Source organism: Notoacmeibacter marinus, from assembly GCF_002238045.1.
Taxonomy (GTDB): Bacteria; Pseudomonadota; Alphaproteobacteria; order Rhizobiales; family Rhizobiaceae; genus Notoacmeibacter; species Notoacmeibacter marinus.
Genome location: NZ_NBYO01000001.1, coordinates 402,283 through 459,953 on the forward strand (window position 1 = coordinate 402,283; position 57,671 = coordinate 459,953).

The following is a 57,671-nucleotide window of genomic DNA, read 5'->3' on the forward strand; positions in this document are numbered from 1 at the left end:
GGCCCCGCCCCGCGCCCCGTAGATCAGGGCCAGATCGCCGGCGACCCGACCGAGATAGGTGACGAAATGACGAATGGTCTGGACGGCCAGCGGATCGTCGCCGGCACCGGCGGCGTCCGTCACGGCTTCGGGCGTGGCGTGAAGCGGGGTTTCACCACGGCGGGCGGCCATGGCACGGTACAGTGTCAGAAGGCCGCGCCCGCACAAAACGGATTCGCCCGATACACGCGATCCGACCTGTTGGTGCAGATACGGCCAGAGCGCCAGATCGTCTTCGGTGCGCGGACCGAGATCGACATGACCGCCCTCACCCGGTACGGGAACCCATAGGTTCGGAAGATCGAGCAGCCCCCCGACGCCAAGGCCGGTGCCGGGACCGAGAACGATACGCGGTGCGCCGACAACAGGCGATCCTTGGCGTAGGGTCGTCCAGGCATCGTCCGGCAGGGCCGCAGCGGCCAGCGCCTGACCCTCGAAATCGTTGACCGCCATGATGACGGACAGATCGAGCCGCGCCATCACGGTCTGAACGTCGATCACCCAGGGACAGTTGGTCAGCGGAATGCGGTGGCCCAGCACCGGCCCGGCCACGGCGAACAGGGCCGAAGCTGGTGGCGCACCTTCCCAGCCCTCGAGAGCTGCAATCAGCGCCTCTTCGATACTGTCGAAGGCCGCAGTCCGCTGGGCCGGCAGGCGGATAAAGGGTTCCGTTGCCGAGGGCACGATAGCGAACCGCGCATTGGTGCCACCGACATCGCCGACAATGACTGGAAATGGCAACGCCTCGCCAGCCATCGCTCCGACCGGGCCACTCTGGGAAAGCGCCGCGGTCTGCATTTTTGAATTGTTCATTGACGGATGTCCGGGTTTGCGCTGGCGGCGTGTTCGTCTGTCCGTTCGTCGTCCAGACGGATCGGGTACCAGTAGCGGGCATGGTCGGCATCGCGGTCGATGCGCACGAAATTGCCAGCAAAGACCCGATAGGGCGCGCTCCATTCGCCATCCGGCCATTTGACCCGCACCTGAGCCCGTTCGGCAGTGCCCGTGCCCACATGCACGAAGCCGAGATGGCCGGAAGCATGGCCGCCGCCGACCGAGACGCGGCGCGTGACGGTCTCGTTTCCGATGCGGACGGAAACGAGCGCGCCGATGGCGTCCGCGTTCGACCCCGACTGGCGCAATTCGACGGCGATCCAGTTGCCCATCGGCACGGGATTCCTCTCTTCGGACGACCGGGCGCCGAGATTGCGAAAAATGGCAGCCGGCGCCTGGCGGTTCACGACGATGAGGTCGAGCATGCCGTCCATATTCAGATCGACAATGGCCCCGCCCCGCCCCCGGGTCGGCTGCGCCAGCCCCGCCGGCTCGCCCGCCTCGACAAACCGGCCGTCAAACGTGCCGAGCAGCAGATTATCGGGGTCGAACCGGGCGAAATCGGGCATCTGCTGAACATTGCCCTTGGCGATGAAGAGATCGGTCCGGCCGTCATTGTTCATATCGGCGAATTCGGCGTGCCACCCGGTGGAGGGTTTGATGTCATCGCCGGTATAGGGCCGCTGCGCCATCGCGCCCTTCTCCACGGCGATGTCCCGATAGACGGGACGGTCGTCCTCGGCTTCGTCGTCCAGCGTCTGCAGTTTGGTATCGCCCATGGATGTGAGGGCGTATTCGGGTTTGCCATCGGCATCAAGGTCGGTTTCGGCAATTCCCATGCCCCAGATCGTGACCGTGCGCCAACCATCCGACGACCGGTAGGGTCGCGCCGGACGGCCGGGATCGACGCGCCAGAGCTCTTCCTGCCCGCCGCGATAATATTGCCGGTCATTGGTGATGCGCAGCGAGGGCGTGCCAGAACCGTTCCAGTCGGTGAACAGCATCGACAGGGCGCAGTATCCGGGCGTCATGGCCTGGGGTTCGGAGTAGTCGGGCAGGCTGCCCTCGTCTTTGCCCGGCCGGATCAGGACGTTGTCATGGCAGGTGCCGAAGGGCGAGCCGGGGGCGCTGCGATCGACATAATTTCCGAAGGCCAGCGTCGGGAAGCGCTGGCCCTTTTCGAAGGTCGCGGAAAAGGCCGTGCTCCATTCGCGTCCGCCATCGAAGCCGAACGCCCGGTTGGCCTTTTCAAACCCACAGGCGCCATCGCCCTTAAGGATGATGTTCTCGCCGACCCGCAAGACAACCAGATCCTTATGGCCATCGCCATCGATGTCGAGCGGATAAAGACCCGTCACCTTGCTGCGAGCCTCGGCGGGAAACGCGCTGTCCTTCTGCGCGAAGCGCAGCGCCTCGCCCGGCATGGAGCGGTTGACATAAAGCGCCGCATCGTTGGTGCCGCCGGCCATCGCCAGATCGGGGAAGCGGTCGCCATTGCAGTCGAACGCCGCGACGCCGCCGCCGACGAAATATTCCCACGGGCCGTCATAGACATGCTCGACGCCCGCCGCGAGCGCCTCGTTCTGCAAGGCCGGCACGTCCATCGTCAGCGCTGCCGGTTCGGCGGCGTGCGAAGGCGACACGAAAAGCGCCGCTGCGAGCATGGTCAGGCATCGTCTCACGGGATCACCAATGTTCGCAGAAAGCCGATCAGATCGGCGCGTTCCTTTTCGGAATGCTCCAAATAGGCATCGCGCGAGGCGCGGGCATCGCCGCCATGCGCCTCTATCGCCTCATGAAGCGTCGTCATGTCGCCGCGATGGCCGTAAGGCGCAGTGGAGCCTACGCCCCACAATTCGGTCGTCTGGAAGACATCGCGATCGACGAAGCGCTGGGCCAGAAGTTCGTTGCCGAACCCGTCCACCTGCCGGTCGGCAATGCGGTGGCGCTTCAGATCGCCATACAGCGGCACCATGATCTGCCCCTTGTCGTTGCGGGGCAAATCCATTGCCGCTTCGATCAGATCGTAGCGGCGGTCGGTGCCCTCGCCGGGACGTATCGTGCCGGCTGCATCGACCGGGCCGGGATCGGCGAAGGTCAGGCTGTCGATCGGCAAGGCAGGCCGGTGGCACGACGCGCAGCCAATCTCGCCGAACAGCCGCTCGCCATTGGCCACCCGTTCCGCATTGCCCGCATCCAGATCGTCGAGGCGTCCTGGCGCCGGAAGATGGGCCTGCCAGGCGACAAGCGCGGCGATTTCCGCTTCGCCGATCTCGTCGTCGAACCCGTCGCCATCGAAATCGGCTTCGCCCGTCCAGCGCGCGCCGAAGCGTTCCGTCGCCTGCATCCCGTGATGGTGGTTCGCGGCATTGATGCTGAACTGGCGCAGCGATGTCATCACGCCCTTATGGGCGAAGGGGCGGATGACCAGATCGGTGTCGACGCCCTCCACCTCCGAAAGATCGACCATACCGTCCGGCTCGGCGATGATGGTTCCGAAGCCGACGCCTTTCGTGGCGAGCGATTTGCGCATCGTCCGGCCGGTCCGCCTGGCTTCGACCAGAGCGGCGCGTCGGATCGCCTGAAGATCGGCGGTCATCTCGCGCGCGAGCAGTTCGATCAGCCCGGCGCCGAACAGATGGTTGGTGTTGCGCTCATTGGAGAATTGCGGATCGGTGGTGTCGAAATCCGCCTGGTTGAAGCCTTCGGACACGAAGACATTGGCAGAAAAGTCGCCGGCGCCGCCAATCTTCGGATCGCGGTGGCAGGAGGCGCAGCTATTGGCGTCCATCCCAGCGAGGCGCTGGAAGGCGGCTGGCGCCTCCCGCTTGCGCTTGGTCGGGACGATGGCCTGCGTCGCCATGCGGCGACCCGCCCCGTCCGCACTCGTGAAGCGGGCCGTGAAGAGCGTTTCGCCCATATCGCGGAAGACCTGAAGCTTCTGCCCGGACAGCGTGCCGGCGAATGCGCCATCCTCGACCCGCTCGATCCGCGCACGCTCGTCGAAGAGGTCAGCGGACCAAGCAGCGGAGCCTAGGGAGAGCAAAAGCGACAGGGCGAGAGCGGATGTGAATTTCATGCCGCCTCTCCTCCCGCCGCCTTGTCAATCGGCGGCGGGCTGGCGAGCAGGGTCCGGTCGAGCGCCGTCAGTCCCGACAGCGCCGCGCCGCGATGAACGAGCGGACCGGGATCGGGCCGGCCGTCGATCACCAGATCGTCGGCGACGGCTTTGCCGGCCAGGGTCTTGCGAAGCGTGGCGCGGATCGATTGCGTCAGCCGTTCGCGAAGCACGTCGTCAAGGCCGACGATCATCAGCGGAAACGGATCGACCAGGCTGAAGATCGCGGCTAGCCCGTAACCGACCGCCTCGCCGGCTTCCGACAGAGCCGCCACGGCGTCTGCATTGCCGGCGGCGGCCTGTTCGCCGATCGACGCCAGTTCCCGCACTTCGCCGATCGGCACCGGCGCGGTGCGGCAGGATAGTCCGGCAGCGCGGCGGGCCATGGCGTAATCGCCGGCATAGGCTTCAACGCAGCCGTAATTGCCGCATCGGCACAGCGCGCCATCCGGATGCACCGGAATATGGCCGAACTCGACGCCGGACGACGCCAGCCCGTTGACCAGTTGCCCACGAAGTCGCAGCGCCATGCCGACCCCGCGCGACAGCAGCAGCGTGCCGAAATCGCTGCCCCCGGCGAAACCTTCGCCATGCAGAGCCTCGGCCATCAGATCGCAATCGTTCCAGAGCCGGACCGGTACGTCCAAAACCTTCTCCAGACGGGCGGAGACCGGGACGTCGCGTATGCTGAGCGAAGGCGCCCATTGAATGGTCGTACCCTCAAGGTCGATCACCCCGGCCACGCCGATGACCACACCCTGCAACGGGCCGGCGCGCGCCCCGGCCGCCGCCAGCGCACGGTCCACCAGACCGTTCATCGCTTCGATCAGCGTGTCTTCTGTCAGCTCCAGCGTCAGGCAGTTCGTGTTTTCGGCATGGAGCACCTCGCCGCGATAATCCACCAGCCTTATTCCAAGGCTGCCGAACTGCAGGGACAGACAGGCAAGAGACGCAGCGGACGAAGCGGGCGTCAGCGTAACACGGGGTCGCCCGCGTGTTGACCCGGCGCGCCTTGCTTCGTCACCATTCGCCGTCACCACGAGGCCTTCGTCGATCAATTCGCCGGTAATGGTCGATATGCTGGCCGCCGACAGCGCCGTATCACGCGCCAGTTCGTTGCGGCTGGCCTGTCCCGCACGACGCAAGGCGGCAAGGACGCGCGCACGGTTCAGACGGCGCATATCATCCGGGCGCGTGGCGACGGGCCGGCTTGCCATCGAAAACTCCTCCACTTCGCTGCTGCAGCAAATAATGTTTGCAATGCAACAGCTTACGAAACTCCCAATTCCTTCTTGACACATGCGAAACGATCCGTCACGCTTTTTTTCGAGGCTTGAAATAAAGCTTCATCGGAGGCCGGCTTGTGCCGGTGTGTGACCTGCGCATGGCGCATTGGGAGGAACAGATGAAGATATTTACAACGGCGCTGCTGGCTGGCGCTGCTCTCGGCATGGCGTTTGCCGGGCCAGCTCTCGCAGAGGGCAAGAGGATCGGCGTGTCATGGTCGAACTTTCAGGAGGAGCGCTGGAAGACCGACGAAGCGGCGATGAAGGAAGCGATCGAAGCGGCGGGCGACAGCTATGTCTCGGCCGATGCGCAGGCTTCGGCATCCAAGCAGATCACCGATGTCGAGGCGCTGCTGTCTCAGGGCGTCGATGCGCTTATTATCCTAGCCATGGACAAGGACGCCATCGGGCCGGCCATCGAACAGGCCGCCAATGAAGGCGTGCCGGTTGTCGGTTACGATCGGCTGATCGAGGACGACCGCGCTTTCTATCTGACTTTCGACAATAAGGGCGTCGGACGCATCATCGCCGAGGAAGTGACGAAGGTGCAGCCGGAGGGCAACTTCGCGATCATCAAGGGCGACAAGGGCGATCCGAACGCGACGTTCCTTCTCGAAGGCATGATGGAAGTGATCGGCGGCGACGTCGAAGGCGGCAAGATCAACATTGCCTGCGAGACCTTCACCGATGGCTGGAAGCCGGACAATGCCCAGAAGAACATGGAGCAGTGCCTGACCTCCCAGAATAACGAGATCGACGCGGTGCTGGCCGAAAATGACGGCATGGCGGGCGGCGTCATCGCCGCACTCTCCGCGCAGGGTATGGACGGAGCAACCCCGGTCGGCGGACAGGATGGCGATCTGGCTGCCCTGAACCGCGTGGCGCGTGGCACGCAGACGGTCTCGGTGTGGAAAAACAGCCGCGATCTCGGCAAGAAGGCCGCTGAAATCGCGTCCGCTCTCGCAGACGGCAAGACGATGGAAGAGATCGAAGGCGCCGAAAAGTGGAGCGGCGGTGAGAAGGGCGTCGAGATGAACGCCATCTTCCTGGAGCCGACGCCGATCACCAAGGAGACGCTGGATAAGGCCATCGACGCCGGCCACATCTCCAAGGAGCAGGCCTGCGAAGGTGCGCAGGACGACGTTCCGGCCTGTCAGGGCTGACGAAACGCCATGAAGGGCCGTCCTAGACAGGGCGGCCCTTTCGCATCCGGAACGGCTCGCCACAACGACCGGCGCAGCCTTCTTTCCAGAATGACCCGCTTCGGTCCGCATTGGCGGGCTGCGACCTGAAAGGCGGTCCGCATGAGCGACAGCAGCTATGAAGAAGGCCGGCCGAGCGAGCGCGCCGCGCCGCAGCCGAAGGAACCGGCAATCACGGAGGAGCGCTCTTCCGGCGCAGCCCGGCCGAATGCCGGCCCCATTGCCCGCGAGAAATCCGGTCCGGTCGGCAATTTCCTTCACGCGACCGAGATCGACCAGCGGCTGCTCGGCATGGTCGGCGCCCTGGTCCTCATCTGGCTCGGCTTCCACTTCTATGGGGAGTTCGCAAACGGGTTCGGCGCATTCCTGACCTCGCGCAATCTCTGGAACCTGACGGTTCAGACCGCCTCCATCGGCGTCATGGCGACGGGCATGGTGCTCGTCATCGTGACCCGGCATATCGACCTTTCGGTCGGCTCCATGCTCGGCCTCTGCGCCATGGTGATGGGCCTTATGCAGGCCCGGTGGCTACCGGAACTGGTCGGGCTCGGCTGGGGCGGCACATGGATCGTCGCCATCATGGCCGGACTTCTGGCCGGTGCGCTGGTCGGCGCGCTGCACGGTTTCCTGATCGCCTATGGGCAGATCCCGAGTTTCATCGTCACGCTGGGCGGCCTTCTGGTCTGGCGCGGGGTCGCCTATCTCATGGCGCGCGGCGAGACGATCAGCCCACTCGATCCGACCTTCAACCTGCTGGGCGGCGGCCCCTACGGCTCCATCGGCTCTTTCTGGAGCTGGGCGCTCGGCATCGTCGCCTGCCTCGCCATTGGCTGGGCGCTCTATAATGGTCGGAACCAGCGCAAGCGCTTCGGTTTTCCCACACGCCCGGTCTGGGCGGAAATCTTCGTCGGCGCGCTGGGCTGCCTTCTTGTGATCGGCTTCGTCATGATCGTCAACGCCTATGGCTGGCCGCGCGGCATCGTGCGCCAATATGCGGCGAGCGAAGGGATCGAAGTGCCAGAAGGCGGAATATTTATCAGCCACGGCTTCGCCATTCCGGTGCTGATCCTGATCGCCGTGGGTCTGTTCATGACGTTCCTGACGACACGGACGCGGTTCGGCCGCTATGTCTTCGCCATTGGCGGCAATCCGGAGGCGGCCGAACTCGCCGGCATCAATGTGCGCTTCATGACGGTGAAGATCTTTGCGCTAATGGGTACGCTCGCCGGCATCGCTGCGGTGATTTCGTCGGCGCGGCTCAATTCGGCGACCAACTCGCTCGGCACGCTGGACGAACTCTACGTCATCGCCTCGGCGGTCATCGGCGGCACGTCGCTCGCCGGCGGCATCGGCACGATCTACGGGGCGATCATCGGCGCGCTTCTCATGCAGAGCCTGCAGACAGGCATGGTGCTCATCGGCTTCGACAGCGCCGTTCAGCAGATCGTCGTCGGCGGCGTTCTGGTCCTCGCCGTCTTCCTCGACACCATCTATCGCCGCCGGGCCAAATAAGGGAGGTCGCCATGACCGAGACACGAACCGACACCTCGCGACTGCCCGAACACGTGCCTGCCGAACCCCTGACCGCGCGACGTGGGGAGCCTGGCGCCACACCGCTGATCGACATGCAGGATATTTCGATCGCGTTCGGCGGGATCAAGGCGGTGGATCATGCCTCCATCGACCTTTATCCGGGCGAGGTCGTCGCGCTGCTCGGCCATAATGGCGCGGGCAAATCGACGCTGATCAAGATCCTCTCCGGGGCGTATTCGCGCGATAGCGGCGACATTTTCGTCCGCGGTGAAACGGCGACGATCGAGAACCCGCGCGATGCGAAGAAATACGGCATCGAGACGATCTACCAGACGCTCGCTCTGGCCGACAATGTCGACGCCGCCGCCAATCTCTTTCTCGGTCGGGAAATCATGAGCGGCTGGGGTACGCTGGACGATGGCGCGATGGAGGCCGAAGCGCGGCGGGTGATGGGCCGGCTGAACCCCAATTTCCAGCGCTTCAAGGACCCTGTGAAGAGTCTCTCCGGCGGGCAGCGGCAATCGGTCGCCATCGCCCGCGCGATCCTCTTCAATGCACGCATCCTGATCATGGACGAGCCGACCGCCGCGCTCGGCCCACAGGAAACCGCGCAGGTCGGCGAGTTGATCAAGCAGCTCAAGGCCGACGGGATCGGCATCTTTCTCATCAGCCACGACATTCACGACGTGTTCGACCTTGCCGACCGGGTGGTGGTGATGAAGAACGGCCAGATCGTGGGATCGGCGGCAACCAGCGACGTCACCGATGACGAGGTGCTCGGCATGATCATTCTGGGCAAGTGTCCGCCCGGCGCGACGCCCGGCCCCGGAGCGACCGTCGATGACAGCATCAACTGACGTCGCCCCTTAGTTCCGATAAGGCACCATCGCCATTGCCAGGGGTGGGCCGGGTCCCGATAGTGCGCTATCTGCCAAATGAACAGGCTATCGCGGAGGACGGCATTTGGCCGATACGGACTGGGTCGACGACGTAAACAGCTTCTGGTTCGAAGAATTCGGACCCAAAGACTGGTTCTCCGGCAGCGAAACGCTGGATAAGTCCATCTGGGACCGGTTCCTGCCGCTTCATGAGAGATTGGCCGACACGGTTCCGCCTCTGGCCAAAGCCGAGCCCAAAGCGGCGCTTGCCGCCATTCTCGTGCTCGATCAGTTTCCCCGGAACATGTTCCGCGGCACCGCCCGCGCTTTTGCGAGCGATGCCCTTGCGCTCGACCTGTCGCGCCATGCCGTCGCACAGGGTTTCGACCGGTCGCTGAACAAGCAGGGCCGACAGTTTCTCTACATGCCGCTCATGCATTCGGAGACGCTTGCCGATCAGGACCGTTCGGTGGAATGTTTCAAGGCGCTCGGCTCGGATGAAGGGTTGCGCTTCGCGGAGGAGCATAGGGAAATCATCGGACGGTTCGGCCGTTTTCCCCATCGCAACGAGGTGCTCGGTCGGGAGAGCACGGAGGCGGAACGCGTCTTTCTCGCCGAGGCCGACAGTTATGGACAGTAGACGCTCCGTGGCGGGAGGGCATGAAGCGAAACGAACATACGCAACCGTGGGGAAAGGTGCTGACAGTTGCTCCAGTTGACGTTTACGTTAAACGTCTGAAAATAGTGATGACGGACGAAACTTGTGGAGGATTCAATGACAGATAAACCCTGGCTGACCCATTATCCGGACACGGTTCCCGCCGAGATAGAACCGCTGCGCTATCGGTCGCTGGGTGAATTGCTGTATCAGTCCTGCAAGAAATGGGGCGACCGGCCAGCCTTTACCTGCCTCGGCACGACCATCACCTTTTCAGAGATTGCCCGCCAGGCAGAAGCGCTGGCCGCCTATTTACAGTCGCTCGGGCTGGAAAAAGGTGCTCGCGTGGCCGTCATGATGCCCAATGTGCTGCAATATCCGATCGCCGTCACCGCCATCCTGCGCGCAGGTTATACGGTCGTTGGCGTGAACCCGCTCTATACGCCTCGCGAACTCGAGCATCAGCTCAACGATAGCGGCGCGGAGGCGATCGTCATTCTGGAGAATTTCGCCGCGTCTTTGGAGAAAATCAAAGGCAAGACCGGCGTCAAGCATGTGATCCTCGCCACGATGGGCGACCTGCTGGGCGTCAAGGGCTATGTCGTCAATTTCGTGGTACGCCGCGTCAAGAAGATGGTGCCGAGTTATTCGCTGGACAGCTTCATTCGTTTCAACGACGCGGTCAGCAGCGGCAAGGATAAGACTTTCACCGACCCTGGAACCGGGCCCGAGGATATCGCCTTCCTGCAGTATACGGGCGGCACGACAGGTGTTTCCAAGGGCGCGATCCTGCTCCATCGCAACATCCTGGCCAATATGGAGCAGAACCGCATATGGGTGGCCGCGGCCTTCCCGGAAGGACGCGAACCCGGCACGATGATGGTCTGCCCGTTGCCGCTCTACCATATCTACGCGCTGACGGTGAATTTGCTGAACGGTATCGAGGAGGGTCAGCACAACCTGCTCATCCCGAACCCGCGCGACATTCCGGCATTCGTCAAAGCGCTCAAGGGCCAACCCTTCCAGGCTTTCGTCGGGCTGAACACTCTTTTTGTCGCTCTCATGAACAACAAGGATTTTCGGGAGCTCGACTTCTCGAATCTCAAGCTTACACTTGGCGGCGGCATGTCGGTACAGCGCCCGGTGGCCGAACGTTGGGAAGAGCTGACAGGCGTGACCATCCACGAAGGCTACGGCCTTTCGGAAACCTCGCCGGTCGCGACATCCAACCCGCTGGACGCCAAAGAATTTTCCGGAACGATCGGCGTGCCTCTCCCCTCAACCGACGTCAAACTTCTGTCCGATGACGGGCAGGAAGTCGCACAGGGCGAGGTGGGCGAGATCGCCATTTTCGGCCCGCAGGTTATGGCCGGCTATTGGAACCGCCCGGACGAGACGGCCAATGTGATGACGGATGACGGCTATTTCAGAACCGGCGACATGGCGTTCATGGATGAGCGCGGCTACTTCAAAATCGTCGACCGCAAGAAGGACATGATCCTCGTCTCCGGCTTCAACGTCTACCCGAACGAGATCGAGGAGGTCGTCGCCGGCCACCCCGATATTCTCGAAGCCGCCGCCATTGGCGTGCCGGACGAGAAGAGCGGCGAGGTGCCCAAGCTCTTCGTCGTGCGCAAGGAAGGCTCGACCATCGACGAGACGGAAATCCTGAAATATTGCCGCGAGAATCTGACGGGCTACAAGCGGCCGCGCAAGATCGAGTTCCGCGACGAGCTGCCCAAATCGCCGGTCGGGAAGATCCTGCGTAAGGATCTGCGTCCGGACTGACCCCTTACCAAAAATGACATCGGGCCAGGCAGGGTGCACCCCTGTCTGGCCCGATGCCGTTTGTCTTACGCTTCAGCCGCCGCGCGGATCCGTTTGACCAGATTGGCCGTCGACCCATCGCGTTCGTCGACGCCTTCGCCGGTTCGCAGAACCGGTAGAAGAGCCGTCGCCAGCTCCTTGCCGAGTTCCACGCCCCACTGGTCGAAGGAATTGATGCCGAAGAGCGCGCCTTCGACGAAAACCCGATGCTCATAGAGGCCGATGAGGCGACCAAGCGCGAAGGGCGTCAGCAGGTCCTGAATCAGAGTGATCGATGGGCGATCGCCGGGAAAGACCCGATGCGGAGCGACAGCAGCGGCATGCTCCTCGGTCATTCCGGCGGCATAGGCCTGCTCCAGAGCCTCGTCGAAAGTCCGCCCCCGCATCAGTGCTTCGGCCTGCGCCAGACCATTGGCCAGCAGCAATTCGTGATGAGCCTCCAGATCCGGCTCGTGGCCGCGTGCCGAAAGGATGAACTCGACCGGTATAATGTCCGTACCCTGATGCAGAAGCTGGAAGAAGGCATGCTGACCATTGGTGCCCGGCTCGCCCCAGACGACCGGGCCGGTCTCGGTCAAGGCGGGTCGGCCATTGCGTTTCACAGCCTTGCCATTGCTCTCCATATCGAGCTGCTGGAGATAGGCTGGAAGCCGTGAAAGCCGCTGTTCGTAAGGGATAACCGCGCGCGATGTATAGCCGCAGATGACGCGGTGCCACCAACCGATCAAACCCAGCAGCATCGGCATGTTCTGTCGCGGCTCGGCATGGCGGAAATGCTCGTCCATCGCATGGGCGCCGTCGAGGAAGGCGCGGAAATTCTTCGGACCGACGGCCAGCATGACCGACAGGCCGATAGCGGACCAGACCGAATAACGGCCGCCCACCCAGTCCCAGAAGCCGAAGACGTTCTCTTCGGCAATCCCGAAATCGGCAACTTTGTCCAGAGCGGTCGATACGGCCACGAAATGGCGGCCCGTCGCCTCCCTGCCCAGCATGTCCGTCAGCCAATCGCGCGCGGTCTTCGCATTGGTCATGGTCTCGATGGTGGTGAAGGTCTTGGAGGCAACGATGAAAAGGGTCGTGGCAGGCGTCAGCCGCGCCAGCGTGTCGGCCATATCGGCGCCGTCGACATTGGAAACGAAATGGCAGCGCGGTCCGTCATGATAGGGGATCAGCGCGCCTGTCACCATGGCAGGGCCGAGATCCGATCCGCCGATACCGATATTGACGATGTCGGTGATAGGCTGGCCCGTCTGGCCTCTATGCTCGCCGGAGCGGACCCGTTCGGCAAACGTCGTCATGCGGTCCAGCACGTCGTGAATGCCAGCCATGACGTCTTCACCACCCACGGCGAAATCGGCATCGGCAGGCGCGCGCAGGGCCGTGTGCAGGACGGCGCGTTTTTCTGTCGTGTTGATCGGCTCGCCGGCGAACATGGCGTCGCGCATCTCACGAACGCCCATAGCGTCGGCCAAGCGGATCAACTTCTCGATCGTCGCCTCGTCCACTGCGCATTTGCTGTAATCGAGCAGCAGATCGTCCAGCGAAAGCGAAAAGCTATCGAAGCGATTCCGATCGATAGCGAAGGCCTGGCGCATGTCCATTTCCGGGCGCGCCTGGTGGTAATCTTCCAGCGCGGCAATGGCGGCGCGCCAGGCTTCAAGGTCTTTCATGCGTCACTCCGTTCCGCCAGGACGATTGCGGACTTCGATTATTTCCGTGTCTCGTGACCGGCCGATGCGGCAGCCGTCTGTGCCTCATCCGGGCAAATACGGCCATCCTCATCGTCATTTTGCGGCGCACCATTGGAATGCTCTGCCGGCTTTTCGTCAAGTTCGGCGACCACCTGTCCGAAGGAAAGGAAGGCGAACAGAACCGTTCCGCCAATCACATTGCCGATCAACGCGGGAACGATGAACCCGAATACGACCTCGAAGAAGCCGCTATAGCCACCGAAGGCTAGATACCATGCCTCCGCCGAACCGGCGATAACATGGGAGAACTTGCCGAGCGCGATGATGTAGGTGATCAGGAAGATCACATGCAGCTCGAACCCACGCGAACTGGGCAGAAGCCACGCCACCCCGGCGATCAGAAAGCCGGCGCATATGCCGCGCATGATGGTTTCGACGAAGCCTGGCTCCATGGCGCGCATCGAAATCTCGCGGATCGCTTCCAGCGTTTCGGGTCCGGCTGGGGGATAGAAGGTGAACCAAAGCGCGAAAATGGCTGTGCCGACCAGATTGCCGAGGAAAACGATGGTCCAAAGGCGGGCGACGGCGAAGAGGTTGTTGGCGGTCGGCTTGGCCATGACCGGAAGCACCGCGGTGATCGTACTTTCGGTGAAAAGCTGCTGACGGGCCAGGATGACGAAGATGAAGCCGGTTGTGTATCCCATCGCTTCGATGAGATGCGCCCAGTCCGTATCGGGAAGCGCCTGGCGCAGATATGCCTCTGTCAGGATCGACAGGGTAATAACGATTCCGGCGGCGATCGAGGAAAAGACGAGGCTCTTGGTCGGCCGTTCCAGTTCGTGATCGCCGGAGCGGCGCACCACTTCGTAGACGACGGCGGCCCGCATCGGGCCACGCCACTCCGCCTTCTCGATCTCGTACTTGGTCAACGAAGCGGCCGTATGGCGCTCGGTGCCATCGTCGAGCAGGGTTCTTTTGGTGTTGGCCGGGTCGTGTCTCATGGAGTCGTTCTATCTCCGTTTCGTCTGATCGAAGGCAGATACCGCCGCCCGGCCAAGCTGCAAGACCGCCACCCAAGACCTTTTGGCATATGGACGGTCGGTTGTCGGCTCCTCTATGAGCGGGATGTCGACCAGTGAGAGGAGAACCGCAATGGCTGTCGAAATAGAAGGCGAGGAGACGATCAACGCGCCCGTCGCAACCGTATGGGCAGCGCTGAACGATCCGAATGTCCTGAAAGAGTGCATTCCGGGATGCGACGAACTGAACAAGACATCCGACACGGAAATGGAAGCCAAGGTGACGCTGAAGATCGGTCCGATCAAATCGACCTTCAGCGGTCAGGTCGAACTGAAAAACATCAATGCGCCCACATCCTATACGATCGAGGGCAAGGGAGATGGCGGCATTGCCGGTTTCGCCAAGGGCGGCGCCGACGTCGAATTGCACGAGCATGAAGGCGGCACATTGCTGAAATACAAGGCCAAGGCCGATGTCGGTGGCAAGATGGCGATGATGGGTAGCCGGCTCATCCAATCCACCAGCAAGAAGCTCGCCGGGCAGTTCTTCTCCTGCATGAACGCGAAAATCTCCGATGGCTACCAGCCGCCGGAACCCAATATCGGCTGATCGGCAATTCGCCTTGCAATTGAAGGTCGGCATGTCGTGCCGGCCTCTTTTCGTTGTGGGGAAAGGCTATTCGAAAACGATGGCCGGCCCTTCGTTGCCCTGCGCGCCGACGCCTTCGACCTCTTCCACCAAACGCTGTGCGATCTGCCGGTAGATCGTCGATTCGGCACCATCCGGATCGCCGACGAGAACCGGCTTTCCGGCATCGGAGGTTTCGCGGATCGCCATCTGCAACGGCACCTCGCCAAGAAACGGCACGCCCAGCTTTTCCGCTTCCGCCTTCGCGCCGCCATGGCCGAAGATGGAATGGCTGGCCCCACAATCGGGGCAGACGAACAGGCTCATATTTTCAATGATGCCGAGCACGGGAACTTCGACCTTCCGGAACATGTTCAAGCCCTTGCGCGCATCCAGAAGCGCCAGATCCTGCGGAGTGGAGACGATCACCGCCCCGGCCATCGGCACCTGTTGGGCCAATGACAATTGCACGTCGCCGGTTCCCGGCGGCATATCGACGATGAGCATGTCGAGTTCGCCCCATGCGACGCCGCGCAGCATCTGCGTCAAGGCCTGCGTCACCATCGGCCCGCGCCAGACCATAGGCGTATCCTCGCCGACCATGAGACCCATGCTTATGGCCTTGATGCCGTAACTCTCCATCGGCTTCATCATCTTGTCGCCTGCCATTTCAGGCTTGCCGGACAGGCCGAGAAGGCGCGGAATGGAGGGGCCATAAACATCGGCATCCAGAACGCCGACCGACAGGCCGTGCTGCTGCAAGGCGAGCGCCAGATTGACAGCCGTCGTGCTCTTGCCGACACCGCCTTTGCCGGACGCGACCGCGACGATGGAACCGATACCGGGAACGGCAATGGTCTGGCGACCGGCCGGGCCGCGTTGCGCTGCCGGACCGGGCGTCGGCCGAGCCGGGCCCGCCGGGGATGGGGGCGCCGTGCCCTGCCCATTTTTTCGCTCGGCGGTCAGCGCAACCGTCGCCTTTTGCACGCCCGGCATTTTCTGAACGGTTTCTTCCGCCGCCTTGCGCAGCGGCTCCAGCCGGTCGGCCAGATCGGCCGGAACGGTCAGGGAGAAAAAGACCTTGCCCTTGGCGATGAAGATGTCGGAGACCATGCCCTCGGAAACGATGTCGCTCTTTCCGCCCGGCGCGGCGATAGAGCGCAATTGATCGCGAATGGCCTCGGCGCTCGGTTCGCTCATGTCTTTCCCTTTTTGCTTTCCGAAGAGGCGCGATAGCATGTTCGTCCTTTCTCAGGCGGTCAGATGCAGCGGCAATTGGCGCGCAATCATGTCGATCAGGGCAACTTTCTCGAAGCCCTCGCCCGTGTCGATCATCGCATTGCCGTCCTTGTCCAGTCGCATGGCAGGCCGGCTGCTCTCGCCATCGGTATAGGCTGTCCATGCCGAGCGGATCGGTTCGAAACCGCGATTCTGCCACTCGGCCAGCCGACGCTGCATGGCGGCCGCCAAATGCTGTAAGACGGCCGTCCGGTCCGTCGCGATCCCTTCCGATGCAAGGGCCGTGAGCTCTCGCCGTTTCAAGGCCGGAAGCCGTTCGGTGAACTTGCCCGACAAGCGAATGTGAAGTCCGATCACAAGCCAGTCCGGATAGTCCTCTGCCTCTTCCTGACCGGACAGCCCGCCAATGGCGACGCGCGCCACTTCGCGCGCTCCGAGACAGACACTGAACGGCCAGATTATCGTCGGTCGTTGCGCTGCTGAGAGTGCATGCAGGCTTTCCGCAACAGCCAGTTGCGCCAGAGGAAGCGCCTGTGCCGCCTCCACGGCCGATCGGTCGGAGTCCAGAAGGATCGCGCAGGACGCCATGCCGTGCCGTCGGCTATAGAGAAAATCGCCTGGCTCGGCCTTCTGGCATCGGGCAAGGCGGCAGGCTTCGTCTAACGCCATCTTTTCACGATCGACCGCCAGAGCACGGAAGCCCTCGGGTAAGCGGGGATCGGGAAGGCTCATGTCGGCGCTCCGGTCGTGGTCAGGCGGCAGGCATTCATGGTGTAGGGATTTCGCGAGTCCGGAACAAGGCGTAAGACCCGACGAAAGTCTGTCAGACCAACTGGAAACCGGCATCCTCAATATCGAGGAAGGTCGCCGCGAGATCGCCGACGGCACGGTAGAAATCCGCCTTATCCGATGTGCTCACATCGCGAAGGAAAAAGGGCATCCAGATCATGATGTGGTCCCGAAAGATTCGGCGCTGCTCCATAACCGCCAGACGGTCGCAGCCAAACCGGCCATCGATGAGCCCCGCCATCATCTCGAAGAGGGTGCCAGCATGGTCGGGCGCCCGTTCGGCGACCGGACGCTGCTCGATGCCAAGGCGCGCCATGAGCGCCGGCAGACAATCGGCCCCGGACGGACCGGTCCGTCCCTTCAAATAGGCCGATGCGCGCGGCTCAAGCACACCATCCGGACCGAACAACCCCTGATATTCATCATGGACCTGCCGGGGCGTGGCCGTGCCGGCGCATTCGGCCAGACGGCCGGTCGCCCGGCCCATGGCGCTGTCATCGCGCGATAGTCCGCGCAGACGCTCAAGCATCTTGCGATCGGGTGGCTGAAGAAAGAGATCGGACACCAACGCATAGATCAGGCAGCGAAGCTTGTCTTCGACCGGCAGTTCTTTTTCGTCTCGCTTGGGCAGGGCCATAGGGGCTCGGTCTCCATTCTGCCAACGGAGAGTAGGCGAGGACAGGCCTGCGGCAAGGTCGTCGGCAACCGGGCGGTCTCAGGCAACCAGCGCCATGGCCGTGCGTTCGACCTTGCGTAACCGATCTTAACTTCGACAATCGAACGAGTGCTTCCATGACAAAATTCGCCGTTTCAGCCTCGATGCTCGGCCTGGCCGGCATGGCGATTCTAGCCGGCCCCGCTGTAGCGGACCCGCCCGCCGATGCGCGTCCGCTCAGTCAGATCGCCCAGGCACTGGAAAAGGTGCCTGGCTATCTCTTCCTGCAGGAGTTGAAATGTGACGAGAATGCCGGAGCCTGGACCGCGATCTATCGCACCGTCAATGGCATGGACAAGCACATCCTGGTCCACGCGCAGACCGGTGCGATCAGCGAGCCTGCACCGTCCGGCGCGGGTGACGATCCAAAGCCCAACGGCTTGGAATGAAATGAAAAAGCCGCCCTTGCGGGGCGGCCCTTCCCATCGTCGAAACAGCTGCGATCTCAGCCCTTATAGACGTCGACAATCCGGTTGAGCAGCGCCACCGCCTCACTCTTCTCGCGCTGGAAGGAGTTGCGGCCGACGATGGAGCCGAAGCCGCCGCCGGCATTGATCTGGGTGATCTCTTCGACCAATGCGTCCGCATCTTTCGCGCCGCCGCCGGAGAAGACCACCACGCGCTTATTGTTGAAGGAAGCCTGCATGACATGGCTGATCCGCTCGGCGAGCGTATCCTGTTTGATGTCCTTGTAGGACTTCTCGGCATCTTTCAGATCGACGCCCTTTTCCGGCGGCTTGACCTTGATGATCGTCGCGCCCATCAGCGCCGCCATGTGCGCCGCGTAGGCCACGATGTCGAGCGCCGTTTCGCCCTTCTTAGAGACCTTGCCGCCGCGCGGATAGGACCAGACGACCGTCATCAGACCCTTGGCCTTGGCCTCGCGGGTCAACTCGGCCAGGTCTTCCTGCATCGTGAAGCAGTTGTCCGAGCCCGGATAGATGGTGAAGCCGATACCGATGCAGCCGAGGCGCAGCGCGTCGTCCACCGAGCCGAGAACGGCCTGATCCGGCACGCTGTCCGACAGCGAGTTGGCCGAATTGACCTTGAGGATCAGCGGCACTTCGCCGGCGAAGGTGTCGGCGCCCTGCTCCAGGCTGCCGAGCGGCGCCGCATAGGCGGACAGGCCGGCATCGATGGCGAGCTGATAGAGATAATGAGGGTCGTAGGCTGCCGGGTTCGGCGCAAAGGAGCGTGCCGGACCGTGCTCATAGCCCTGATCGACCGGCAGAATGACCAGCTTGCCCGTGCCGCCCAGTTTGCCGTGCATCAGAAGGCGAGCCAGATTGGTCTTAACGCCAGGGTTCTCGCCTTCATACCAGGAGAGGATTTCCTTTACGCGCGGAGTGACGTTCATGGCTGCATATCCTTCTTCGGGGCTCGGAATAGTGGGGCGTACCTACCCAATTACCCCCGTATCTGTCACGCAAAAACAGGGCAAATGCACGGCTTTTGGCGGGGCGGCATCCAGATGGCCGGAACTTCGGCAACTCAATCGATTTGATCGCGTCCGACAACCTGCCGTTGGGTGACGCGCCGATTGAGCGCGCGGATGGAACCGACTGCCCGGCCCGGCCTTTTTCTGGACGTATTCCAAATTGCTGAGACCAAAGGAACTTTCCGTGACGTCATTGACTATTAACGGCAAGGCCGTCGAATTGGAGGTGGATCCGCGAACCACCCTGCTCGACGCGCTGCGAGAACATCTGAAGCTGACGGGCTCCAAAAAGGGTTGCGACCACGGCCAGTGCGGCGCGTGCACCGTTCTGCTGGACGGCGAGCGCGTCAATTCCTGCCTCGTCCTCTTCGCTGGCTGCGATGGCCAGGACGTCACGACGATCGAAGGCCTGAAGGATGGCGACGAACTCGGCGCGATGCAGCGCGCTTTCGTGTCGCACGACGCCTTTCAGTGCGGCTATTGCACGCCCGGCCAGATCTGCTCCGCCGTCGCCACGCTCAAGGAAGTGGAACGCGGCGATGCATCGGCTGTCACCGCCGACGATGGCGATATTCATCTGACCCGCCTGGAGGTGCAGGAACGGATGAGCGGCAATATCTGCCGCTGCGGGGCGTATAACAACATCGTCGATGCGGTGATGGAAACCGGTGGCGCGGCCTTACAGACGGAGGCCGCAGAATGAAACCGATCGAATATATCCGTCCCGACAGCGCCGATGCCGCGCTCGATGCGATCCGCGCCGAGAATGCCAAATTCATCGGAGGCGGCACCAACCTGCTCGACCTGATGAAGCTCGAAGTCGAAACGCCTGACGCGCTGGTCGATGTCCATCGTCTCGACATGGGAGGCTTTTCCGACACGGATGGAAACGGCCTTCGGATCGGCGCGGAGGTTACGAACACGACGCTCGCCAACAATTCCAGGGTGCGGAAAGACTACCGAGTCCTGTCCGAAGCACTGCTATCCGGCGCAACGGTGCAGCTTCGAAACCGGGCGACGACCGGCGGCAATTTTCTGCAGCGGACCCGCTGCTATTACTTCATGGACACCACCCGCCCCTGCAACAAGAGGGAGCCGGGTTCCGGTTGTGCCGCGCTCAACGGGCCGAGCCGCATTCACGCTATCTTGGGCACGTCTGCCCATTGCATCGCGACCCATCCGTCCGACATGGCCGTCGCCATGGCGGCGCTGGATGCGAAAATCCATACGCGCAAGGCGGATGGCGCAAGCCGCACCGTCGCCGCGACCGAATTGCACCGCTTGCCGGGCGATACCCCACAGATCGATACGGTTCTGGAAGATGGCGAACTGATCGAAGCGGTCACCTTGCCGGCCCCGCTCGGCGGCACGCATCTTTATCGCAAGGTTCGCGACCGCTCGTCCTACGCATTCGCTCTGGTCTCGGCCGCCATCGTCCTGAGGATCGCGGACGGCAAGATCGAGACGACCCGCCTTGCTCTCGGCGGTGTGGCGCACAAACCCTGGCGGGCAGAAAAGGCTGAGGCGCGGCTCGCCGGCCAAGCGCCAACGGAAGAAAATTTCCAAGCGGCCGCCGAGGCCGAACTGGCCGATGCGCGCGCCGAAGGCAGTCACGCCTTCAAGATCGAACTGGCTAAACGGACAATCGTCGCCGCACTTCGTGAAGCGGCCGATCGGGAGAATGCGGCATGAACGACATCATCAAAGGCAAATGGATCGGCAAACCGCTCGACCGCGTCGACGGCCCGCTCAAGGTTTCCGGCGCTGCGACCTATGCCGCCGAACACGACATCGATGCCGCGATCGGCTTCATCGTCGAGGCGACCATCGCGAAGGGAACAATCGCATCCATCGAAACGGCCAATGCGGAAGCGGCCAAAGGCGTGATCGCTGTCCTTACCTACGAAAACGCGCCGAAAATGGCTCCCTGGGGCGATGGGGCGGACGACCGGTTCGAGCAAAGCCATGGCGTTCTCGTCGACGGCACGATCCGCCATTATGGCCAACCGGTCGCGCTGGTCATTGCCGAAACGCTGGAACAGGCGCGTCATGCGGCGAGCCTCGTGGCCGTGACCTATGACGAACAGGCGCCTGCGCTGGGCGTCGATCGCGCGGACAGCGAATTGGCGGAGGGCCTCGATGGCGGGTTCGAACCGACCAATCGGCGCGGTGATTTCGACCGGGCCTGGGCCGAAAGCGATCTGACGGTGGATCTCAACTATACGACACCGCATATGATTCCGGCGGCTATGGAGCCGCATAGCGCCATTGCCGAATGGGACGGGGAGCGCCTGACCGTACGCAATTCGCTTCAGGTCATCGCGTCCGGCGTGGCTTGCCTTGCCAATACATTCGGTATCGATGAAGAGAATATTCGCGTTCTGTCGCCCTATATCGGGGGTGGGTTCGGCTCCAAGCTCGGACAGCACTACGACACCATTCTCGCCGCGGCGGGCGCCAAGAAGTTGAACCGCCCGGTGAAGGTGGTACAGACGCGCCGCAATCTGTTCCACGCCGGGCCGCATCGGGCCCGAATCGAACAGCGCATTCGTCTCGGCGCGACCAGGGACGGCACGCTCAAGGCCGTCAATTTCGAAACATGGTCGACGCAAGCCATCGGCTATTTCTACACCGAAGGACCGATGGCCTCGGCGGCCAGTGCCTATCGTTGCGATGCGCTGCACTGGACCGGCAAGACCCGCCAGGCGAACGAGACGCTGAACGATTCCATGCGCGCGCCGGGCGAGGCGCTGGGCGGCGTCACCTTCGAAGCGGCGATTGACGAACTCGCCGAGAAGGTCGGCATGGACCCGCTGGAATTCCGCTTGAAGAACGAACCGACGGAGGACCCGGCAAGCGGCAAGCCCTTTGCGACACGCGATCTGGTGGAATGCATGAAGCGTGGGGCGGACGAATTCGGCTGGGCAGACCGGCCGAAAGAGCCGCGTTCGCGCCGGGAAGGTCGCAAGCTGATCGGGTACGGCATGGCCAGCGCCATTCGCGGCAATATGATGCAGGAAGGATCGTGCCGGATCGATCTTTCGGCGGGCGGCCATCTGACCGTCAAGATGGACATGACGGATATCGGCACGGGCACCTATACGATCCTGACGCAGATCGCTGCCGAAGCGCTCGGCCTCCATCCCGACGACATCACGGTCGATCTGGCCGATTCCGACAATCCCGCCACTGCCGGTTCCGGCGGATCGTTCGGTGCGGGAACCTCGGGCTCAGCTCTGTGGAACGCATGCATCGCACTACGTGAGAAGCTGGCTAGGGCTGGTGGTTTCAACATCGACCCCGACGAGATCGACTTCGACGAAGGTACGATGCAGGCTGGCGACAGAGCCGTTGCGCTCGCAGACGTTTTGAAGGACAGCGACGGTTTTTCGGCTGAAGGCAGCATCAAGCCGGGTGAAGAGCACGAGGATTACGTCCAGAATTCATACGGCGCGCATTTCTGCGAAGTTGCCGTGGACATGGACAGTTGCGAGATCGAAGTGCGTCGCTTCGTCTCTGTCTTTTCCGCGGGCCGTATTCTGAACCGCAAGACGGCTCATAGCCAGTGTCTCGGCGGCCTGGTCTGGGGCATTGGCGGCGCCATCCGCGAAGAACTCTGGATGGATGAGCGGACCGGCGGCTACGTCAATCGCGACCTCGCCGAATATCACGTGGCAGTGAACCGTGACGTTCCGAAGTGCGACATCATCTTCCTGGAGAACCCCGACCCCAAATCGAACCCGATCGGGACCAAGGGGATCGGCGAACTGGCGCTTTGCGGTGCGGGTGGGGCCGTCGTCAACGCGATCTACAATGCTACCGGCAAGCGGGTCTATGATCTGCCCGTCACGCTGGACAAGCTGCTGTAAAGGGTAATCAACGGCGCCGTTCCCGGTCAAAAAAGGATGGCGCCGTTCATTCCTGTGATGACAACGGCGTTGGCAGCGCGTCTATTCCCACTTCGTGCTCTTACCGAGCGACAAGTGTGGCCTACTTTCCGGAGTTGGCCCTTTCGGCCTCGACGGATCGCAAATGAACTACCAATCCCCTTCGCCCCACACGGACGCTCGCGAAAGCAGGGCGGAACGAGGCAGACAACTGGGCGAGCTTACCCCGCCTATTCGCGACAAGTTCCTCTCCGACGATGAATTCGGGGCGACCGGCGAGCGTCTTGCCAGTCGGGCCGAAGCGCCGCTGCAATCCTTTCGAACCTTCGACTTCCGCGGCCGCGAACGCGACAATGAAAAGGTCATCGAGACCTGCTACGAGGCGACCGCCCATGCGGCCAAGGAAGGTTATCCGATTTCGCCAGCGGCGGAGTGGCTGCTCGACAACCATCATCTGGTGGAAGCCAATCTCCGGCAGGTGCGGCGCGACCTGCCCATCAAGTTCTACGATCAACTGCCCAATACCAGCGTGGAGGGCGCCGACCAGAAAGTGCCGCGTGTTCTGGCGCTTGCATGGACCTATGTCGCTCACACCAACAGCGTTTTTTCCAGTCACACGCTCACTGCCATCACCGAGGGATTTCAAAGCGTCGAAACGCTGAAGATCGGTGAAATCTGGGCTATCCCGGCCTTTCTGCGCTTTGTTCTGTTGGAGAATCTCCGACGTGTTTCGGAGCGGGTGCAACATGGCCGCGAATTGCGGCAGAAAGCCAATGCGCTGGCCGACCGCATGCTGGCGGCGGAAACGGACAAGGAAGCCGAGCAGGAGTTCGGCCAGGCCCTGGCGGACATGTCCGAGCATTCCTTTTCGGCCCAACTCCTCTACCGTCTTCGCGACGGCTCAGATCGCGCTCAGACCGTCCTTCGCTGGCTCGAAGACGCTTTCGAACAGGAGGGGGTGGAAGCAGAAGAAATGCTGATTGCGCAGCAGAACAGCATTTCTTCGGCCAATGTGATCGTCGGCAATATCATCAGTTCGCTGCGCGCCATCGACGATATGGACTGGATTACGTGGTTCGAAAGTCTTTCCGCCGTCGACCGCCGGCTGCGAGCCAGCACTGATTTCGGACTGCTCGATCCGCGCTCGCGTAATCGTTATCGCGAGCGGATCGAAACGCTCGCCCGCCGGTCGAAGACATCGGAAATGGAGGTGACCGATACGGTCATCGAGATGGCGCGGCAAGGGGCCGACCAGCCCGATCCTCTGATCGTGGGCAATATAGGTTATTATCTGCTCGGAAACGGTATCGAGGCGCTGCGCGATCGGGTCGGCTATCGCCGCCGTCCTCGCGAACGCGTGCGTCTGCTGTTCTCGCGACTTGGCTGGCTCGGCATCGCCCTGCCGGTGGCGATCCTGACGGCGATCATTCTGGCTGTCGCAGCCATGGCCATCGGCGCGATCGAAGGCGCGGGCGCAGCGGTCATTCTTATGGTCCTGCTCGCCCTGCCGGCTTCCGAGGCGGCAATGGGCATCTTCAACATGCTCTCGTCCTATATGGTGCGGCCCTATCACATGCCGGGCTATGAATATCGCGACGGCATTCCACGCGACGCGCGGACGCTGGTCGTGGTTCCCTGCATGATCGGCGATCGCGACACGATCGACGAACTCGTCCGTAATCTGGAAGTCCACTATCTCAGCAACCCGTCGGGCGAGACCTATTTCGCGCTTCTTTCCGACTGGCCGGATGCCGTTGCGGAGGAGCGTCCGGAAGACCGCGAGCTTCTGGACTACGCGCAGCGGACCATCGATACATTGGCGGAGACCTACGCCCATACGGGCAGGCGGCGTTTCTTTCTTCTGCATCGCCGTCGCGTCTATGAAGAGGTCGACGATGTATGGATGGGATGGGAGCGCAAGCGCGGCAAGCTGGAAGAGCTCTTCGACCTGATCCGCGGTGAGACGCACACTACCTACCTGACGCCTGCCCATGCCCTGCCGGAAGATATCGCTTTCGTCCTTACCCTCGATTCAGATACGCGCTTGCCACGCGACATGGTCGCCAAGCTCGTCGGCAAGATGGCCCATCCGCTCAACGCGCCCATCAACGACCCGGATTCCAATCGCGTAACAGGCGGTTACGGCATCCTTCAGCCGCGGATCACACCATCCCTGACAACCGGCGAAGAGGCCTCCGCCTTCCAGCGAATGTTCTCCTCCAATCGCGGTCTCGATCCTTACGTCTTTGCCGTTTCCGACACTTATCAGGATGTCTTTCGGGAGGGCAGCTTCACCGGCAAGGGCCTGATCCATGTCGATGCTTTCCGCCAGGCCATGGCGGAGCGGATCGAAGACAATACCGTCCTGTCGCATGACCTTCTGGAGGGTGCCCTCGCCCGCTCGGCGCTCGTCACCGATGTCGAATTCGTGGAGGATTTTCCGACCAAATATTCGGTCGAGGTGGGACGGCAGCACCGCTGGATACGCGGCGACTGGCAGCTTCTGCCCTTCATTTTCGGCGGAGACCCGGATGTCACGCCGCTTAACCGGTTCAAGATGGTGGACAATCTGCGGCGCTCGATCCTGCCGGTCGCCTGGGTTCTGGCGTCGATTGCGGGCTGGACGAAATTCGGGGTCTGGCCTGCGCTGGTCTGGCAGCTCGTCCTGATCGCCATGCTTATCATCTCGCCGCTGATCTCCATGTTCATGGGTTTTCTGTCGCCGCCGGTCGGCGTCACCGTGCGTTCCCACCTGCGGACCTATGGTTGGGAGCTTCTGACGCTGCTCGGTCAGACGGGGCTACGCGTCGCCTTCATGGCGCACACCGCGTGGTACGCCGCCGACGCCGTAGGCCGAACGCTTTACCGCCTTTTCGTGTCGCGCCGCCAGCTTCTGGAATGGAAGACCGCCGCACAGATGCAGAAGAGCGCGGCCGGCTCTCCCCTCGCCTATCTGGAGCTGATGTGGCCTTCATCGGCCATCGCCGCGATCGGCTTCATACTCGCGATCGCCTACGGCAATGACAGCGCCTTGGTCGCCCTACCCGTCACGGTCGCATGGTTCCTTGCTCCGCTCATCGCCTGGCAGGTCTCGCGCTCGGCGGAAACGGACGATCGCTTCTTCGTCTCAAGGGACGAGCAACGGGCGCTGCGCCGCATAGCCCGCAGGACCTGGCGTTATTTCGAGACCTATGTCAGCGAAGAGCACAATCACCTGCCCCCCGACAATTTTCAGGAAGACCCCGAGCCGGTGATCGCGGCGCGCACATCGCCAACCAATATCGGCCTCTATTTGATCTCGACCGTTTCGGCCCGCGATCTCGGCTGGATCGGCTTCGAGGAGATGCTGAGCCGGATCGAGGCGACGCTGATCACCCTCCGGCGGATGGAGAAGCACCGGGGCCATCTCTACAACTGGTACGACACCAAGAACCTGCAGCCTCTGCCGCCGCGCTATATTTCCGCGGTCGACAGCGGCAATCTGGCCGGTCATCTCATTGTCGTCTCGTCGGCGCTGCGAGAAGCCGCGGCAGCGCCTGCGGCCTTCATGCATGCCGATGTCGAGGGCATTCGCGACACGGCAACCATCGTCGCCGAAGTTCTGGAAGACATTCCCAACGATCGCCGGACGATCCGACCTCTTCGCGCACGCATTCAGGAACGGCTGGACAGCTTTGTCACAGCGCTCGACCGGGGCGCCGCCGTCACCTCGGTCAAGGCCACGGGCCTGATGACGGTCGCTCAGGAAATCGAGCGTCTGGCGCTCGACATCGACCTCGAAGTGGACAGCGATAACAGCCGGCGTCTGGTCTGCTGGTCCAGCGCGCTCATCCGGACCTGCGAGGCCCATTTCAACGATCCCGGCACGAGCCGCGAGGTCATGGACCGTCTGCGGCGACGTCTGATCGATGTGTCCGAAACCGCGCGCGGCATCGCGTTCGACATGGAATTCGGCTTTCTGATGAACAGGAAGCGGCGGCTGCTTTCCATCGGCTACCGTGTCGAAGAAGGCGAACTGGACGATTCCTGCTACGATCTTCTGGCTTCGGAAGCCCGCCTGACCAGCCTTTTTGCCATCGCCAAGGGCGACCTGCCAAACGAGCACTGGTTCCGGCTCGGGCGACCCGTGGTTCCGGTCTCCGGCCGTGCGACGCTGGCCTCATGGTCGGGGTCGATGTTCGAATATCTGATGCCGCCGCTCGTCATGCATGAGCGGCAGGGAGGCCTTCTCTACCAGACCAACCGAATGGTCGTGCGGGTGCAACAGCGCTATGCGCGCGAATTGGGCGTGCCATGGGGCATTTCGGAATCGGCCTATAATGCGCGCGACCATTTGCTGACCTATCAATATTCCAATTTCGGCGTGCCTTCGCTCGGCCTGAAGCGGGATCTTGCCCGCAACGCCGTTATCGCGCCCTATGCCACGATGCTCGCCTGTCAGGTCGCTCCCAGCGACGCCATCCGCAACATGGACCGGCTGCGCAAGATCGGCGCGCAGGGTGCGTACGGCTTCTACGAATCCGTCGATTTCACGCCCTCGCGCCTGCCAAAGGGCGAAAAATGCGCCGTCATTCGCGCCTATTTCGCACACCATCAGGGCATGAGCATCTGTGCTGCGGCCAATGTCGTGACATCCGGCAGGTTGCGTGAACTGTTCCATTCCGATCCGGTGATCGAGGCGGCCGAACTGCTGCTGCAGGAGCGCGCGCCGCGCACCGTCGCACCCGTATCCCGGTCCGAAGAGGTTATGCGCCAGAAGCGCAATGGCGGAGCGCTCGCCGCGCCGGCCATGCAGATTTACGACGAGCCCGCATTGCTGGACCGCCGCACGCAGTTGCTGTCGAACGGCCACTACAACGTCATGGTCACGGCGACAGGCGCAGGCTATTCGCGATGGAACGGCCTTGCCATCACGCGTTGGCGGCCAGATCCTGTGGAGGATAGCTGGGGCCAGTACATCTTCCTACGCGACGTCGCGACCGGCCAATGGTGGAGCACGACCAGCCAGCCGCGCAGTGCGCCCGACGAACGGTCCGTTGCGGTGTTCACCGATTCACAGGCCGAGTTCCGCAAGCGCGTCGGGACCATCCAGTCCCATCTGGACATTCTGGTCACGACCGAAGGCGACGGCGAAGGCCGCCGCCTCACCCTCGCCAATACCGGCAGCGCGGACCGGCTGATCGAGGTGACCTCCTTTGCCGAACTGGTTCTCTCAGCCGATCAGGCCGACATGGCCCACCCGGCCTTTTCGAAGATGTTCGTGCGCACCGAGATCGACCCGGCGGGCGACGCGATCATCGCCACGCGCAACAAACGCACGCTCGGCGAACCGGATATTCACGTCGCCCACCTCATCACCGAGACCGCCGGGCAAAAGCGCGCCACGCAATTCGAAACCGATCGCCGCGCCTTTATCGGCAGGGAACGAGGTTTGTCATCGGCAAGGGCATTCGACCCCGGCGCAGAACTGAGCGGTTCGGTCGGATTCACGCTCGATCCGATCATGTCGTTGCGGCGGATCGTTCGTATTCCGGCTGGCAAGAAGGCGACCGTCACATTCTGGACGCTCGCGGCGGCCGACCGCGAAACGCTGAATGACCGGATCATCCATTATCGGCACACCGAAACCTTCAACCATGAGAGCCAGCTGGCCTGGACGCGCAGCCAGGTTCAGCTGCGGCACATCAATATTACGAGCGAAGACGCAGAGACGTTCCAGCGGCTGGCCCGTTACCTCATCTATCCCGATATGGATTTCCGCATCGGCGACGAAGCAGTCCGCGACGGGCTGGCGAGCCAGAGCGCGCTGTGGCCGCTCGGCATTTCCGGCGACCATCCGATCTTCGTACTGCGCACCGATGATGAGAACGATCTCAAGATCGTCAGCGAAGCGCTCGCCATGCAGGAATATCTGCGGAGCCGGGGCCATGTGTTCGATCTCGTCATTCTGAACGAGCGGGCAACCTCCTATGCGCAGGACATGCAGCAGGCGGTCGATATTCTCTGCGACAATGCCCGTCATCGCGGACTGTCGGATGCATCGCGCGCTCACATTTTTGCCGTTCGTCGCGATCTGGTGGACGAGACCGCCTATAACGCGCTTCTCGCTGCGTCGCGGATCACACTACACACCCGCAATGGGCGGCTGTCCCAGCAACTGGCACGGCTCGAAGGCGAAGCCGAGGAACAAACGCCGGCGCCGCTCTTTCCGATCCAGCGTGAAGAATCGTTGCCGACGGCCATTCCCCATCCGGCGACGGTGGCCAAAACCGGCGACGATCTTCTCTTCTGGAACGGTGTGGGCGGCTTCGACCCTGAAACCGGCGAATATGTCGTGCGGCTTACCGGGACCGAGCGGACGCCGCAGCCGTGGATCAACGTCATTTCGGGCAAGGATTTCGGGTTCCACGTTTCCGCCGGCGGCGCGGCATTCACATGGAGCATCAATTCACGCGACTACCAGTTGACGCCGTGGAGCAACGATCCCGTTTTGAACCGACCGGGCGAGGCGCTTTACATCCGCGATCTGGAAAGCGGCATTACGCTGACGCCATTTGGCGCCCTGGCTGGCGCGGCATCGGAACCCTACGAAGCCCGCCATGGTACGGGCTACTCGACGTTCCGTTCGGCAGGCGGCGGCCTGCGGCTGACCGCGACCATGGCAATGGCGTATGGACGCAACGCCAAGGTGACACGGCTGCACATCGCAAACGAATTCGACCGTCCCCGCAAGCTTCGGCTCTACGCCTTCGCTGAATGGGTCCTCGGTAACAATGGCAATCAGTCCGCGCCCTTCATTGTCTCCCAATTCGACGATTCATCCGGCGTTCTCAGCGCGACCAACCCCTACTCCGTCGATTTCTCCGGGCGGCACGCCTTTTTTGCGCTCTCCACGCCGGTTTCGTCCCACACCGCTTCGCGGCGCTGCTTCATCGGTCGGCAATCGGTCCGGTATCCGCAGGCGGTAGCCGAAGGCGCGGCGCTGGACGATTCGATCGCGATCGGTGGCGACCCCTGTGCCGCACTGGCCTCCGATATCGAGGTGCCGGCAGACGGATCGGTGGAGGTGCTTGTCATTCTCGGCGATGGCGACTCGGCCGAAGACGCTTCATCCATGGCGAACGCCTTGCGAGAAGAGGGTTTCGACCAACAACTCGCGGCGGCCAGAGACGAGTGGGATGCGTTTCTCGGCACGTTGCAGGTCGAGACCCCCGACCCGGCCATGAATATTATGGTCAATCGCTGGCTGCCCTACCAGGCGCTCGCCTGCCGCATCCGTGCCCGCTCGGCTTTCTACCAGGCCTCCGGGGCCTACGGGTTCCGCGATCAGTTGCAGGACACCTCGGCGCTGCTGCTGCAGGACCCGTCCTATGCAAAGGCGCAGATCCTGAACGCAGCGGGCCGCCAGTTCCCGGAAGGCGACGTGCAGCACTGGTGGCTGCCGCGCACCGGCGCGGGCGTTCGCACCATGATCTCCGACGATGTGGTGTGGCTCGGCTATCTCACGGCCCACTATGTGCGGGTGACGGGCGATACGGACTTTCTCGACACCAAGCTGCCGTTCATCGACGGTCCGGAACTGGAGCCGGGCCAGCATGATGCTTTCTATACGCCGGAGGTGCTGGATGGCGACGTCTCGCTCTACGAACACTGCGCCCGGGCGCTTGATCTCGGCTGCGCACGGCGCGGCGAGAACGGCCTGCCGCTGATCCTCGGCGGCGACTGGAACGACGGCATGAACCGCGTCGGTGAAGAGGGTCACGGCACCTCGGTCTGGCTCGGCTGGTTCATGGCGGGCGGACTGTCGGCGATGATTCCGCTGGCCGACGCAAGGGGTGACGAAGCGCGCGTCGAACGCTGGTCGGCGCGGCGCGATGAATTGCGAACAGCCCTTCAAAAGGAGGGTTGGGACGGCGAATGGTACCGACGCGGTTCGTTCGACGATGGTACGCCGCTCGGCAGCCATACGTCCGACGAATGCCAGATCGACACCATCGCGCAGAGCTGGAGCGTCTTGTCCGGAGAAGGCGATCCGGAGCGTAGCCACCAGGCGCTCGACAAGGTGCTGGACATCCTGACCGACGACGAGGTGAAGATCATCAAACTCTTCACTCCGCCCTTCCAGCACACGGACAAGAACCCCGGCTACATCAAGGGCTACCCGCCCGGCGTCCGCGAAAATGGCGGCCAGTACACCCATGGCGCCATCTGGACAGCCTATGCACTGGCGGAACTGGGCCGGCCGGACGATGCGTGGAAAGCCTATTCGCATCTCCTGCCGATCAATCATGCGCTGGACGAGGAAGCGATGCAACGCTACCGCGTCGAGCCCTATGTCGTCGCCGCCGACATCTATGGCGAAGAGGACCGGCGCGGCCGTGGCGGCTGGACCTGGTACACCGGTTCCGCAGGCTGGCTCTACCGATGCTCGGTCGAGGCCATTCTCGGCATTCGGCGGCAGGGCGGGCGGCTATTCGTGAAGCCGGCCATGCCGAGCCATTGGGACCGCTATGCCGCCACACTCAACCAGAGTGGCGCGACCTACCGGATTGAGGCCGAACGTGTGGACGGGCAAATCGTCGTCCGCGTGAACGGTGAAACGGAAGCGACTAAGGGTGAAGGTTTTGCCTTGAACTGAGGCAGGCATGGTCCTTCCATGGGCAAGCGAGCGGACCGGCCCTATGTGACGGCGAACGCGGCCCGATTCCGGTTGGGCATTCATGGATAATTGAGGGAGATATTACATGCGAACCATTCAACGGCTGGACAGCGACGATGCGCAACTTCTGATCGAAGGTGCAGCGGCCGAGGCCGACTCCATGGGCGTGCCGATGTGCATCGCAATCACCGACGAAGGCGGCAATCTGCTGGCCTTCAAGCGGATGGACGGCGGCAAGGTGACGTCGATCACCATCGCCATCGACAAGAGCTTCACCGCATCGGGCGCGCAGAAGGCGACACATGAATATGGCGAAGCGAGCCAGCCCGGCGCGCCGGCCTACGGCATTTTCGCCGGCATTGGCGGGCGGCTGATGGTCGTCGGCGGCGGCCTTCCGGTCAAGGTCGACGGCGCGGTTGTCGGCGGCATTGGCATCTCGTCCGGCACACCGGCGCAGGACCGGCAATGCGCCGAGGCCGGCATCAAACACCTGATGGAAAAGAAGGGCTATTCCGAATGACGCTCTACCGCCTCGGCGACCGCAGCCCCGAGCTTGCCGACGAGACCGTTTTCGTCGCGCCAGGCGCGCAGGTGATGGGAAACGTCATTCTGGGCGCGCAGGTTGGCATCTGGTTCAACGCGGTCCTGCGCGGCGACAATGAACCGATCACCATCGGCGCTCGCACCAATATCCAGGATCTGACGATGATCCACACCGATCCGGGCGCGCCGGTGACGATCGGCGAAGGCTGCACCATCGGCCACAAGGCAATCATTCATGGCTGCACGATCGGCGACAATTCGCTGATCGGCATGGGCGCCACCGTGCTGAACCGCGCGAGGATCGGCAAGAACTGCCTGATCGGAGCCGGCGCGCTTATCACCGAAGGCAAGGAGATTCCCGATGGCAGCCTTGTCGTCGGCGCGCCCGGCAAGGTGATCCGACAGCTCGACGAAGGCGCGATCTCGGCGCTGCGCATGAGCGCCGAGAACTACGTACAGAATGCCGCGCGTTTTCTAGCCGACCTTCAGGCGCTCGACTGAGCCTCAGTGCGCGCCGGAAAAGGAGCCGGTGCGCACATCGTAGTCGACGGCGAGTCCGTAATCGGGGTCGTCGTCCTCTTCGACCAGAAGCTGGCCCGCCCGGTTCAGTAGGCGGTGACAGTCACGCGAGAGGTGGCGCAGGCTGACACGCTTGCCCTGTTGTTCGTATTTCGCGGCGACATCCTCGATTGCCTGTAGCGCCGACTGGTCGACCACGCGCGAATTGGCGAAATCGATCACCACCTCCTCCGGATCGCCCTTCGGGTCGAACAGTTCGCTGAACCCGTCGGTCGATCCGAAGAAGAGCGGCCCTTCGATGGAATAAACCTTCTGGCCCTTGTGGTTGAGCCGGCTCGTGGCGTGAATGCGCTTGGCGTTGTTCCAGGCGAAGACCAGCGCCGAGACGATCACGCCGACAACTACGGCGACCGCAAGGTCGGCCATGACGGTGACGGCGGTCACCAGAACGATCACGAAGCTGTCGGAAAGCGGGATCTTCCGCATGATAAGGAGCGACCGCCAGGCGAAGGTGCCGATCACGACCATGAACATCACGCCGACCAGGGCCGCGAGCGGGATGATCTCGATCAGCGGCGCGGCGAACAGAATGAAACTGAGCAGGAACAGCGCCGCCGAAATGCCGGAGAGGCGCGTCCGCCCGCCCGAGCGTACATTGATCATGGACTGGCCGATCATGGCGCAGCCGCCCATGCCGCCGAAGAAACCCGTGATGGTGTTGGCTGCGCCCTGCGCCAGGCATTCCTGCGAGGCGCCGCCGCGTTCCTCGACGATCTCGCCGACGAGATTGAGCGTCAGCAGCGACTCGATCAGGCCGATAGCCGCCAGAATCACCGCGTAAGGCAGGATGATCGTGAAGGTCTCCCAGTTCAGCGGCACCATCGGCAGGTGGAACTGCGGCAGGCCCCCCTCGATGGAGGCCAGATCGCCGACGCGGGGCGTATCGAGACCGAAGACGATGACCAGGCCTGCCACGATGGCAATGCCGGCAAGCGGGGCGGGGATCGGCGATTTCAGCTTCGGCACCACCCAGATCAGCACCATTGTTAGCACGACGAGACCCAGCATCAGCGCCAGTTCCCAGCCTTGCATCCAGGCATGGCCGCCATTGGCCTCGGCGGTGCGGAACTGACCGAGCTGCGCCAGGCCGATCACGATGGCCAAGCCGTTGACGAAGCCGAGCATGACGGGCGTCGGCACGAGGCGGATGAATTTGCCGAGCCGGAAAGCGCCGGCAAGGAGTTGAAGGATGCCCATCAGGACCACGGTGGCGAAAAGGTATTCGACGCCATGTAGCGCGACGAGCGACACCATGACGACCGCCAGCGCCCCGGTCGCACCGGAGATCATGCCTGGGCGGCCGCCGAAGACGGCCGTGATCAGGCCGACAATGAAGGCGGCGTAGAGACCGACCAGCGGGGCGACCCCCGCCACGAAGGCGAAGGCCACCGCTTCGGGAACGAGAGCCAGCGCCACGGTCAGACCGGCCATGATCTCGCGGCTGAAATCGGCGGGCGTGAACCGGTCCGCCTCCGGCCCGCGTTTCAGGAAGGATGGGCGCGCAACCAATGTGGCGAGCGTCGACTTTGTCACGAGGCGGCTCCGGAGAAACGAAGATGAAGGGATTTGCGCCGGTTTAGCCGCTGCGGCATCCGACCGCAAGGCTGCTGCCGGATAGCAGCCTTGCAGAAGGGTTCGGCCCTGTGGCCCGGTATGCACCGGAGCACATAAGCGGATTGCGCGCATTTCGATTGCGCCGGCGATCCGCCGGCTCTAGCCTTGCACAAACCTTGCGCGGCAGGACAGCACCCTCATGAACAGACACACCGGAATGAACGATCTGAGCGCCGTCATCGAAGCGGATCGCGCTCACGTCTGGCACCATCTGACCCAGCACAAGCCCTACGAGACCGTCGATCCCAAGGTCATGGTCGAAGGCAAGGGCATGAAGATCTGGGACGCGACCGGCAAGGAGCATCTCGATGCGGTGTCGGGCGGGGTGTGGACCGTCAATATCGGCTATGGCCGCGAAAGCATGGCCGATGTCATCCGCGACCAGCTTCTGAAGCTCAACTATTATGCCGGTGCGGCCGGCTCGGTACCGGGCGCCCTGTTCGCCGAAAAGCTGATCGGCAAGATGCCGGGCATGAGCCGCGTCTACTATTCCAATTCGGGCTCGGAGGCCAATGAGAAGGCCTTCAAGATGATCCGTCAGATCGCCCACCGCCAGCATGGCGGCCGGAAATGGAAGATCCTCTATCGCGAGCGCGACTATCACGGCACGACCTTCGGCGCGCTGTCCGCCGGCGGCCAGGCTCAGCGCAACGCGCAGTACGGGCCGTTCCTGCCCGGCTTCGTGGAGGTGCCGCACTGCCTGGAATATCGCAGCCAGTGGGGCGATGTGGACGATTATGGCGAGCGCGCCGCCGACGCCATCGAAGAGGTCATTCTGCGCGAGGGGCCGGATACGGTCGGCGGGCTGTGCCTCGAACCCATCACCGCCGGCGGCGGGGTCATCGTGCCGCCAGCCGGTTACTGGGAGCGCGTGCAGCAGATCTGCGAGAAATACGACATTCTGCTGCATATCGACGAGGTGGTCTGCGGCGTCGGGCGCACCGGCGAATGGTTCGGCTACCAGCATTACGGCGTCAAGCCTGACTTCGTGACCATGGCCAAGGGCGTGGCGTCCGGCTACGCGGCGATCTCGTGCACGGTGACGACGGAAGCGGTGTTCGACCAGTTCAAGGACGATCCCGACGATCCGATGGGCTTCTTCCGCGACATCTCCACCTTCGGCGGCTGCACCTCCGGGCCGGCGGCGGCGCTGGAGAACATGCGCATCGTCGAGGAGGAAGGGCTGCTGGACAACAGCACGAAGATGGGCGAGCGGCTGCTCGGCAATCTGAACGCGCTGATGGAAAAGCACGCCGTCATCGGCGATGTGCGGGGCAAGGGGCTGTTCTGCGGTGCCGAACTGGTCGCCGACCGCAAGACGAAAGAGCCGGCGCCGGAGGCCAAGGTCAAGGCGGTGGCCGCCGACTGCATGGAACAGGGCGTCATCATCGGCGCGCAGAACCGGTCTCTGGCCGATGGCATGAACAATGCGCTGCTGTTCAGCCCGGCCCTGATCGCCACGGAAAGCGACATAGACGCCATCACCGAGGCGGTGGACGGCGCGCTCGGCCGCGTGTTCGGTTAGGCCACATTTTTAACAAGACGGTGCGTCGACCGGGAGACCGATCCGGTCCGATAATCGAAGTGAACGAATGGCGATGCTGAAGATCCTGCTGATGCTTGCGGTCGTGCTGATGGCGACAATCGTGTCGTCGGCCGATACCGGTTCGGCCCTGCGGGGCGCGATTGTCAGCACTGCCATCGCGCATGACGTATCGGACGACGATCGCGGCCAGTTGCCGGACATGACGCCATGCGACGCTGGCGATTGCGCCTCTTCCGACCCTCATTGCGCCTTTCATTGCGCCCTGCCGGCAGTTGGTTTCCTTCTCAGCGAGGAACGGGCTGACGAGACCTTATGGCTCGCTCTCGGCAAACCCTGCCGCTCAGTCCTGCCGCCCGGCCTTCTGCGCCCTCCGATCCCTGTCTGATGAGACGCGGCGTCCTGCCGCATTGCGATCCGTTGCGGATCGAAACGATCATCGAACAAGGACAACGACCATGAAAACCATTCGCATTCTTCTGCCGCTCACCATCGCGGCGGCCGCCCTCGCCCTGCCGCTTTCGACCGGCGCCATGGCGGAAGAAACGACGACATCGACCAAAACCCCGACCATGCATGTGGTGAAGAGCCCGACCTGCGGCTGCTGCACCGCCTGGGCCGATTCGGCCCGCGATGAAGGCTTCGAAGTCACCATCGAGCATCAGGACGACTATGAGAAGATGAAGGCCGATGCCGGCGTGCCGGGTCATCTGCAGTCATGCCACACCGCGACCGTGGCCGGCTACGTCGTCGAAGGGCATGTACTGTTCGCCGCCGTGCGAAAACTGCTGTCCGAACGGCCCGATATCAAAGGCATCGCCGTGCCGGGCATGCCCGCCGGCTCGCCCGGCATGGGCGACGATCCGAAAGCGGTGTTCGATGTCATGGCGTTCGGCGGAAAGGCCGGTGAACAACGCCTCTATTACAAGGCCGGCCGGTAGAAAAGCCCATGCCTCTCTCTCCGACGCCGACCATAGCGTCGGGGAGAGAAGAGCGCTCAGAGCCTCCGCCACCGTTGATCGGGCAAAGGCGCATAGAACCCCATCCGCATAATCTAAACTGTAACGATCAAGAATAAGTCCCCTTCGTTGCAAATGGAAAAAATTTGACCTTTCGGTAAAAAATGCGAAGCTGCCCTCTTAAGAGCGATCGTCTGGAGGGTCTTCATGAGTGCCGAACAAAACAGTGGAACGATTTCCGCGGGCCGGCTCAGCCCCGAAGAGCTGCGCGAAAACTTCTGCGATCTTCACCCCGCGCTCAGTGTTCATGAGGCGGCGGTCGAAGCTGACCGGTGCTATTTCTGCTACGACGCGCCCTGCGTGAATGCCTGCCCGACCGGCATCGACATTCCTCTCTTCATCCGCCAGATCGCCGCCGACAATCCGAACGGCGCGGCGAAGACCATTTTCGACGCCAATATTTTCGGCGCGATGTGCGCCCGCGTCTGCCCCACCGAGACGCTCTGCGAAGAGGTCTGCGTGCGCCAGGTCGCCGAGGACAAGCCGGTACGGATCGGGATGCTGCAGCGCTCTGCCACCGATCATTTTATGGAGACGGTAAGCGAACACCCGTTCGAGCGCGCGGCGGAGACCGGCAAGCGCATTGCGGTGGTCGGCGCCGGCCCGGCCGGCCTTTCCTGCGCGCACCGCCTCGCCATGCACGGCCATAGGGTCACCGTCTTCGAGGCGCGTCCAAAGCCGGGCGGGCTGAACGAATACGGCATCGCCGCCTACAAGGCGACCGATGACATCGCCCAGGCTGAGGTGCAGTGGCTGCTCGGCATCGGTGGCATCACCATCGAGACCGGCAAGGCGCTCGGCCGCGACATCCATCTGAAGAGCCTCGCCGCCGATTACGATGCGGTCTTCCTCGGCATGGGGCTTGCCGGCGTCAACGCGCTGACGGCGGAGGGCGCGGACAGTGCCGGCTCGTCCGATGCGGTCGGCTGGATCGCCGATCTGCGTCAGACGACCGATCTCTCCGAGGTGCCCGTCGGCGACAGGGTTGTCGTCATCGGCGGGGGCATGACGGCGATCGACGCCGCCGTTCAGGCCAAGAATCTCGGTGCCGGCGAAGTCACGATCGCCTATCGCCGCGGCAAGGATGCGATGAGCGCTTCGGACTATGAGCAGGAGGTCGCGGCAACGCGCGGCGTTCACCTTCGCTACAATCTGCAGCCCAAGCGTATTCACGCGGACAATGGCGATGTCACCGGCATCACCTTCGAGAGGACCGCTTCGGACGGCAATAGCAGGCTGAGCGCCACCGGCGAAGAGGTGACGCTGGAAGCGGATCAGATCTTCAAGGCCATCGGACAGAACTTCGTGCCCGACAGCGTGTCCGCCGAGGGTGCGGCGCTCGATCTCGATGGTGGGCGCATCGTGGTCGATGACGAGCGCCGGACCTCGATGAACATGGTCTGGGCGGGCGGCGACTGTATCGCCGGCGGCGAAGACCTCACCGTCGTCGCGGTCGAAGACGGCAAGATCGCTGCGGAAAGCATCCACGCGGCGCTTGGCGCTTGAACGGGAGACACATCATGGCTGACCTTTCCACCAATTTCCTCGGCATCAAGTCGCCCAATCCGTTCTGGCTGGCTTCGGCCCCACCGACGGACAAGCAATATAACGTCGAACGCGCCTTCGCCGCCGGCTGGGGCGGCGTGGTCTGGAAGACGCTCGGCGAAGCCGGCCCACCCGTCGTCAATGTCAACGGACCCCGCTACGGCGCCATCCATGGCGCGGATCGTCGGCTCCTCGGCCTCAACAATATCGAGCTCATCACCGACCGCGACCTGGAGGTCAATCTCCGCGAGATGACGGAGACCAAGAAGAACTGGCCGAATCGCGTCATCATCGCCTCGCTCATGGTGCCGTGCGAGGAAGGCGCCTGGAAGGCGATCCTCAAACGCGTCGAAGAGACCGGCTGCGATGGGGTCGAACTGAATTTCGGTTGCCCGCACGGCATGAGCGAGCGCGGCATGGGATCGGCCGTCGGCCAGGTTCCCGAATATATCGAGATGGTCGCGCGCTGGTGCAAGGAGAACACCGATCTGCCGGTGATCGTGAAGCTGACGCCGAACATCACGGATATCCGCAAACCGGCCGAAGCGGCCAAGCGCGGCGGGGCGGACGCTGTCAGCCTCATCAACACGATCAATTCGATCACCGCGATCGATCTGGACAATTTCGCGCCGGAGCCGACTATTGACGGCAAGGGCAGCCATGGCGGCTATTGCGGACCGGCGGTCAAGCCCATCGCGCTCTCCATGGTGTCCGAGATCGCCCGCAATCCGGCAACGCACGGCCTGCCGATCTCCGGCATTGGCGGCATCACCACATGGCGCGACGCGGCGGAGTTCATCGCGCTCGGTTGCGGCACGGTGCAGGTCTGCACCGCCGCGATGACCTACGGCTTCCATATCGTGCAGGAAATGATCGCCGGTCTCTCCAACTATATGGACGAGAAGGGCTATGCCTCCATCGAGGACTTTCGCGGCGCGGCGGTGCCGAACGTCACGGACTGGCAGTATCTCAACCTCAATTACGTCACCAAGGCCCGGATCGATCAGGACCTCTGCATCAAATGCGGGCGCTGCCACATCGCCTGCGAGGACACCTCGCACCAGGCGATCACCCATCTGGTCGATGGCGTCCGCCATTTCGAGGTGATCGACGAGGAATGCGTCGGCTGCAATCTGTGCGTCAATGTCTGCCCGGTGGAGAACTGCATCACCATGGAGCAGATTGCCGGCATCGATCCGCGCACCGGCAAACCGGCCGACGCGGATTACGCCAACTGGACGACGCATCCGAACAACCCGGCCGCGCCGAAAGAAGCGGCGGAGTAGGACTTCTCTTCCAGGATACGAGAAATGCCGGCCCCAGGGAGCCGGCATTTCGCTTTCTTCGCCTCTGGCGCCGGGGAGCCTCGGAAAAAGGCGCCCCGATCTCCCGACCTTACTGGTCGGAGAGGTCTTTCTTGTTGCCGTCCTCGACCAGCACGTCGCCCGAGGGGCGCGGCGTATCGGCGGTCTCGGCCGGAAGGACAGGATAGACGATCTCCGGCATCTTGCCGGTGAGCGAGTTGAGGAACGCGACGATCTGATCGGTCTCTCCGTCCGTCATCTCTTCGCCGAGCTGCGACTCCGCCATGATCTGAACGGCCGTCTTCAGATCCCAGACCTTGCCCGAATGGAAGTAGGGCGCGGTCAGCGCGATGTTGCGCAGCGGCGCGGCACGGAAGACATATTCGTCGTCGGCGGTTTCGGTCACCGCGAACCGGCCCTTGTCGCCTTCGGGCAGGACATCGGCGCCCGGCTTTTCGACCAGGCCGAACGGGTAGTAATCGTGTCCGCCAACATTCACGCCGTTGTGGCACGATGCGCAGCCCTTATCCATGAAGAGCTTCAGACCGGCCTGCTCCGCTTCGCCGAGCGCGGCGTCATCGCCGTTGAGCCAGGCGTCGAAGGGCGCCGGCGTGATCAACGTGGCTTCGAAGGCCTCGATGGCCTTGGCGAAATTGTCGAAGGTGACCGGATCGTCCTCACCCGGGAAGGACGCCTCGAACCATTCGACATATTGGGGCATCGAATTGAGCATCTGAGTGACGTTGGCCGGGGTGTTGGCCATTTCGACACCGGCCTGCACCGGCCCTTTGGCCTGCGCCTTCAGATCCTCGGCCCGGCCATCCCAGAACTGCGCTCCGTTGAAGACGGCGTTCAGCGCCGTGGGGGCGTTGCGCGGCCCTTTCTGCCAGCCATGCCCGATGGAGGTTTCGAGGTTGTCGTCGCCACCGGTCGCCAGATTGTGACAGGAATTGCACGAAAAGACGCCGGAGGCCGAGACGCGCGGGTCGAAGAAGAGCGCCTTGCCGAGTTCGATTTTCTCCGGCGTGATGGGGTTGTCGACCTGGGCAGGCACCGTCGCGGGCACCGGGTCGAATGTCTCGAGGGCGGTATCGCGCAATTCGTTGGCCTGCGCCAGACCGCCTTGTGCGAAGAGCAACGCCGTGGTGGCAAGAACTGCTTGTTTAAGTGATGTCATCGATCATCTCCAAGCGTTTTGTCGCAGGCGCCGAGCCTGCACCGGACGAACCGAAAAGTCCGCCGATCGAAGCGTATTTCGTAGCCGGAACAGAGCCTTGATTAAGATCAAGAAAATTGCATATGTCGCTCTTCGCGATGATAGGCGAAGGCGGCGATCCAGAGGGCGTTTTCCGACGGCTCTGCCCTGCCGGCCGTTCAAGGTGGCCGGACTCCTGCGTTCAGCGGATGATGGAACGATCAGCCGTTCAGCTGGCCAGTTGGCAACGGCGCGGCCGACCCTTCGCGACCAAGTCTTGTTCAACGCCCCGATCTTCTGCCACCTTATAGCGGTTGCGCCCTTCGCGTTTGGCCCAATAGAGCGCCTGGTCAGCGTAGTTCAGCACATGATCCGCCGAGGTATCGGACCCGCCATTCTTGAAAGCCAAGCCCACGCTTACCGTGACAACCCCGCCAATGCCGTGCGGATGATGGATCGAAAGCGATCCGATGGCTCGGATCAGGCCTTCGACAAAACGAAACGCTTCACTTCGCTGAACATGGCGAAGGGCCACGGCAAACTCCTCCCCCCCATAACGAGCGGCGAACATACTGTCGCCGGACGCCGCGGCCTTCAGCACCGTGCCGATCTGCTTCAGACACTCGTCGCCGGCCTGATGACCGAGACTGTCATTGAACTCCTTGAAATGATCCAGGTCGATCATCATCACGGTTACCGGATCGCCGCTGGCGAACCAGTCGGTGAAGATGTCGTCCAGCGCTCGGCGGTTCGGCAGCCCGGTGAGCGCGTCCGTCCGCGCCATATCGCGCAGATTGAGGCCCTCCCTTTCGGCTCTTTCGGCCCGGCGCTCCGCCGACATCGTATTAAGGTAATCCTGCCGTCTGCGAGACTGAAACAGGTAGTTTCCGTAAAGCGAAAAGAGGCAGGCGGTGGCCAGTTGGAGCAGAAGGGCGCTCTGCAAGCCCAAAGAAACGTCGGATCGCAGGTACAATGCGCCGGACGCTGCCGCGAAGGCGACGGAGGTAAAAATCACTGCGTGAGGAAACCTCAGCACAGCCATCATATTGGCAAAGACGATGGCCAGGCTGAACTCGCCAAAAGCATGCAGTGACATGGGCGAGGCACTGATGTGGAAAAGCACGATGGTTAACGCCAGTGCGCCTGCACAGCCGGCCAGCAGCGCCCGCTCCCTCCAAGCAGCGCCGATCCGCCCTGTCATCCAGTAAATGAAGAGACCGAAGGGCGTCAGGACCAAGGTTCGCAGCACCGCCGGAACCAGGCCCAAATCCGGCAGAAGGATCGCGTCGACGAGATTGTAGCAATTGTAGAGCAGGAGCGCGATCAGGATCGTCAGACGCAAATGGGCGATGCGTTCGACGGCGTGGTCCTCTTCATATCGCAGCGCGATCTGCGGCGGAAAACACAACCATGCGTCGAGCTTGTAATCGTCGTCGCCGATCGGTTCGTTCACTGCCTTTACGTTCAAATACCCCAAGATCGACCTCTTACTGCCCCAAAGAAATCCGCTCACCTAAAGTAAGAAGTATCGCTTTCAGTTCTGTTAAGGCCTCGCAACGCCCGAGCTTGTCGAAGGAGAACGGGGATAGCGCCGGCTCCGCGCATTCGGGCGCACCCGCCGGAGATGAACAGGACGTCGGCGCTCTAGCGCGGGGCGATGCCCTTCAGCACGATGCTCAGCACCGCCTGCGCCGCCTGGTCGTGAAAGCCGGGTTTGCCCGCCTGCTTGCCGAGAACGGCGCGGATCTGCACGTCGAAATCGGCATAATGCTGCGTCGTCGCCCAGATGGTGAAGATCAGATGATAGGGGTCGATGGGCGCGAGCCGGCCCTCGTCAACCCAGCGCCGGATCGTTCCGGCCTTCCGCTTCACCAGCTCGCGTAGATCGTTTTCCAGGAAGCTGGCAATATGAGGTGCGCCAGCCAGAATTTCGCCAGCGAACAGGCGTGAGGCCTCCGGCTGGGCAACCGAAAGCGCCATCTTGGCGGTGATGTAGCGGCGCAGTTCCTCGACCGGATCGCCATCCGGGTCGAGCGCGTCGAGCGGCATCAGCCAGTCCTTCAGCACCTGTTCGAGCACCGCGACGTAGATGTCCTGCTTGCGCGGGAAATAGTAGAGCAGGTTCGGCTTGCTCATGCCGGCGCGCTCGGCGATCTCGTCTAGCCTGGCGCCGCGCAGGCCGTGCCTGGCAAAGACTTCGCGCCCCGCCGCCAGAATGGCTTCGCGGTTGCGGTTCTGAATGCGCGTTCGCCCTTCCGGGTCGCCGGACCGATCGGGTAAGCCACTCAAAACCTGTCACCTGCGGTCAGGATTGCCGGTAAATTGTGCAGTGCAGAAATGTGCCTATCCTCGTTGCATGAAACGCTTGACCACCCCTTGTCCATTCCATAGCCTTCGATTTTGACCAAACAGTCAAGTTTTGACTGACACCATTGCCGGAGGGGATCGAGATGAGCTTGCAGTCCAATATGCGGATCGACGCGGACCGGCTCTGGGACTCGATCCACGAAATGGCGGAGATCGGGCTCGGCGTCGCGGGCGGCAACAACCGCCAGACGCTGACCGATGACGACGCCAAAGGGCGCGCGCTGTTCCAGCGATGGTGCAAGGATGCCGGCCTGACGATCGGCGTCGATCAGATGGGCACCATGTTCGCGATGCGTGCGGGGACGGACCCTGACGCCCTGCCCGTCTATGTCGGCAGCCATCTCGACACGCAGCCGACCGGCGGGCGCTATGATGGCGTTCTCGGCGTGCTCGGGGCCCTGGAGGTGGTGCGTACGCTGAACGATCTCAACATCCAGACCAGGCATCCCATCGTCGTCACCAACTGGACCAATGAGGAAGGCACGCGTTTCGCGCCGGCCATGATGGCGTCGGGCGTCTTTGCCGGCGTGCTCGACATGGAAGATGTCTACCAGCACACCGACGCGCAGGGCAAAACATTCGGCGAGGAGCTGGAGCGGATCGGCTGGAAGGGTGATGAAGAGGTCGGCGCGCGCAAGATGCACGCCTTCTTCGAACTGCATATCGAGCAGGGCCCGATCCTCGAAGCCGAGGGCAAGGATATCGGGGTCGTCACGCACGGCCAGGGGTTGCGCTGGATTCAGTGCACGGTGACCGGCAAGGAGAGCCATACCGGCTCCACGCCGATGCCGATGCGCAAGAACGCCGGGCGCGGCCTCGCGCGGATCACCGAGCTGGTCCACGAGATCGCCATGAAGCACCAGCCGAACGCCGTCGGCGCGATCGGCCATGTCGACGTCTATCCCAATTCGCGCAACATCATCCCCGGCAAGGTCGTCTTTACCGTCGATTTCCGCTCGCATCTTATGGAGATCATCGAGGCGATGCTGGGAGAGTTCTACGAGAAGGCGCCGAAGCTGTGCGAGGAGATCGGCGTTCAGTTCGAGAGCGAGGTGGTCGGCCAGTTCGACCCGCCGGCCTTCGACGAGGATTGCGTTGCCGCGATCCGCAATGCGGCGGAGACGCTCGGCTATTCGCACCGCGACATCGTTTCGGGCGCAGGGCACGATGCCTGCTGGGTCAACAAGCTCTATCCCACCGCCATGGTGATGTGCCCCTGCGTCGACGGGCTCTCGCACAATGAGGCGGAAGAGATATCGAAGGAATGGGCGCAGGCCGGCGCGGACGTGCTGCTCCACGCGGTGGTGGAGACCGCGGAGGTGGTGGGGTGAGGCTCGCCATCGGCTTTCTTACCGCAATAGCCATGGCGGCGTCTGCTGCCAATGCGCGGGAGGCAATCAAGCCTAGTCTGTCTGATGCTGGCATACTTGCATACTGGAAGCTGGAATGTCAGGCGCGTTCTGACTTGGTCGTCAAAGCCGATGTCGAGCAGTCACTGAAAGCATTGATGGATCGGTCCATCGATGCGATGGACCCCAGTGAGGTGGACAGCAAATTTCGATCTGGGGCATGGCAGCTGTTATTGGCCGGCCCGCAGAGAAGCTGCCCGATAATTGCCGGACTCTACGGACCAGACGGCACCTATAAGTCCGGCTGGCTCGAACTGAATGCGAAGAAGGCAGCCTGGCTCCGCGCGGCGGCCTCTCCTATAAAATCCAAGAAACCTGACCAGCAATCTACTAGGCCCAAAGTTCAGAGACAGTCCGAAGAGAACGAAAAGGCATGTGCCAGCATGACCAAGTTCCTTGCTGCCGGCGATCGACTGCTCACGAAACTTCTCGCGGACGAAAGGGTCTGGATACGCTTGGGCTCAGAGTATCACGCATCATTTTTGGAGCTACAAAATCTGGCGGCCAAAGCCATGGCTGCGACCTGGAAAGCCCATTGGATTTCCATCGACTCGTGGTTCCCTGCGATGGGATCAATTAATTCCTACGCCAACAATGATTTTCGACGTGCCATGTCACCTAGAGTTCTAGCCAATTTCATTACGACCCAACCTGACCGGTATGGGCTATCGTCTCAGGCACTTCAGAGAATGGCGGCTGAAAATGCCTGGATACCAGGTGAATTTTTGAAAAATTGCGAGCACAGCGAGAAGAGACCATGACCACCACACTCATTCGCAATGGCACGGTCGTCACGGCCGATCTGACCTACAAGGCCGATGTGCGCGTCGAGAACGGCAGGATCGCCGAGATCGGCCCGAACCTCTCCGCCGATGGCGCGACCGAACTGGACGCGAGCGGCTGCTACGTCATGCCGGGCGGCATCGATCCGCATGTCCATCTCGAAATGCCGTTCATGGGCACCTATTCCTCCGATGATTTCGAGAGCGGCACGCGAGCGGGCCTTGCAGGCGGCACCACGATGGTGGTCGATTTCTGTCTGCCGGAGCCGGGCCAGTCGCTGCTGGAAGCGCTGAAGCGCTGGGACAACAAATCCACCCGCGCCAATTGCGACTATTCCTTCCACATGGCCGTCACCTGGTGGGACAAGCAGGTGTGGGACGAGATGGAAACCGTGGTGAAGGATCACGGCATCAACACCTTCAAGCACTTCATGGCCTATAAGGGCGCGCTGATGGTGAACGATGACGAGATGTTCGCCTCGTTCCAGCGCTGCGCCGCGCTCGGCGCGCTGCCGCTCGTCCATGCCGAGAATGGCGATGTCGTCGCGACGCTGCAGCAGAAACTGCTGGCCGAAGGCAATGACGGACCGGAGGGCCATGCCTATTCGCGCCCGCCGGAGGTCGAGGGCGAAGCCACCAACCGCGCCATCATGATCGCCGATATGGCGGGCGTGCCGCTCTATGTCGTCCACACCTCCTGCGAGCAGGCCCATGAGGCGATCCGCCGCGCGCGCCAGAAGGGGATGCGCGTCTATGGCGAGCCGCTGATCCAGCATCTGACGCTCGATGAGAGCGAATATTTCAACGCGGACTGGGACCATTCGGCGCGCCGCGTCATGAGCCCGCCCTTCCGCAACAAGCAGCACCAGGATTCGCTGTGGGCCGGCCTGCAGTCCGGCTCGCTCTCCGTCGTCGCGACCGACCATTGCGCCTTCACCACCGAGCAGAAGCGCACCGGCGTCGGCGATTTCACCAAGATCCCGAACGGCACGGGCGGGCTGGAGGATCGGATGCCGATGCTCTGGACCCATGGCGTCGGCACTGGCCGTCTGACGCCCAACGAATTCGTCGCCGTCACCTCCACCAATATCGCCAAGATCCTCAACATCTATCCGAAGAAGGGCGCGATCCTGGTCGGCGCGGACGCCGATATCGTCGTCTTCGATCCGGAAAAGGAGAAGACAATCTCCGCCGACAGCCAGCAATCGGCGATCGATTACAACGTCTTCGAGGGCAAGAAGGTGAAGGGCCTGCCGCGCTACGTGCTCACCCGCGGCAAGCTCGTCATCGACGATGGCGCGGTGAAGACCGAGGAAGGGCATGGCAAATTCGTCAAGCGCGAGCCGTTCCAGGCGGTCAACAAGGCACTCTCGACCTGGAAGGAACTGGTCGCGCCGAGGAAGGTCGAACGCAGCGGCATCCCGGCGAGCGGGGTGTAATGACGTTGACCACGACCAAGCCCCCCTCTCCGCCGCGCTTCGCGCGACACCTCTCCCCTGAGGGGCGAGGGGGGAGCGTTCTTCATCCCTCTCGAACCATACCGACCGGTGCGCGAAAGCGGGCGCGTGGGATGCGCAGAAAACCAACCGAAGCAGAATGGTTGCTTTGGATCGAAATTCGAAAGGAGCGGCTGAACGGTTATCGCTTCGCCCGGCAGGTTCCGCTCGGACGGTACATCGCCGATTTCGTTTGCCGGAAAGAAAGGTTGATCGTGGAAGTCGATGGCAGCCAACACGCAGCAAGCGCCCGCGACGCGGTTCGTACTGACTGGCTCAACAGTAACGGCTACGCGGTTCTGCGTTTCTGGAACGATGAGGTTCTGCGACAACGCCGTCTCGTTCTAGACACAATTCTCGCTGCGCTTGAAAACCGACTGCCACCCAGCGATTTCCATGCGCCGGCCCACCCTCTCCCCCAGGGGGAGAGGTGCCGAGCGCAGCAAGGCGGAGAGGGGGTGCGGCGATGACGGTCCTTGAAGCCTCGCCGGCAATCGGAACGGAAGTGCAGCTGTCATCCGAACCCGTCATCGAAACCCGTAACCTCGACCTCGTCTTTCAGACAGCCGATGCGCCGGTGCATGCGCTGTCGGACATCGACCTGACGATCGGAAAGGGGGAGTTCGTTTCGCTAATCGGCCCCTCGGGCTGCGGCAAGACGACGCTGCTGCGCGTCATCGCGGATCTTGAACAGCCGACCGGCGGCACGATCTCCGTCAACGGCATGACGCCGCACGAGGCGCGCGAAAACCGCGCCTATGGCTACGTCTTCCAGCATTCGGCGCTGTTTCCCTGGCGAACCATCGCCAAGAATATTGCCCTGCCACTGGAGGTGATGGGCATTGATAAGGCCGAGCGCGACCGCCGCGTCGAGGAGAACCTCGCCCTCGTCGACCTGAAGGGCTTCGGCAGGAAATTTCCCTGGCAGCTTTCCGGCGGCATGCAGCAGCGCGCCTCCATTGCCCGCGCGCTCGCCGTCCAGCCCGACATGCTGCTGATGGACGAGCCCTTCGGCGCGCTGGACGAGATCGTCCGCGACCATCTCAATGAGCAGCTTCTGAAGCTCTGGGCGCGCACGAAAAAGACTGTCGTCTTCGTCACGCATTCCATTCCGGAGGCCGTTTTCCTCTCCACCCGCATCGTGGTGATGAGCCCCCGCCCCGGCCGCATTCACGAGATCATCGATTGCGATCTCGGCGAGGATCGCCCGCTCGATATTCGCGAGACGCCGGAATTTCTTGCTATCGCCCAGCGCGTGCGCGACGGGCTCAGAGCCGGACACGCCTATGATGAGTGATCCGCGCCAATCCTCCACCCTTGAGGGGGAGGTGGCCGCGAAGCGGCCGGAGGGGGTCGGCGGCGAATGGCCCGGCCTGTCTTCGTTCTCGCTTCTGACAGAAGCGAACGCCGGATCACGTTCGACAACCCCACCCGCCCCTTTCGGGGCACCCTCCCCTCAGGGGGGAGGGAAAGGTGGCGCCTTCGCCCGGGAGCCGCGGCTATGAGGCTCGGGGCGTTCGTCACCCTTTTGCGCGTGCGCGCGCTGCCCGTCATCGCAGTGCTGCTCGGCATTCTGGTCCTCTGGTATCTCGGCGCGGTGTGGCTGAACGCGGCCTTCGCCTACGATGCCGCGGCGCGCAGCGGCACCGAGCTTTCCTTCTCCGAAATGATCGCCCAGACCATGAGCCAGAAGCGGCCGGTGCTGCCCGCGCCGCATCAGGTCGCCGCCGAGATGTGGAAGACGATCGTCGAGATCGCGCCGACCTCCAAGCGCAGCCTGCTCTACCATTCCGGCATCACGCTCTCTTCCACCCTGCTCGGCTTCGTGCTCGGCACGGCGCTCGGCATCGCGCTCGCCATCGGCATCGTCCATTCGCGCGTCCTCGACCGCAGCCTGATGCCGTGGATCATCACGTCGCAGACCATCCCGATCCTAGCCATCGCGCCGATGATCATCGTTATCTTCGCCAGCCAGGGCATTACCGGGCTGCTGCCCAAGGCGTTCATCTCGATGTATCTGTCGTTCTTTCCCGTGGCCGTCGGCATGGTGAAGGGGCTGCGCTCGCCGGACGCGATGCATCTGGACCTCATGCGCACCTACAGTTCCAGCAAGCTGCAAACCCTTCTGAAGCTGCGCCTGCCCGCCGCCATGCCGTTCCTGTTCGCCTCCATGAAGGTGGGCGTTGCGATCAGCCTGGTCGGGGCGATCATCGGCGAACTGCCGACCGGCGCGGTGGCCGGGCTCGGCGCCCGCCTCCTCGCCGGCTCCTATTACGGCCAGACGGTGCAGATCTGGAGCGCGCTGATGACCGCCGCAATCCTCGCGGCCGTTCTCGTGATCCTGATCGACATCGCATCGCGCGCGGTCACGGCTCGGATGGGAGCGCGGCCATGAGCGCGACCGCAATCCTCTGGACCGGACTGCTCGTCTGGGCGCTGACCTTCGCGGCCAATATGAGCCTCTCGCGCATCGAGGCGAAGGGCGGGGTGCGGCGGTCGATCAATCTCCTGATCCCGATCCTGTTCGGCATCGGCCTCCTGGCGCTCTGGGAAGGGCTGACGCGCGGACTCGGCGTGCCCACCGTCATCCTGCCGCCGCCCAGCATGATCTGGGACCAGATCACCTCGTCCGTGCCGATCCTGTGGGCCGATTTCAAGCAGACCTATCTGAAAGCGGTTCTCGCCGGCTATGCGATGGGCTGCGGCGCGGGGTTCGTCGTCGCCATCCTCGTGGACCGTTCGCCGTTCCTGCGCGCCGGCCTCCTGCCCGTTGGCAATCTGGTCTCGGCCCTGCCGATCATCGGCATCGCGCCGATCATGGTCATGTGGTTCGGCTTCGACTGGCCGTCCAAGGCGGCGGTCGTCGTCGTCATGACCTTCTTTCCGATGCTGGTGAACACGCTGGCCGGACTGACGGCGGCGGGGCGCATGGAGCGCGACCTGATGGCGACCTATGCCGCCTCCTACTGGCAGACGCTGTTCTCGCTGCGCCTGCCGGCGGCCATGCCGTTCATCTTCAACGCGCTGAAGATCAATTCCACGCTGGCGCTGATCGGCGCCATCGTCGCCGAATTCTTCGGCACGCCCATTGTCGGCATGGGGTTCCGCATCTCCACGGAGGTCGGGCGCATGAATGTCGACATGGTCTGGGCGGAGATTTTCGTTGCCGCCATCGCCGGATCGCTATCCTATGGATTACTGGCGCTCGCCGAGCGGGCGGTGACATTCTGGCATCCCTCCAACCGTCGGGCGCGCGCATGACGGGATCGGAGCAATAGGGCGAGCGGCGGGCCTGCAACCGGCGCATGGAACGACAAGAACAGGAGCGCATGATGAAGACGACTTTCGCCACGCTGGCCCTTTCGGCCACCATCGCCCTCGGCGCGGGCCACTCCGCCCTCGCCCAGGATATGGACCAGCTGACGCTGCAGCTGAAATGGGTGACGCAGGGCCAGTTCGCCGGCTACTACGTCGCCAAGGACAAGGGCTTTTACGAAGCCGTCAATCTGGACGTCGAGATCAAGCCGGGCGGCCCCGACATCGCGCCGCCCCAGGTGATTGCGGGCGGCGGGGCGGATGTCGTCGTCGACTGGATGCCGTCGGCTCTGGCCAGCCGCGAAAAGGGTGTGGCGCTCGTCAATATCGCCCAGCCCTTCAAGCGTTCCGGCATGATGCTGACCTGCAGGAAGGAAACCGGAATCGAGAGCCCGGACGACTTCAAGGGCAAGACGCTCGGCGTCTGGTTCTTCGGCAATGAATATCCGTTCCTCGCCTGGATGAGCAAGCTCGGCATCCCGACCGAAGGCGGCGAAGAGGGTGTCGAAGTGCTGAAGCAGGGCTTCAATGTCGACCCGCTGATCCAGAAGCAGGCCGACTGCATCTCCACCATGACCTATAATGAGTACTGGCAGGTGATCGACGCCGGCTACACCGAGGACGATCTGGTCGTCTTCAACTATACCGACCAGGGCGTCGCGACGCTGGAAGACGGGCTCTACGTGCTGGAGGAAGACCTCGCCGATCCGGCGATGGTGGACAAATATGCCCGCTTCGTTGCCGCCTCGATGAAGGGCTGGGAGTATGCCCGCGGGAACCCCGACGAGGCCGCCGAAATCGTTCTGGAAAACGACGCCACCGGCGCCCAGACCGAAGAGCACCAGAAGCGGATGGTTGGCGAGATCAACAAGCTGACGGAAGGCTCGGACGGCACGCTCGATGTGGCGGCCGCCGAAAGCACGGTCGAAACGCTTCTGTCCGGCGGTTCGGACCCGGTCATCACCAAAGCGCCGGAAGGCGCCTGGACGGATGTTGTCACCGAAAAGGCCAAAGAGGTCGAAATGAAGTGAGCCATCGCCGGTGAGCGGACACGCTCATGGCAGCCATGCTGAAGGGAGGCGGGTCCGGTGGGCCCGCCTCTTTCGTGACGGCGATGAAATTTCTTGCCGCCAGCGCTTGCAAAGCGGAGCGAGCGGCTTTAGGTAGCCGCTCACGGCAGCGCTGGCGACGCCCGCTGCCCTTTGCCTTTATTGGCATGCGCGCTCGTAGCTCAGCTGGATAGAGCACCAGACTACGAATCTGGGGGTCGGGAGTTCGAATCTTCCCGAGCGCGCCATTTTTCACAAGATCGATTAACGGTTCCGCTTCGCCCTGTATTGGCAGTCGCCATTCTTCCTTCGTTCCAATCGCTTGTTGAATCCTTACCGGTGCGTCCACATTCGCTTCCTAGTAGACAGCGGAGCCCTTGCGGGCCCCGCTGCAAGTATTGCCATCAATGCAGGCCCCAAGCGAGATTCGATATCGCGGGGACCGATAATCCGTCAGCCCATGGAGGCTGGCGGGGCCGGCGGCGGCGCGTCGCCGCCCTGCGGATTGCAGGCCGCGACACCAGCCGCCAGGACCAGTATGGCTGCCGCCGATGCAAATCGTCGTAGTTGCATTCCAATTCCCTTCCATTGCCTTTTTGGCGAGATGAAAGACGGCCTCCGGCGATCCAATCGCGAATGCCGAAAATGGGGGCATGGCACCTGCCAGTCCGTTCCAGCCAGCAAGCATTGACATTTTCGGATCGCCGTCACGCCGGAGACCGCCAACCGTGCGTTACTTCGGCATCAGGGGCGATGCTTCGAACTCTTCGCGCGAGAGAGTGCCGCTGCCATCGGTGTCGTACTGCGCCATGGCTTCCGGCGTCATGTCGGGCGCGATGGCGGCGACCTCGGCGGCGCTGAGATCGCCGCTGCCGTCCACATCCGCGGCGGTAAAGACATCCTGAGCGAACGCGGCAGGCACCGCCAGAAAGGCGGTCGTAGCGACAATGCTTGCGAATTTCTTCATCATGATTTGTCTCCTTCGGTTGATCGTTCAAACTAAATGAAAGAATACAATTCTTTCTCACCCCAATAGCTAACAATAGTTGGCAAAATGAGGTTTTATAACTTGAACGAATAAAACGCTAGACTTGATTCGCGGCTGGAATTTGTCTCAAAAAGGATGAATCTGCGGTCATTTCTGTCCGAATACTGTAATGTTTCGTGATCGATTTTTCGAAAACACTGCGGCTGGATGCGTTCATCAACGTTGCGCAATTCGTCGCCACTGCCAGGTTTTGGGCGGCCTGGAACCTGTCCCTTCGACGCATAGCGTCATGAAACAGCGTCGCCTCATTGATCGGATGAACGACGCAATTGCCTCGCGGAGAGTCAAATTTTGGCCATACTGCTTCAACGTCTTCGCAATCATTTGGGCGCGACCGCGCGATCAGGTGCTCTCGTCACGGGAGCGCCTCGAATGATGACCACCGCTTTTCTCTTGTCTTGCCCGTCCTTCGCCGGATAAAACGCAGGTGCGGTCGCTGATGGCCGCATCGTTCTCAGGGCGGGGCGAAATTCCCCACCGGCGGTAAGCAGGCTCGCCTGCAAGCCCGCGAGCGCCCCTGCCACCCGGCGGGGGGTCAGCAGATCTGGTGCAACTCCAGAGCCGACGGTCACAGTCCGGATGGAAGAGAACGGGAAAGTGGCGTGGCGGGCCGAAAGGTTCGCGCGCGCCGTTGTCCTGTCTGCCTTGGGTTATGAGCGCTGATAAAGGACAACGCCATGACTCGCCTGCTTTCCCGCCTCGACCCGGCCATTGCCGGCCCCCTTCTCATCATCCTTGCCGGCGCGCTTTTCGCCCTCGTCAACACGCTGCTGCAATATGGCGCGATGGTGCAGGGCATCGCGCCGTCGCGGCTGGCCTTCTGGCAATATCTGATCGCTTTCCTCTGCACTGTGCCGCTACTGTTCGGCAAAGGCCGGAGCGTCCTTCGGACACAGCAATTGCCGATGCATGTTCTGCGCGTCGCGACGGCGGCGGCAGGCGTTCAGCTCTGGGCGATGAGCCTTGCCCATGTGCCGATCTGGCAGGCCATTGCGCTGATCATGCTGTCGCCCTTCTTCGTCACGCTTGGCGCGCATCTTTTCCTGAAAGAAGTCGCGACGCTGGAACGCTGGGCGGCCGTCACGGTCGGCTTCGCCGGCGGCATGATCATCCTGGCGCCTTGGTCGGACGGGTTCAGCGCCTACGCGCTCTATCCAGTCGGCGCAGCCCTGCTCTGGGCAATTTCATCGCTTCTGACCAAGCGGATGACGAGGACGGAGAACGCCAGGACGCTGACGGTCTATCTGCTGCTTCTGCTGACCCCGCTCAACGGGCTTATCGCCTTTCGAGACGGGTTGGCGCTGGATACCGGTTCGGCGGGGCTCATTCTGTTCGCCGCCGGGGTTCTGACGGCCCTGGCGCAATACGCACTGGCGCGTTCCTACAGCATAGCGGACGCGGCCTATCTGCAACCGTTCGACCATGTGAAGCTGCCGCTCAATGTCGGCCTCGGCCTGGCCGCTTTCGGCTTCGTGCCGCCGGGTTCCATGTGGGTCGGTTCGCTTCTGATCGTCGGCGCGTCATTCTTCCTGCTGCAACGCGAGGCAAAGCTCGACGCAATCAAAGCCGACTAAGACGTGGCGCGGTCGACCGATCCATCCGGACGACCCTCCCGGCGTGCCTGGAGCTGAATGGGCGCGTCCGGCAGTTCAATGCGGAAGCAAGTGTAGCCGCCACGGCTTTCGACCAGTTCCAGCTGGCCGCCATGGGCGCGCACAAGCTCATGTGCGATGGCGAGACCCAGACCGGTGCCGCCCGTTCGCGCGGAGCCGTGAAAGGCGGTGAAGAGGTTTTCGAGCGCCTTTCGCGGCAGGCCCGGCCCCGTGTCGGATATGGCGATGAAGGCAACGGCGCCCTCACGGCGCGCCGAAACGGTGAGGCGGCGGACGAGCCCGGGTCGGTCGGCTTCGTTCGACATGGCCTGCAATGCGTTACGACACAGATTGTTGATGATGCGGAAGAGCTGTTCGGCATCGGCGTCGACCTCGAAAACGGGGGCGATCTCGTTGCGGAACTCGACCGATTCGGCCTCGATCTCGGCGACATGGCGGACCTCCTCCACCAAAGCGTGCAGGTTGAGGCGACGACGATCCGGCGCGCGCTCGCGCGTCTTGCCATATTCCAGGATATTGGTGGTGTAGGCGATCGCTCGGTCCATGGTTTCCACCAGACGCGGTCCGAATTTCTGCACCATGGGATCGGACGAACGCTCCAGCCGCTCCGTCAGGATCTGCGCCACCGTCAGAATGTTGCGCATGTCGTGGTTGATCTTGGAGACCGCCAGCCCGAGATCGGCCAGACGGCGCTGCTGCGCCAGCGCGTCCGTCAGGCGAAGCTGCATGGCATTCAACTGATCCTCCGCCACGCCGATCTCATCGTCGCGGCCGCTCGGTTTGAGAACCCGCGAACGGTCGTCCGGATCCTCGCTATAGGCGATCATCGATTTCGTCATGCGGCGGATCGGCGCGATGAAAAGGCGCATGATCACAAAGAAGACCATGCTGGCCGTAATCGCGGAAACCAACAGAGACAGAAGCGCGATATTGCGCGAATAGGTGATGAGTCCGTCGCGCAACGGCCCCTCCGGCACGACAATTTCGTATGTCTTGCTGCGGTCGCCATCGACCGTGCCGTAAACGCGCAGAATACGTTCACTGTCGGATAAGAGCGTCTTGAGCGTTTCGGGAATGGCGGCGATTGGCCGACGCGCTTCCTTCATATCGATGGATGCATCGACCGTCAGCATTTCGTCGGGGCCTGCAATTACCCGGCTGATGGTGTCGTCATGCACGGCGATGAAGCGAACGCCCGTATCGCGCAGGATGCGCTCGCGCGAGCTGTCGGTGACCGGGCCCTCGGCGGTTTCGAGCAGGACCCGGCCGGCCGCAGCGGCAGCGCTCAGCTTGTCGCCCAGCCAATTGGCGCGGAAATTGGCGGCTGATGGCGGAAAGATCAGGATTTCCGCCAGTAGCACGAAACCGGCGGTGAAGAGGAGCAACTTGCCCGATAGCGCGCGGCTGAGTGGAACCTGCGCCGCAGCGGACAGGTTCGCCGCCTTGCGTTTCGGCTCGCCGCGCGCCGGCGATGACGTATCGCGATCCGGGCCAGCGGAGACCTCGGCGTCCACAGAACGCGATCCTGTTGCCGGAGCCTCTCCCGCCTGCGCCAATTCGTCTGGCCGCGGTTCGCGCATTGCTTCGTGCCGGTCGTCCATCATCCCTCACATCGGACGTTCCGGTCAGTTTAACCGAACCGGCGAAGAAAGGCGATCAGCTTGCGGATGCGCGGGTCGCGCGCCATCGCTGAATAGTAGTCGGTCGCCGCTCGCTTGCCGATTTCGCCGCGGGTCGGATAGGGCGGCACGTAGCCCGTTACGTCGGACGGCTTCATGCCTTTCTGAATGGCGAGGCACCAGAAGCCGATCATCTCGTCGGCTGCATCGCCGAATATATGGACACCGACGATCTTTCCACCGGCGATAACCAGTTTGACATGGCCTTCGGTCTTTCTCTCGGCGCGGGCGCGGTCGTTCTCAGCCAGGGGAAAGCGGCGAATATCGATCTTGCCGTGCTTCTGCCGCGCATCCTCTTCGGTCATGCCGATCTGGGCCAGCGGCGGGTCGCAATAGGTCACGGCGGGTTGGATGTCGGCGTTCATCTTCGCCGGCAGCCGGAACAGAAGCGGCCGCATGATCAGGCCGGCCTGATAGCCGGCCGTATGGGTGAAGGCCGGCCCACCGGACACGTCGCCGACGGCATAGACGCGCTTGTTGGTCTTGCTTCGCAACCCGCCATCGACATCGATGCCGGTGCGGCGATCGAAGGCCACATTGCCCGCTTCCAGGTCGAGCGAATCGGTGTTCAGCTTGCGCCCGGTCGCAACCAGAAGATGAGTTCCGGTAACCGACTGCGCTTCGTCGCCTTTGCCCGTGGTCACGGTGATCGCGCCGGCCTCGCCGGATACGGAGGAGACCATCGCGCCCTCGCGAATATCAATGCCTTCGGCGCGGAGCGATTCCAGCGCCAGTTGCGACATTTCGCGGTCGGCGCGGCCCATCGCCTTTTGCGCCTCGAAAACGGTGACCTTGCTGCCGAGGCGATGGAAGGCCTGCGCCATCTCGATGCCGATCGGACCGCCGCCGAGCACCAGCAGATGGTCGGGCCGCTCGGTCAGGTCGAACAGGATTTCGTTGGTGAGATAGGGGACGCCGTCCAGGCCCGGAATGGGCGGCACCGCCGGGCGCGAGCCGGTGGCGATGACGAAGCGCCGCGCCCTGATCCGCTTGCCGTCCACCTCGACCGTCTTATTGTCGACGAAACGGCCCGCGCCCTCGATCACATTGACGCCCATCGCCGTGTAGCGGGGGATGCCGTCATGTGGCGCGATGGACGCGATCACGCCCTTCACATGCGCCATGACGGCCCTGAAATCGACGTCAGGTTCGACATTGGCGATACCGAAGCGCGACGCGCCATGGCGCATTTCGTGGGCGGTGCGGGCCGCGGCGATCAGCGCCTTGCTCGGTACGCAGCCGACATTGAGGCAATCGCCGCCCATCTTGTCGCGTTCGATCAGAACCGTCGGCACACCGAAGGCTGCGGCGGCAGCGGCAACGCTCAAGCCGCCGGAGCCCGCGCCGATGACGCAAATGTCTGTCTCGATGAGATCCGTTGCAGGCATGAAAATGACTCACATGTTTGAAAAGGTTCAGGCGGCGGGCTGAGTTTTCAGCCGACGATGACGGGCGACCAGCGTGCCCAGTAGCGCAACTGCCGAAAGCGCGCCGAAGGCGATCAGAAGTTCGGTGGTGATCAGGTCGCCCACGCCGATTTCCCGACCCGCTTCGGCAGCGCTCATCAAGGTCGCGTCCAGCCCCGCACCGAGCCAGGCATAGGCGAAGCAGCCCGGCAGGATACCGATGGCGGTGGCCAAGACGTAGGTGCGCAGCGGCACGTTGAAGAAGGCCGGCGCGATATTGATGACGAAAAAGGGAAAGACCGGCGCAAGGCGCAGCGCCAGAAGATAGCCGAAGGCGTCGCTTTCGAAGCCCTTGGCGAATTTGTCGGCCGCGCCGCCGAGTTTCTTGCGCAACGTCCCGGCCATCGCGCCGCGCGCGGCTAGAAAGAGCGCCGTTGCGCCGAGCGTTGCTCCTACGGCGATCACGATGCCGCCGACGAACCAGCCGAACAGGATGCCGCCGAAAATGGAAAGAACGGAGGCGGCCGGAAAGGAGATTGCGACGGCGAGCGCGTAGATCAGCCCGTAGCCGAGCGGCGCCAATATGGGCCAGTTCTCCACGAAGCCGTTCAGCGTGTCGCGATAGTCGGCGAGCGCGGAGAGCGACACGTAGCGATGCAGGCCGAAAAAGTAGGCCAGAGCCAGGGCCGCGACGATCAAGACGATGGGGATGAAGCGGCCAA

At 62.8% G+C, this 57,671-nt stretch carries 45 protein-coding genes, 1 tRNA gene and 1 riboswitch (2 of these 47 only partly in view); of the genes, 28 read left to right on the forward strand and 18 right to left on the reverse strand.

All coding sequences use genetic code 11. The features are described from left to right. The 4 genes in view from B7H23_RS01850 to B7H23_RS01865 are tightly spaced (at most 14 nt apart) and all read right to left on the reverse strand, a layout consistent with a single transcriptional unit that may run on beyond the window. On the reverse strand, window positions 1-852 hold the 5' portion of the coding sequence (locus B7H23_RS01850; RefSeq protein WP_240534941.1) for a glucokinase. The gene continues 228 nt to the left of window position 1, outside the view; 852 of the gene's 1,080 nt are visible here — the first part of the coding sequence; the start codon lies at window positions 850-852; the stop codon falls past the left edge of the window. After that, window positions 849-2,537, reverse strand: coding sequence for a CRTAC1 family protein (locus tag B7H23_RS01855; RefSeq protein ID WP_094075699.1), 1,689 nt, complete (start codon window positions 2,535-2,537; stop codon window positions 849-851). The genes B7H23_RS01850 and B7H23_RS01855 overlap by 4 nt, the downstream gene beginning before the upstream one ends. A 14-nt stretch (window positions 2,538-2,551) precedes the next feature. Continuing rightward, the gene (locus tag B7H23_RS01860; protein WP_094075700.1) at window positions 2,552-3,952 is read right to left on the reverse strand and encodes a di-heme oxidoredictase family protein; all 1,401 of its coding nucleotides are present in this window, start codon (window positions 3,950-3,952) and stop codon (window positions 2,552-2,554) included. Next, the gene (locus B7H23_RS01865) at window positions 3,949-5,208 is read right to left on the reverse strand and encodes an ROK family transcriptional regulator (RefSeq protein WP_158215742.1); all 1,260 of its coding nucleotides are present in this window, start codon (window positions 5,206-5,208) and stop codon (window positions 3,949-3,951) included. Before B7H23_RS01865 ends, B7H23_RS01860 begins: the two co-directional genes overlap by 4 nt. A 188-nt stretch (window positions 5,209-5,396) precedes the next feature. On the opposite strand from B7H23_RS01865, the gene B7H23_RS01870 reads away from it, so the two are divergent. The 5 genes from B7H23_RS01870 to B7H23_RS01890 all read left to right on the forward strand — a co-directional run bounded on the left by B7H23_RS01870 (window position 5,397) and on the right by B7H23_RS01890 (window position 11,336). Then, window positions 5,397-6,440: a substrate-binding domain-containing protein gene (locus B7H23_RS01870; protein WP_094076809.1), complete on the forward strand. Its 1,044-nt coding sequence runs from the start codon at window positions 5,397-5,399 to the stop codon at window positions 6,438-6,440. 141 nt (window positions 6,441-6,581) lie between these two features. Beyond that, a complete protein-coding gene (locus B7H23_RS01875; RefSeq protein ID WP_094075702.1) occupies window positions 6,582-7,991 on the forward strand; it encodes a sugar ABC transporter permease in 1,410 nt (469 codons plus the stop codon). Window positions 7,992-8,104: 113 nt separating this feature from the next. Continuing rightward, the gene (locus B7H23_RS01880; protein ID WP_240535009.1) at window positions 8,105-8,869 is read left to right on the forward strand and encodes an ATP-binding cassette domain-containing protein; all 765 of its coding nucleotides are present in this window, start codon (window positions 8,105-8,107) and stop codon (window positions 8,867-8,869) included. A gap of 106 nt (window positions 8,870-8,975) precedes the next feature. Beyond that, complete coding sequence (locus B7H23_RS01885) at window positions 8,976-9,530, forward strand: DUF924 family protein (protein WP_094075704.1); 555 nt, start codon at window positions 8,976-8,978, stop codon at window positions 9,528-9,530. 135 nt (window positions 9,531-9,665) lie between these two features. Next, window positions 9,666-11,336 carry a long-chain-fatty-acid--CoA ligase gene (locus tag B7H23_RS01890; RefSeq protein WP_094075705.1) on the forward strand — a complete coding sequence of 557 codons (1,671 nt, stop codon included), beginning with the start codon at window positions 9,666-9,668 and terminating at the stop codon, window positions 11,334-11,336. 65 nt (window positions 11,337-11,401) lie between these two features. Here the strand turns inward: B7H23_RS01890 and pgi are convergent, their stop codons facing one another. Then, window positions 11,402-13,048, reverse strand: a complete 1,647-nt coding sequence (gene pgi, locus B7H23_RS01895) for a glucose-6-phosphate isomerase (RefSeq protein WP_094075706.1) — start codon at window positions 13,046-13,048, stop codon at window positions 11,402-11,404. Between the two features lie 38 nt (window positions 13,049-13,086). Next, on the reverse strand, window positions 13,087-14,070 hold the full coding sequence (locus tag B7H23_RS01900) for a formate/nitrite transporter family protein (protein WP_094075707.1): 984 nt from the start codon (window positions 14,068-14,070) through the stop codon (window positions 13,087-13,089). Window positions 14,071-14,221: 151 nt separating this feature from the next. Between B7H23_RS01900 and B7H23_RS01905 the strand changes: the two genes are divergently transcribed. Continuing rightward, window positions 14,222-14,698, forward strand: a complete 477-nt coding sequence (locus B7H23_RS01905) for an SRPBCC family protein (protein WP_094075708.1) — start codon at window positions 14,222-14,224, stop codon at window positions 14,696-14,698. A 66-nt stretch (window positions 14,699-14,764) separates the two neighbouring features. Here the strand turns inward: B7H23_RS01905 and B7H23_RS01910 are convergent, their stop codons facing one another. From B7H23_RS01910 to B7H23_RS01920, 3 genes are all read right to left on the reverse strand, one after another. Next, window positions 14,765-15,916: an Mrp/NBP35 family ATP-binding protein gene (locus tag B7H23_RS01910; protein WP_094076810.1), complete on the reverse strand. Its 1,152-nt coding sequence runs from the start codon at window positions 15,914-15,916 to the stop codon at window positions 14,765-14,767. A 51-nt stretch (window positions 15,917-15,967) separates the two neighbouring features. Next, window positions 15,968-16,687, reverse strand: a complete 720-nt coding sequence (locus B7H23_RS01915) for a biotin/lipoate--protein ligase family protein (RefSeq protein WP_158215743.1) — start codon at window positions 16,685-16,687, stop codon at window positions 15,968-15,970. Window positions 16,688-16,778: 91 nt separating this feature from the next. Then, window positions 16,779-17,381 carry a TorD/DmsD family molecular chaperone gene (locus tag B7H23_RS01920; protein WP_094075710.1) on the reverse strand — a complete coding sequence of 201 codons (603 nt, stop codon included), beginning with the start codon at window positions 17,379-17,381 and terminating at the stop codon, window positions 16,779-16,781. A gap of 155 nt (window positions 17,382-17,536) precedes the next feature. Between B7H23_RS01920 and B7H23_RS01925 the strand changes: the two genes are divergently transcribed. Beyond that, the gene (locus B7H23_RS01925; RefSeq protein ID WP_094075711.1) at window positions 17,537-17,848 is read left to right on the forward strand and encodes a hypothetical protein; all 312 of its coding nucleotides are present in this window, start codon (window positions 17,537-17,539) and stop codon (window positions 17,846-17,848) included. 56 nt (window positions 17,849-17,904) lie between these two features. Here the strand turns inward: B7H23_RS01925 and B7H23_RS01930 are convergent, their stop codons facing one another. Beyond that, entirely contained in the window at window positions 17,905-18,816 is a 912-nt protein-coding gene (locus tag B7H23_RS01930) for a class I fructose-bisphosphate aldolase (protein ID WP_094075712.1), read from the reverse strand. Window positions 18,817-19,081: 265 nt separating this feature from the next. On the opposite strand from B7H23_RS01930, the gene B7H23_RS01935 reads away from it, so the two are divergent. The 6 genes from B7H23_RS01935 (at window position 19,082) to B7H23_RS01960 (ending at window position 32,487) form a co-directional block, all read left to right on the forward strand. Further along, window positions 19,082-19,600 (forward strand): 2Fe-2S iron-sulfur cluster-binding protein, encoded by a 519-nt coding sequence (locus B7H23_RS01935; RefSeq protein ID WP_338044312.1) that lies wholly within the window; start codon window positions 19,082-19,084, stop codon window positions 19,598-19,600. Beyond that, window positions 19,597-20,589, forward strand: a complete 993-nt coding sequence (locus tag B7H23_RS01940; RefSeq protein ID WP_094075714.1) for an FAD binding domain-containing protein — start codon at window positions 19,597-19,599, stop codon at window positions 20,587-20,589. Before B7H23_RS01935 ends, B7H23_RS01940 begins: the two co-directional genes overlap by 4 nt. Continuing rightward, on the forward strand, window positions 20,586-22,766 hold the full coding sequence (locus B7H23_RS01945) for a xanthine dehydrogenase family protein molybdopterin-binding subunit (RefSeq protein ID WP_094075715.1): 2,181 nt from the start codon (window positions 20,586-20,588) through the stop codon (window positions 22,764-22,766). The genes B7H23_RS01940 and B7H23_RS01945 overlap by 4 nt, the downstream gene beginning before the upstream one ends. 163 nt (window positions 22,767-22,929) lie before the next feature. Continuing rightward, the gene (locus tag B7H23_RS01950) at window positions 22,930-31,422 is read left to right on the forward strand and encodes a glycoside hydrolase family 94 protein (protein ID WP_094075716.1); all 8,493 of its coding nucleotides are present in this window, start codon (window positions 22,930-22,932) and stop codon (window positions 31,420-31,422) included. 106 nt (window positions 31,423-31,528) lie between these two features. Then, window positions 31,529-31,963, forward strand: a complete 435-nt coding sequence (locus B7H23_RS01955; RefSeq protein ID WP_094075717.1) for a GlcG/HbpS family heme-binding protein — start codon at window positions 31,529-31,531, stop codon at window positions 31,961-31,963. After that, window positions 31,960-32,487, forward strand: a complete 528-nt coding sequence (locus B7H23_RS01960; RefSeq protein ID WP_094075718.1) for a gamma carbonic anhydrase family protein — start codon at window positions 31,960-31,962, stop codon at window positions 32,485-32,487. The genes B7H23_RS01955 and B7H23_RS01960 overlap by 4 nt, the downstream gene beginning before the upstream one ends. Window positions 32,488-32,490: 3 nt before the next feature. Here B7H23_RS01960 and B7H23_RS01965 read toward each other — a convergent pair whose 3' ends face one another. After that, complete coding sequence (locus B7H23_RS01965; RefSeq protein ID WP_476703822.1) at window positions 32,491-33,999, reverse strand: SulP family inorganic anion transporter; 1,509 nt, start codon at window positions 33,997-33,999, stop codon at window positions 32,491-32,493. A gap of 319 nt (window positions 34,000-34,318) precedes the next feature. Between B7H23_RS01965 and B7H23_RS01970 the strand changes: the two genes are divergently transcribed. From B7H23_RS01970 to preA, 5 genes are all read left to right on the forward strand, one after another. Further along, a complete protein-coding gene (locus B7H23_RS01970) occupies window positions 34,319-35,704 on the forward strand; it encodes an aminotransferase family protein (protein WP_094075720.1) in 1,386 nt (461 codons plus the stop codon). Between the two features lie 67 nt (window positions 35,705-35,771). Continuing rightward, complete coding sequence (locus tag B7H23_RS01975; protein ID WP_094075721.1) at window positions 35,772-36,110, forward strand: hypothetical protein; 339 nt, start codon at window positions 35,772-35,774, stop codon at window positions 36,108-36,110. Between the two features lie 70 nt (window positions 36,111-36,180). After that, window positions 36,181-36,663 (forward strand): DUF411 domain-containing protein, encoded by a 483-nt coding sequence (locus B7H23_RS01980; protein ID WP_094075722.1) that lies wholly within the window; start codon window positions 36,181-36,183, stop codon window positions 36,661-36,663. A gap of 225 nt (window positions 36,664-36,888) precedes the next feature. Next, window positions 36,889-38,247: an NAD(P)-dependent oxidoreductase gene (locus B7H23_RS01985; RefSeq protein WP_094075723.1), complete on the forward strand. Its 1,359-nt coding sequence runs from the start codon at window positions 36,889-36,891 to the stop codon at window positions 38,245-38,247. A 14-nt stretch (window positions 38,248-38,261) separates the two neighbouring features. After that, window positions 38,262-39,572 (forward strand): NAD-dependent dihydropyrimidine dehydrogenase subunit PreA, encoded by a 1,311-nt coding sequence (gene preA / locus B7H23_RS01990; RefSeq protein WP_094075724.1) that lies wholly within the window; start codon window positions 38,262-38,264, stop codon window positions 39,570-39,572. Between the two features lie 109 nt (window positions 39,573-39,681). Here preA and B7H23_RS01995 read toward each other — a convergent pair whose 3' ends face one another. The 3 genes from B7H23_RS01995 to B7H23_RS02005 all read right to left on the reverse strand — a co-directional run bounded on the left by B7H23_RS01995 (window position 39,682) and on the right by B7H23_RS02005 (window position 43,074). After that, on the reverse strand, window positions 39,682-40,767 hold the full coding sequence (locus B7H23_RS01995; protein ID WP_094075725.1) for a cytochrome-c peroxidase: 1,086 nt from the start codon (window positions 40,765-40,767) through the stop codon (window positions 39,682-39,684). A gap of 247 nt (window positions 40,768-41,014) precedes the next feature. Then, the gene (locus B7H23_RS02000) at window positions 41,015-42,238 is read right to left on the reverse strand and encodes a GGDEF domain-containing protein (protein WP_094075726.1); all 1,224 of its coding nucleotides are present in this window, start codon (window positions 42,236-42,238) and stop codon (window positions 41,015-41,017) included. Window positions 42,239-42,429: 191 nt separating this feature from the next. Beyond that, the gene (locus B7H23_RS02005; protein ID WP_094075727.1) at window positions 42,430-43,074 is read right to left on the reverse strand and encodes a TetR family transcriptional regulator C-terminal domain-containing protein; all 645 of its coding nucleotides are present in this window, start codon (window positions 43,072-43,074) and stop codon (window positions 42,430-42,432) included. 161 nt (window positions 43,075-43,235) lie between these two features. Between B7H23_RS02005 and B7H23_RS02010 the strand changes: the two genes are divergently transcribed. The 9 genes from B7H23_RS02010 (at window position 43,236) to B7H23_RS02050 (ending at window position 51,451) form a co-directional block, all read left to right on the forward strand. After that, window positions 43,236-44,483 (forward strand): Zn-dependent hydrolase, encoded by a 1,248-nt coding sequence (locus B7H23_RS02010; RefSeq protein WP_094075728.1) that lies wholly within the window; start codon window positions 43,236-43,238, stop codon window positions 44,481-44,483. Continuing rightward, window positions 44,480-45,322, forward strand: a complete 843-nt coding sequence (locus B7H23_RS02015) for a hypothetical protein (RefSeq protein ID WP_094075729.1) — start codon at window positions 44,480-44,482, stop codon at window positions 45,320-45,322. Before B7H23_RS02010 ends, B7H23_RS02015 begins: the two co-directional genes overlap by 4 nt. Further along, the gene (hydA, locus tag B7H23_RS02020) at window positions 45,319-46,782 is read left to right on the forward strand and encodes a dihydropyrimidinase (RefSeq protein ID WP_094075730.1); all 1,464 of its coding nucleotides are present in this window, start codon (window positions 45,319-45,321) and stop codon (window positions 46,780-46,782) included. The genes B7H23_RS02015 and hydA overlap by 4 nt, the downstream gene beginning before the upstream one ends. A gap of 98 nt (window positions 46,783-46,880) precedes the next feature. Then, entirely contained in the window at window positions 46,881-47,309 is a 429-nt protein-coding gene (locus B7H23_RS02025) for an endonuclease domain-containing protein (protein WP_420814469.1), read from the forward strand. Beyond that, window positions 47,306-48,136 (forward strand): ABC transporter ATP-binding protein, encoded by an 831-nt coding sequence (locus B7H23_RS02030; protein ID WP_094075732.1) that lies wholly within the window; start codon window positions 47,306-47,308, stop codon window positions 48,134-48,136. The genes B7H23_RS02025 and B7H23_RS02030 overlap by 4 nt, the downstream gene beginning before the upstream one ends. Window positions 48,137-48,340: 204 nt before the next feature. Further along, window positions 48,341-49,234: an ABC transporter permease gene (locus B7H23_RS02035; RefSeq protein ID WP_094075733.1), complete on the forward strand. Its 894-nt coding sequence runs from the start codon at window positions 48,341-48,343 to the stop codon at window positions 49,232-49,234. Between the two features lie 59 nt (window positions 49,235-49,293). Beyond that, a complete protein-coding gene (locus B7H23_RS02040; protein ID WP_240535011.1) occupies window positions 49,294-50,100 on the forward strand; it encodes an ABC transporter permease in 807 nt (268 codons plus the stop codon). A gap of 71 nt (window positions 50,101-50,171) precedes the next feature. Continuing rightward, window positions 50,172-51,185 (forward strand): ABC transporter substrate-binding protein, encoded by a 1,014-nt coding sequence (locus tag B7H23_RS02045; protein ID WP_094076811.1) that lies wholly within the window; start codon window positions 50,172-50,174, stop codon window positions 51,183-51,185. Between the two features lie 189 nt (window positions 51,186-51,374). Further along, window positions 51,375-51,451, forward strand: a tRNA-Arg gene (locus tag B7H23_RS02050). A gap of 485 nt (window positions 51,452-51,936) precedes the next feature. Here B7H23_RS02050 and B7H23_RS02055 read toward each other — a convergent pair. Further along, on the reverse strand, window positions 51,937-52,173 hold the full coding sequence (locus B7H23_RS02055) for an EF-hand domain-containing protein (protein WP_205320011.1): 237 nt from the start codon (window positions 52,171-52,173) through the stop codon (window positions 51,937-51,939). Between the two features lie 524 nt (window positions 52,174-52,697). Beyond that, a riboswitch (FMN riboswitch) is annotated at window positions 52,698-52,846 on the forward strand. Window positions 52,847-52,928: 82 nt separating this feature from the next. Between B7H23_RS02055 and B7H23_RS02060 the strand changes: the two genes are divergently transcribed. Further along, a complete protein-coding gene (locus B7H23_RS02060; protein WP_094075735.1) occupies window positions 52,929-53,825 on the forward strand; it encodes a DMT family transporter in 897 nt (298 codons plus the stop codon). Here the strand turns inward: B7H23_RS02060 and B7H23_RS02065 are convergent. The 3 genes from B7H23_RS02065 to B7H23_RS02075 all read right to left on the reverse strand — a co-directional run. Next, complete coding sequence (locus tag B7H23_RS02065) at window positions 53,822-55,378, reverse strand: sensor histidine kinase (RefSeq protein WP_240534943.1); 1,557 nt, start codon at window positions 55,376-55,378, stop codon at window positions 53,822-53,824. The two genes, B7H23_RS02060 and B7H23_RS02065, sit on opposite strands and share 4 nt — an antisense overlap. A 116-nt stretch (window positions 55,379-55,494) precedes the next feature. Beyond that, on the reverse strand, window positions 55,495-56,931 hold the full coding sequence (locus B7H23_RS02070; RefSeq protein WP_094075736.1) for a dihydrolipoyl dehydrogenase family protein: 1,437 nt from the start codon (window positions 56,929-56,931) through the stop codon (window positions 55,495-55,497). Window positions 56,932-56,958: 27 nt separating this feature from the next. Next, window positions 56,959-57,671, reverse strand: partial view of a TVP38/TMEM64 family protein gene (locus B7H23_RS02075; protein ID WP_094075737.1) — the 3' portion only. Its footprint extends 76 nt past the window's final position; the window shows 713 of its 789 coding nt (coding positions 77-789); its start codon lies off the right edge, out of view; its stop codon occupies window positions 56,959-56,961.

What these genes read in the sequence shown, in the direction of transcription:
- B7H23_RS01875 (WP_094075702.1), top strand. Translation starts at nt 6,582, where the DNA reads ATGAGCGACAGCAGCTATGAAGAAGGCCGGCCGAGCGAGCGCGCCGCG.
- B7H23_RS01900 (WP_094075707.1), bottom strand. Translation starts at nt 14,070, where the DNA reads ATGAGACACGACCCGGCCAACACCAAAAGAACCCTGCTCGACGATGGC.
- B7H23_RS02055 (WP_205320011.1), bottom strand. Translation starts at nt 52,173, where the DNA reads ATGATGAAGAAATTCGCAAGCATTGTCGCTACGACCGCCTTTCTGGCG.
- B7H23_RS02035 (WP_094075733.1), top strand. Translation starts at nt 48,341, where the DNA reads ATGAGGCTCGGGGCGTTCGTCACCCTTTTGCGCGTGCGCGCGCTGCCC.
- B7H23_RS01930 (WP_094075712.1), bottom strand. Translation starts at nt 18,816, where the DNA reads ATGAACGTCACTCCGCGCGTAAAGGAAATCCTCTCCTGGTATGAAGGC.
- B7H23_RS01980 (WP_094075722.1), top strand. Translation starts at nt 36,181, where the DNA reads ATGAAAACCATTCGCATTCTTCTGCCGCTCACCATCGCGGCGGCCGCC.
- B7H23_RS02030 (WP_094075732.1), top strand. Translation starts at nt 47,306, where the DNA reads ATGACGGTCCTTGAAGCCTCGCCGGCAATCGGAACGGAAGTGCAGCTG.
- B7H23_RS01985 (WP_094075723.1), top strand. Translation starts at nt 36,889, where the DNA reads ATGAGTGCCGAACAAAACAGTGGAACGATTTCCGCGGGCCGGCTCAGC.
- B7H23_RS01855 (WP_094075699.1), bottom strand. Translation starts at nt 2,537, where the DNA reads ATGCTCGCAGCGGCGCTTTTCGTGTCGCCTTCGCACGCCGCCGAACCG.
- B7H23_RS01905 (WP_094075708.1), top strand. Translation starts at nt 14,222, where the DNA reads ATGGCTGTCGAAATAGAAGGCGAGGAGACGATCAACGCGCCCGTCGCA.
- B7H23_RS02045 (WP_094076811.1), top strand. Translation starts at nt 50,172, where the DNA reads ATGAAGACGACTTTCGCCACGCTGGCCCTTTCGGCCACCATCGCCCTC.
- B7H23_RS01915 (WP_158215743.1), bottom strand. Translation starts at nt 16,687, where the DNA reads ATGAGCCTTCCCGATCCCCGCTTACCCGAGGGCTTCCGTGCTCTGGCG.
- B7H23_RS01945 (WP_094075715.1), top strand. Translation starts at nt 20,586, where the DNA reads ATGAACGACATCATCAAAGGCAAATGGATCGGCAAACCGCTCGACCGC.
- pgi (WP_094075706.1), bottom strand. Translation starts at nt 13,048, where the DNA reads ATGAAAGACCTTGAAGCCTGGCGCGCCGCCATTGCCGCGCTGGAAGAT.
- B7H23_RS01865 (WP_158215742.1), bottom strand. Translation starts at nt 5,208, where the DNA reads ATGGCAAGCCGGCCCGTCGCCACGCGCCCGGATGATATGCGCCGTCTG.
- B7H23_RS01960 (WP_094075718.1), top strand. Translation starts at nt 31,960, where the DNA reads ATGACGCTCTACCGCCTCGGCGACCGCAGCCCCGAGCTTGCCGACGAG.
- hydA (WP_094075730.1), top strand. Translation starts at nt 45,319, where the DNA reads ATGACCACCACACTCATTCGCAATGGCACGGTCGTCACGGCCGATCTG.
- B7H23_RS01890 (WP_094075705.1), top strand. Translation starts at nt 9,666, where the DNA reads ATGACAGATAAACCCTGGCTGACCCATTATCCGGACACGGTTCCCGCC.
- B7H23_RS01870 (WP_094076809.1), top strand. Translation starts at nt 5,397, where the DNA reads ATGAAGATATTTACAACGGCGCTGCTGGCTGGCGCTGCTCTCGGCATG.
- B7H23_RS02070 (WP_094075736.1), bottom strand. Translation starts at nt 56,931, where the DNA reads ATGCCTGCAACGGATCTCATCGAGACAGACATTTGCGTCATCGGCGCG.
- B7H23_RS01920 (WP_094075710.1), bottom strand. Translation starts at nt 17,381, where the DNA reads ATGGCCCTGCCCAAGCGAGACGAAAAAGAACTGCCGGTCGAAGACAAG.
- B7H23_RS02060 (WP_094075735.1), top strand. Translation starts at nt 52,929, where the DNA reads ATGACTCGCCTGCTTTCCCGCCTCGACCCGGCCATTGCCGGCCCCCTT.
- B7H23_RS01910 (WP_094076810.1), bottom strand. Translation starts at nt 15,916, where the DNA reads ATGAGCGAACCGAGCGCCGAGGCCATTCGCGATCAATTGCGCTCTATC.
- B7H23_RS01880 (WP_240535009.1), top strand. Translation starts at nt 8,105, where the DNA reads ATGCAGGATATTTCGATCGCGTTCGGCGGGATCAAGGCGGTGGATCAT.
- B7H23_RS01955 (WP_094075717.1), top strand. Translation starts at nt 31,529, where the DNA reads ATGCGAACCATTCAACGGCTGGACAGCGACGATGCGCAACTTCTGATC.
- B7H23_RS01925 (WP_094075711.1), top strand. Translation starts at nt 17,537, where the DNA reads ATGACAAAATTCGCCGTTTCAGCCTCGATGCTCGGCCTGGCCGGCATG.
- B7H23_RS01950 (WP_094075716.1), top strand. Translation starts at nt 22,930, where the DNA reads ATGAACTACCAATCCCCTTCGCCCCACACGGACGCTCGCGAAAGCAGG.
- B7H23_RS01860 (WP_094075700.1), bottom strand. Translation starts at nt 3,952, where the DNA reads ATGAAATTCACATCCGCTCTCGCCCTGTCGCTTTTGCTCTCCCTAGGC.
- B7H23_RS02040 (WP_240535011.1), top strand. Translation starts at nt 49,294, where the DNA reads ATGAGCCTCTCGCGCATCGAGGCGAAGGGCGGGGTGCGGCGGTCGATC.
- B7H23_RS02010 (WP_094075728.1), top strand. Translation starts at nt 43,236, where the DNA reads ATGAGCTTGCAGTCCAATATGCGGATCGACGCGGACCGGCTCTGGGAC.
- B7H23_RS01975 (WP_094075721.1), top strand. Translation starts at nt 35,772, where the DNA reads ATGGCGATGCTGAAGATCCTGCTGATGCTTGCGGTCGTGCTGATGGCG.
- preA (WP_094075724.1), top strand. Translation starts at nt 38,262, where the DNA reads ATGGCTGACCTTTCCACCAATTTCCTCGGCATCAAGTCGCCCAATCCG.
- B7H23_RS01940 (WP_094075714.1), top strand. Translation starts at nt 19,597, where the DNA reads ATGAAACCGATCGAATATATCCGTCCCGACAGCGCCGATGCCGCGCTC.
- B7H23_RS01995 (WP_094075725.1), bottom strand. Translation starts at nt 40,767, where the DNA reads ATGACATCACTTAAACAAGCAGTTCTTGCCACCACGGCGTTGCTCTTC.
- B7H23_RS01970 (WP_094075720.1), top strand. Translation starts at nt 34,319, where the DNA reads ATGAACAGACACACCGGAATGAACGATCTGAGCGCCGTCATCGAAGCG.